This window comes from Neobacillus camarae (genome assembly GCF_054950115.1).
In genome coordinates this window covers 1,367,742-1,425,412 of the sequence record NZ_JBUCKX010000001.1, presented here as the reverse complement: position 1 = coordinate 1,425,412, position 57,671 = coordinate 1,367,742, and the positions used below count along the sequence as shown (strand labels likewise).

Genomic DNA, 57,671 nt, shown 5'->3' with positions numbered 1-57,671 from the left:
GTTGTAATCATTGGGATGGTGCTTCTGTACTTGTTGGCGGAAACAAATGAAAAAATAAAGGTCCAAACCGAAGAACTTACTCCATTTGCCATTTTAGTTGCCGGAATTCTGCTGATTAGCCTGTTCCTTTTTCTCTATAGCAGCGACTTAGTGGAAATTCCCGCAAAAGCATCCTCAACAGAGACCCAGACACAACCGGAGAAGACCAGTCAAGAAATCGATGCCAGGAGTGATACCAATCCAAAAATCAAGATATTGGTTACCGAAAAGGGATATTCGCCAAACGTGATTCGAGTGAAAAGAGGAAGTCTGGTGGAACTGCAAATTGATAACCCGTTTGAAGATAGTTGTTATGCCACCTTTAATCTTCCTGACTTTAACATTCAAAATGCCAGTTTAAAGCTGGGAACCACCTCTCTCAGCTTTACAGCGGACAAAGCAGGGGAATTTACCTATAGTTGCGGAATGAATATGTTAAAAGGAACCGTCATCGTCGAATAATAGGTCTAAACATGAAAAAAGCTGTTGGATAACCAACAGCTTCAGATTGTCGAGAAAGGTTATCTTTCTCGGCAATTTTTTATTTTAAGTTGAACTAAATTAGAGATTTCCAGAATTAATTGTTCCTGCAAAGTGGCCTGTTGATTTCCGCTCCAGGTGCTTCGCGGACCTTAGGGCGTGCCGGGGAGCCTCCTCGGCCCCGTACTCCCGCAGGAGTCTTCGCACCTTCCGCTCCAATCAACAGGAACAAATCAACCAAAAGAATTGCAACAAACTTTTTCCAGCCTTGCTAAATGTGTTGCAATCTTCTTTATATTTTGGCAGGCCGCGGTTAGAAGAGCCTGTTCACTTGCATTCTTCAATCCCCGCAACCGGCAGTAGCGAAGCCCGTGCAGCTCTTTTGAGTCTGCGAAGCTTCGCTCAATTTTTTCCTTTCTAAATTTATAAAGCATTTTACCTGATTTTGATAATCGATTTAGTCTAACCTTTTCCTTGTGTTCCTCCCATACATGTCGAGTTATGACTTTTACTTTGTTTTTTGATCCCTTGTACATCACTATAAAAAGGACGAGCTTTTTCTAGAATAACGGAAAAATCAATATATTTATCAAATTAAACGAAGAAGGTGATGCTCAGGTACTAATTCATCAAGAGACACAAATTCATATTGAATTTGGAAGGATTCTTTAGGCATAACTTTATAATTATATTATAACAAATTAACGCGGTGAATGGTTAAAGTATCTAGGCTAAAATAAAAGCTGTCGAGGGTTTTTCGACAGCCTGAGCTGTTGGATAACCAACAGCTTTTTTTAGACATTAACTTTTTTGGGTTCTCGGAAAAGTGATTTCAATACTGGTTCCCTTGCCAACCGTACTGTTAACCTTTATTTTCCCCTGATGTTTATCAATGATCCATTTGGCAATCGATAATCCGAGGCCGGTTCCCTCAGCGGCGGAACGGGCTTTGTCACTTTGATAGAACCGGTCAAAGATTTTCGGGATATCCTTCTCAGGTATACCGATACCTGTATCATTTACCTGTAGACAAATGGAGGAATGAGTCTGTTTGCAGGAGAGTAAAATATCCCCTCCTTCATGGGTGTATTTAATCGCATTGTCCAATAGAATGACAATCAGCTGATGAATCCTTTCTTTATCCGCAAAAAATGTTACGGATTCCTGGGCATCCAATTGAAGGGATTTTTCTTGATATAAAGCGAGATCTTCAAATTGCTGGGTAATATCCTTTAACAGTTCATCAAGCTGAAACGTCTGCTTGTTCATTTCGATTTGATTCGAATCGGACCTTGCCAGGGTAAGCAGATTGGAAACCAGTTTCGACAGTCTTCTTGATTCGGTTGATATCGTCGAAATATCCAGGATTTTATCCTTTACCGTCGCAGATGGGGAACGGAACAAAATTTCGGTCTTTGCTTGTATGACGGCAAGTGGTGTCCTCAACTCATGGGAGGCATCTGAAACAAATTGCTGCTGCTTATCCCAAGCATTCTTAATCGGAACAAGTGCCCTGCCGGCTAAAAAGTAACCTACTCCAACGGCGCATAGAACTCCTACGCCGCAGCCAATAAGAATAATCAACAGCAGTCTATTCAGTAATTCCCTTTCAGAATCTACATTGCGGACAAATTGTACGGTCAATTGTCCCAGTTGTTGTGTATCAACCTTAATTGCCGTATAACGGAACGTATAATCTTCTACATCTACATCGACAAGGGTTTCCGTTTTTTTCGGCTTAATAAGATTTTCGTTATCCTGAAATACTAGGGCCCCACGGTCTTGGTCCGATAGGAGTTCTCCATTCTCATCCCAAATCAATGTAATAATTCGTGGGTCGCGTCGCAAAAAGCCGGGTTCTTGTCCTCCATCACTTATCCTGTCATTTTCCTTATTCCCTCTTGGATTCTGAATCTGTTTAATTGAGTCCATCAAGGATTGATTAACATCCTTGTATAGCTGATGGTCTGTATATAGATAAACCGCGCTCCCTAATAGGCCGATTAATATAATAAATACCAGTGAATTTAAAAGAGTCAGTTTAATATGTGTCTGGCGGAACATTTGTATCTCCTATTCTTCAATAAGCATATAGCCGACACCGCGGATGGTTTTAATATCCGCATGATAGCCAAATGGCTCTAATTTTTTACGAAGATGATGCATAAATACCTCGACAATGGCGATGGTGGTATCGGAATCAAACCCCCAGACCCGGTCATAAATCTGCTCTTTGGTAAGGATCGCCCCTTTGTTTTGAATCAAATATTCGAGGAGCTCATACTGCTTTGTGGTAAGTTTAACAGGCCCTCCATCCACATGGATATCTCGTTCCTTGCCAAATAATTCAATCCCGCGATATTGGATCGTTTGGTTGGTTGTCAGACTGCCGGTTCTTCTTAATAAGGCGCGGATTCTTGCCTTTAATTCAGCCGCCTGAAACGGCTTGACCAAATAATCGTCCCCGCCGGAATCGAGCCCCTTGACACGGTCCTCCAAGGAATCCCGAGCTGTCAGAAAAAGAACTGGTATCGTCAATCCTTCCTTCCGTATCGTCTTCAATACTTCGAATCCGTCTATTTCCGGAATCATTACATCCAGAACGATCGCATCATGAATATTTTGCATCGCCAAAAACAGCGCATCCTCCCCATCCGAAGCTTGATCGACTTCAAACTCATCTGATAACAACTGCACAATGGACTCCAATAATGGAAGATTATCCTCCACAACTAATAAACGCATTTCTTTCCTCTCCTCACAATGGGCATTATCTTAAACTTTATTATATATAAAAAACGTGGCGTTCTAAAGCTAATCACCCATGATTTTATGATGATACAAGCCATGTTGCCAGCTTTGACACTTTCAGTTATTGAAAGTTTCGTATAACCTCATTATTCCTCCTGTTGCTTAACTTTTTCTTAAAGGCTGTGTTAAAGAACAATTTTGATTTGAAACATAGTTGATTAGAGTCAAAGGCACGAAGAATCATGCGGGAGAACAGGACATGGGAGACCCCCAGGTGAGGAGGCATCCCGAGTGACCGCGAACCTCTCGCGCCTGGAACGGAAATCAACAACTACGTTTAACACCGCCTTCTAAAAAAAACTTTTTATTATAGTCCAAACACTGACAAAAAAAACGATTGAATGTTCTCCGGAAAAACGAACAAAGGACTGACGTTTGGGTCAGTCCTTTGTTTGTTTTACTTTTAATTAAATTCAAGTAAATAGTCATAAACATGTTTACCAATTCTGCTGATGATCTGTCTTGCCATAAAGGTATCTTCAAGCTCGTCTGTTAAGATAGCTGCGTAGGCAGTTTGGTTATTATAACACAAGATGGCACAATCATTCTCAACTTTAGGCAAACCGCCTGTTTTATTCGCCACATAAATCTTATCCAAATCCATCATCGCAGGAATCTTATCTTGGAACTGCTGGGCATGCATGATTTTTAACGCCATTTTCCTGCCGTTCTCTGACAGAATGTTTCCCTCGTTGATTGCCTTTAGGCATCGGAGCATATCTGTTGGGCTTGTTACATTGTCAACCCCACGCTCGGTTGCTTCAAAATCCATCATTTTTCGTTTCAACATGGTACCAGTAAGCCCCATTTTTTTTATGGTCGTATTGATGGAATCGATTCCCAGTCGTTCAATCAACATATTGGTGGCAGTATTATCCGAGACCGTAATCATTAATGTCATGAGGTCCAGAATCGATAATTTGGCACCAGACGAAAGGGCCTGCAACACACCCGATCCTCCCGTCTGATTTTCAATCACTGTCAGATCATCCAAGTTTAGGATTCCTGCTTCACCTTGACGAAGACCTTCTATTAAAATGGGAAGCTTGATTACACTAGCTGAGGGATAGACTTCTCCCGAATTCAGATATATTTGCTCCTGGCCGATTTCAATCGCCAAGCCCATTCTACCCTTGAACCCGATGAGCTCTTCTGCTATTTTCTTCTCTAATGATTTCATGGCTACTTTGTTGCCGCCACTTGCGAATAATCTTGTCCGCCGGATTTTTCTTTATCATATAAGTGGCATGCCACAAAATGGCCTTTTTCAAGTTCCTGCCAATCAGGGCGTGCTGTTGCGCACACTTCCATGGCCATTGGGCAGCGGGTCCTGAATACACAGCCGCTCGGTGGGTTAATGGGACTAGGCAGCTCCCCTTTTAAAATAATTCGCTCTCGTTTATCCTCAACATCCGGATCCGGAATCGGAATAGCCGATAAAAGGGCTTGGGTATAAGGGTGCATCGGGTTATGATATAGTTCACCGCTAGTGGTTAACTCGACTAAATGCCCCAGATACATAACCCCGATTCTATCACTAATTTGTTTAACCATGGACAAATCGTGGGCAATGAACAGATAGGTTAATCCTTTTTCCTTCTGCAAGCGCATTAACAGATTCACGACCTGCGCTTGAACAGATACATCCAAGGCGGAAATCGGCTCATCTGCGATAATAAATTCCGGTTCCAAAGCCAAGGCTCTGGCTATGCCGATCCGTTGGCGCTGACCGCCGCTGAATTCATGAGGATAACGGTTGGCATGCTCCTTGCTTAATCCAACGTCCTCCAGCAGCTGATAAACCCGTTGCATGCGTTCTTGCTTATTGGCGAACATTCCGTGTACTTCCATGGGTTCAGAAATAATTTCAGCAACGGTTGATCTTGGATTTAAGGAAGCATACGGATCCTGGAAAATCATTTGCATTTGCCGATGAAATTCGAATCGTTCTTTCTTGTCAAACGAATGGATATTCTTTCCGTTAAACATGACTTCCCCATCTGTCACATCGTATAGACCAATAATGGTTCTGCCTGCAGTCGATTTCCCGCACCCAGATTCTCCTACAATTCCTAATGTCTCTCCCCTATTAATATGAAAAGAGATTCCATCAACAGCTTTAAGAATTTCATTTTTTCCTAGATTAAAATGTTTTTTTAAATTTTTCACTTGTAATAATGCTTGGTTTTCCATGCTATACCTCCGTATCCAGCCAGTAGCGTCTCGCTGCGCATAGCTCTTGCTCGTAAATGGTTCCCGCCAGCTCGATAATCTCCACCGTTTTTCCGGTTTTTGGGGAGTGAAGCAGCTTCCCGTCGCCATAATAAATCCCTACGTGATGAATGCTGCCTTTTCCTTCCTCATAGGCAAAAAACAGCAGGTCCCCTGGTCTGATTTCAGCTAATGGCACGTTTTTTCCGCTTCGTGCCTGTTCATGGGCATCCCTTGGAATGGTGTAACCGTTGGCCTTGCACATGGAGTAACTTAGGCCGGAACAGTCGTACCCATAACTGCTCATGCCGCCCCAAAGGTACGGCAGCCCGAGGAATTGCTCCCCAGCGGACACGATATCATTTCCGTTTCCTTTATATCGTTGTTCCAACGATTCGAAAACAACTACATTTCCCCACTCTAAAGTACCGGTTCCATCAGGAGTCCTTACCCAAACCTTGTCATCCTCCTCTTTGAGAAGAGGCAACACGGTTTGAAACGACACTTCCAGGGGACTATTTTTCAGTAAGGTGGCTTTAGGTTTTGTAACAACAGCTACCGGCTCCATGTGCAGATTCCAGTCTCCCCCACACTTGATAAGCTGGGATTTAGGTACCCATCCAGGATAGCCCAGTTCATTTTTTGAAGTAGGCTGTTCCGGTATCAAAACATGCGCCCATTCCCCTTTTTCTTCCAGCAGCAATACTTCCTGCCCATAGAGGAGCTGCGTTTGAACAAGATTATCATCACATAAACTTAACCTGGTTTCATAGGTCAATCCGTTTAACCATTCATCGATTTGAACAGGGTTGTTTAATGCATCCCAGTCGAGTTCTCTTGCTGAATCGCAAGAAGTCCAGACGGTTGCGACCGAAACATTGACTAGACACTTTTCCAACTTATACACCTCCATCAATATGGACCTGGTTAATGCCAAGACCAGGTGCTTCAGGCAGTGTGATATGCCTTCCATTATATTGAATGCCGCCGTCCACATTTTCCTTTGCCAGCATTAACGGTGCATCAAAATCATATCGTGTGATATTCTGTTTGCTTGCGGCGAAATGGGCTGCAGCTGTAAGGCCGATTTTTGTCTCTATCATGCTGCCGACCATACATTCCACGCCGCAGGTTTCCGCCAAAGCATTGATAATTTGGGCTTGATAGATTCCGCCTGCTTTCATCAATTTGATATTAATTAAATCCGCGCTTCGGGTTGTTAATACCTGAAACGCCTGTTTAGGAGTAAATACACTTTCATCCGCCATAATCAGTGTTTCCACGTTATCTGTGACCTGTTTTAGACCTTCGATATCGGCGGCTTTAACAGGCTGCTCCACAAGTTCAATCTCAAGACCGCTATCTTCGAGCTTACGGATTGCCCGAATGGCATCCTTAGGCGTCCATCCTTGATTTGCATCCAGCCGCAATTTTATATCGTAACCGACGCGATTTCTAATTTCCTTAATTCGGTCGAGATCTTTCCCAATATCGTCTTTTCCTACTTTTACCTTCAGTGTGTTAAAGCCGTTTTGAACATAGCGGACCGCATCCTCGCCCATTTCCTCCGGACCGTTTACGCTGACGGTAAAGTCGGTTTCCACTTCATTTTTATGGCCGCCGAGAAATTGATACAATGGCAGCTTGCAATATTGTGCCAAGCAGTCGTATAGTGCCATGTCCACTGCTGCTTTGGCACTTGGGTTTCCCACTAAAATCGTTTTTAGGCCTTGAAAAATAAATTCATAATTTAATAGACTTTTAGCAAGCAAAAATGGTTTCATAACATCATGTATGGCCGATTCAATGCTTAAGATGCTATCCCCTGTGATCACCACTGTTGGCGGTGCTTCTCCCCAGCCAGCAATACCGTTGTCGCAGGTAATCTTTACATATACTGATACTGCAGTGGTAACAGTACGTAACGCCGTCTTGAAGGGTTTGGTCAATGGTACAGCCACTCTATAAGTTTCCACTCGCTCGATTTTCATTTTGATCCGTCCTTTATAAGATGCCGCTTTCGACAAACAATCTTTTTTCATAAGTATTCAATGTAGCGTCCACTCCAAAAGGGATGGTGATATTTGGGTTGCAATGGCCGATTTGAAAACCTTTTATGGCCGGTTTTCCAGCCAACTGGACATAGTGCCGAATCACTTCATCCAGTGATAAGGTTTCCTCTCTTTTTGGGTTCGCATCGCTAAAGTCCCCAATTAAGATACCTCTTGCATCCGCAAGCTTTCCAGCCATAAGCAGCTGATTGAGCATCCTGTCCACTGAACGCGGTTCTTCATGCACGTCCTCAATAAACAACAGCTTGTCTTTTGTGTCCAATTCAAATTTTGTTCCCAGCGTACTAACAATGAGCGACAGGTTCCCGCCAACCAGTTCCCCGCTCGCTTGGCCTTCCACCAGTACCTCTAATGCTGACAGCTCCTCGGTATAAACCCAATCTTTAGGTTCGAACAATGACAGGAATCCGTTTTTGGACAGCTGTTGGACATCATCCTGCCCGATATCAGACGCCAGCATCGGGCCATGAAACGTCACAAGACCGGTCTCCTGTCGGATACTTGTATGTAAAAATGTAATATCACTATAGCCCCAGAAAATTTTGGGGTTATTTTTTAAGATTTGATAATCGATTCCAGTGGCAATTCTTCCGGTTCCATAGCCGCCGCGGGCACAAAAAATCGCCTTCACTTCTTGGTCCAAAAACATGTCATGCAAATCGTCCAGTCTTTTTTGATCTGTTCCGGCTAAATACCCATATACATTTTGAAGATTTTTCCCGATTTTAACGTTTAACCCTAAATCCTTTAAAAATTGAATTCCTTTTTCAAGGTCATTCAGGTCCGGCGGGCTGGCCGGTGCGATCACGCCAACTGTATCACCTTTTTGAAGGCGAATCGGTTTTAATTTATCCATATATATCTCCTCCTCTCTCTTAATCTATGATATTAGGCCAAAAGGGATGTTCAATCGAACACCCCCCTTGATTTTTTACTTCTTATCTGCCCATTTAAATTCTAAGTAGCCTACTGGGTGACGAACCACACCAGTCACATCTTTATTTTGCAAGTAAACTTGGTTATAGAAGTGAATAGGTATAATCGGCATTTCATCAAACAGGATTTTTTCAGCTTTGTACATCATTTCAAAGCGTTTCTTTTCATCTTTTTCAAGTTTGGCATCTTTGATTAATTGGTCAAACTCAGCATTGCTCCAGCCGGTACGGTTCATGGAAGAACCTGTGATAAAGTTCTCTAAAGAGTTAATCGGATCGGCATAGTCATTAAGGAAAGAGCTTCTGGAAAGCTGCAGTTTCAAACCTTTTTGCTCGTCTGTAAATACGTTGCTCTCCATATTTGCCAGCTTCACGTCAACACCAAGGTTCTCTTTGAACATTTGTTGCAACGCCTCAGCAATTGCCTTATGTGTATCGCTTGTACTGTACGTCAAAGTTACTTCAGGAAGAGTAGTATAACCCTCTTCTTCCATTCCTTTTTTCAATAGTTCTTTTGCTTTTGCCGCATCTGTTTTAACCAAGTCTCCGCTTGTTTTACGGAAGTCTTTGCCATTAGCATCTGTAAAGCCAGGTGAAACGAATCCATAAGCAGGTTTTTCTTGGTTTTTAGTTACAAGTTCAACCATTTGTTTTTGGTTAACCGCCATAGCGAATGCCTTACGGATATTGACATTTTGGAATGGTTCCTTTGTTACATTAAACCGGTAGAAATATGCGCCGGCTTGGTCTTCAACCTTGACATCCCCATCCTTGAACAGCTTGTCAGCCAATTCTGATGGAACATCGGAAGAATCAAGTTCGCCAGTCGTATACATTTGATATTCGGTGTTGTCATCGTCGACCATTGCCCAGTTAATCTTATCAATCTTTACATTCTTTGCATCCCAATACTTGTCGTTCTTTACCATCACGAAATTGCTGTCATGCTTCCATTCCGATAATTTAAATGGACCATCCGCCACAAATGTGTCCGCTTCAGCAAACCAATTTGGGTTTTCTTTCGCGACTTTTTCATTAATCGGGAAGAAGCATGGGTTGGTAATAACACTTAAGAAGTAAGCCTGCGGGCTGGTTAATGTCACTTCAAATGTTTTATCATCCACAGCTTTTACCTTTACGTCATCAGCAGAACCTGTACCACTGTTATAAGCTTCGCCGCCCTCAATGAAGTAAGCTAAGAAAGCTGCGGAAGAAGCGGTATTAGGATCTAATAAACGTTTCCAAGCAAATACAAAATCGCCAGCTGTTACATCGTCTCCATTTGACCACTTGGCATTGTCACGGATGTGGAAGGTGTAAGTTTTACCATCTTTGGAAACATCCCATTTTTCTGCAATGGCAGCTTGTGGCTGATGTTTCTCATCCAAGCGGGTCAAACCTTCCATCAAGTTGTTTAATGCATTCCAGGAAACGGCATCAAAACCGATTGGCGGGTCAAAAGAAGTTGGTTCTTGACCATTGTTCCAGTTTACGACTTTCTCGGTTTTTTCTCCAGACTTGCTGCCATTGTCTTTTGGTTCACTGCCGGCATCCTTGTTAGCCGTACATGCAGCTAGCGAGAAAGCCAACATGGCAGCAGTCACACTTGTTAACAGTTTTTTCATGCTTTACCCCCTAAGTAATTTTTATGTTAATTTTTTGAAACCAGTTGTTGGGCCCGTTCATCCTGCAGCCAGCAGTCAACAGTATGCTGATTGGTCAGTTGTGTCTTAAACGGGTAGACTCTGTCACAAACCTCCATGGCATACGGACAACGGGCGGCAAAAGCACACCCCATTGGCGGTAAAAACAAATCCGGAGGCGTTCCAGGGATTGGGACTAATTCTGCCTTTTCCATATCCAATCGAGGGACGGACTGAAGCAGACCTTTAGTATAGGGATGCTGCGGGTTATAAAAAATCTCCCGCCTTGAACCAATTTCTACAATTCTACCAGCGTACATGACCGCTATACGGTCCGCAACCTGGGCCACGACACCCAAATCATGGGTGATCAAGATAATGGATACACCTGTTTTCTTTTGTATATCGCGAAACAACTCGAGGATCTGAGCTTGTATGGTTACATCCAATGCGGTTGTTGGTTCATCAGCGATTAACACATCCGGCCGGCAAACCAGTGCCATGGCGATGACTATCCGCTGCCTCATCCCGCCACTAAATTGATGTGGATATTGTTTTAACCGGATTTCCGGATTCGGAATTCCAACAAGATTTAACATTTCAATGGCTACCTGTCTGGCTTGATCCTTAGAGAGATGTTCATGTTGTCTAATCCCCTCTGTAATCTGATCGCCAATTGTCAGCGTAGGGTTTAAAGCTGTCATCGGATCTTGGAAAATCATTGAAATATTCGCCCCGCGAACCTTCCTCATTTCCGGTTCCTTAAGTTTAATTAAATCCTTGTCTTTAAAAAGGATTTCTCCACCCGTTATCCTGCCTGGAGGTTCAGGAATCAATTTCATGATTGTTTGCGATGTGACACTTTTTCCGCAGCCTGATTCTCCAACGATGGCTAAGGTTTCCCCTCTATGCAAATCAAAACTGACCCCGCGGACAGCCTTGACTTCACCTCCGTAAGTGGAAAAGGATACGTGAAGATCTTTAACTTGAAGTATTTTTTCCATGCTGCTACCTCCTCAACTTTGGATCCAAGGCATCCTGCAGCCCATCGCCTAAAACATTAAATGCAAACATGGTTAATGATATAAATAAAGTCGGGAAGAATAGTCTCCACCAATAGCCTGATAGAATGACAGATAAGCCATCATTGGCCATAACCCCCCAGCTTGCATGCGGCGCTTGGATACCAAGTCCGATAAAGCTTAAAAAGGCTTCAGCAAAAATCGCTGACGGAATCGTCAAGGTCATTTGAACGATGATCGGACCCATGGTATTGGGTAACAAATTCTTGCGGATAATCCGCGCTGTTTTCGTTCCAAATGTTTTGGATGCAAGCACAAATTCATAGTTTTTTATTTGCAGAACTTGTCCCCTGACAATCCTTGCCATTCCGACCCATCCAGTAATCGACAATGCCAATATAATCGTTGTTAATCCAGGGCCTATTACCACCATGACAAGAATGACAACAAGCAGATAGGGAAGTCCATATAATATTTCCACAAAACGCATCATTATGTTATCTACACGGCCGCCTTTGTAGCCAGCAATGCCGCCAAATGTTACCCCGATGATAAAATCGATAAGTGCGGCCATTAAACCAACAAATAAGGAAATCCTCGCTCCATAAGCAGTCCGGGTAAACACGTCCCTGCCTAAATTATCTGTTCCAAACCAGTATTTACTGGATGGCGGCTGATTTTGGTCCAGCAATGTTTGCTTCTCGACCGTATGCGGTGAAATAATCGGTCCAAGAATGGCAAATATCGCTAGCAATATGAGGAATATTAACCCTGCCATGGCCAGCTTGTTTTTTAATAGCCTGTGCCAAGAGTCCTTCCAGTACGATAGGCTGGGCCTTACTACCGCCTCTGCCGCCATTGTGTTCTTCGCTTTGGGCACAAACCACTCATCAGGTATTTCAGGCGAAATGTTCATGTGTTCCTGTTTACGCAATTCCATTATTTCGCCTCCTTTTTGCCGAGTTTAATTCGAGGATCTAATAGTCCATATGCCAAATCTACTAACAGCAACATAAAAATTAATAGGGCACTGTAAAATATGGTAGTTCCCATAATAACAGGATAATCACGGTTATTGATGCTGTCGACAAAATATTTACCCATGCCCGGAATGGCAAATATTTTTTCAATGACGAACGTACCGGTCAAAATACTGGCAGCTAATGAACCCAATACAGTTACGACAGGTAACAGGGCATTTCTCAATGCATGTTTGAACACAATTTTTACCGGTGACAGACCTTTTGCTTTGGCTGTTTTGATGTAATCCTGGGTCAGCACCTCAAGCATGCTCGACCTAGTTAACCTGGCGATAATGGCCATTGGACCAGTAGCCAGCGCCAAAACCGGCAATACCATATGCTTTGGACTCTGCCATGTTGCTACTGGGAAGATCGGAAAATTAACCGCCAGCTCTTGGATTAATAGAGTCGCCATAACAAAGTTTGGGACCGAAATTCCAATGACGGCAATGCTCATTGCCAAATAGTCGATCAAGCCGTTATGGCGGAGAGCAGCAATGACTCCCAATATGAGACCCGAAACGATTGCGACAAGAAGTGTATATAGGCCTAATTCAAATGAAACGGGAAATCCTCTTCCCAGCATATCGTTTACGGTTTGGGATGATTTTTTTATGGATGGCCCCAAGTCACCTTGAACCAGTTCCTTTAAATAATTGCCGTATTGCACCAAAAGCGGCTTATCAAGATTGTAATACGCCTCTAGGTTTTTTTGCACAGCTTCATTCGTTCTCCTTTCCTCATTGAAAGGAGAACCTGGTACTGAGTGCATCAGGAAAAATGTCCCAGTTATTATCAGCCACAACGTTATAATCATCGAAATCAAACGTTTAAGATAATATGTATTCACGTATGACCACTTCCTAACAGTATGTAGTTTGCAATGCGAATTCGGCCATGGCAACATTTTTTGACAAGCTTCTCAAATCTATCATTAACCATCACTTCTTCCGTTCGTGATGAATCTCTAAGTGATTTGAAATTATTGTTATAATCATAACGAACTGGATGCGTTATCATGATGCTTGTCTCCAATCAACATGGTCCATCACTTGACCCTGGTGATTCTAAGGTATCATTCTGAAACGTTTCATCTCCTTCGTTTTCACTAATTTTTCTATTTTCTAAATATTATAGAATAATATATAGTTTAATTCAAACGGTTCTTAAAATAAATAGCGAATTTTGCAAATAATGTGAGATAATCTGACATTTTCAAAGAATTAAAAAGCTTGTTTAATTAAGTTTCCACTATTTCTTAAATACATTTATAATAAACATAACGATAATGATGGATAGGAAGTGATTTATTTTGGGTGTTACGTTAAGCAAAGGGCAAAAGGTCGATTTAACCAAAACCAACCCTGGATTACAAAATGTTGTCGTTGGATTGGGCTGGAATATCGGCAACATTGGTTCTAATTTTGATTTGGATGCATCCGCATTTTTATTAGGGCCAAACGGCAAAGTTCAAAGTGACCAGGATTTTGTGTTTTATAACAATCCTTCTGGTGGCAGCGGGGCAATTATATACAGCGGGGATAACCGCGTCGGTTCGGGGGTACGGGACGATGAGCAAATCCGTATTGACTTACAACGGGTGCCGGCCCACATACACCGTGTAGCCTTTACGATCACCATACACGATGCCCAAGTTAAAGGGCAAAGCTTCGGGCAAATTTCTGATTCTTATGTTAGGATTTTCAACGAAATAACCAATGAGGAATTGTTAAGATTTAACTTAGGCAGGGATTTCACGGTTGAAACAGCCATTGTTGCTGCAGAATTGTATCGCCATAATGGGGAATGGAAGTTTAACGCCATTGCCAGTGGCTTTCAGGGAGGATTAGCTGCTTTATGCCGGAATTTTGGTATCGATGTGGATGACCCACCGGCCAATCCTACACCACAGCAACAGCCATATCAAAACAATACGGCTTCCCACCAAAGCCATTCTTTTCAACAACAAACACAGCAACAACCATCCTGGCAAGCGAATCAAAACCATTATGACCCTTACAGGCAAAGCCAAACCAACCAGACAGCCTACCAGCAGCAACAGCCAATCCATTTGCAGCCCGATTCTTCTTATCAGCAGCCTGCCTATGGATACCCGACAACCGCCTTTCCTTCTGCTTCAAGTTCTCCCCATTCTTATGGTGGAGATGATATTGTCTGTCCACGCTGCCATTCCACCAATGTACGCACAGGAAAAAAAGGGTTTGGTTTAGGAAAGGCGGCCATTGGCGGATTAATACTGGGACCCGTCGGTTTGCTTGGAGGGTTTATCGGGCAAAACCAGCTAAAATTTACTTGTAATAGCTGCGGCAGTACTTGGTCGCCATCTCAAACGGACTATGCGGAGTGGGCCAACAATCAAAAGCGTAGAGCGCAGGAATTATTCAATCGCTATAAAAGCCAGGATGTCTTGGATGCCGTGGTAGCCGCATGCGCATTAGTGTCTATGGCTGATGGCTACTTGGATGCCTCTGAGCGCCAAAAGATGATGGACTTTATCCATCAGAGTGAAGAACTGCGGGTGTTTGATACGAACAAGGTGGTTCAAAAGTTTAACTTGTACATTTCCAAACTGCAAAATGACCGGATGCTTGGACGGGCTGATGCCTTTAAGGCGCTTGGAGCCATCAGGAACAAACCTGAAATAGCCAGATTGGTGGCCCGTTATTGCATTGCCATTGGTTATGCGGATGGAAATTTTGACCATAATGAAAAACAAATGGTATCAGATATCTGCCGGGAGCTTGGGTTAAATCCTGCTGAATTTTTATCATAAGTAAAAAGAGGCTGAAATTTTCAGCCTCTTTTACATTCTTGCACTATTAGAATTCTTATCTCTTCTTTGAGGATTGTGCAGCTCAAGGGCGCTTGCGCTTTTCCTATTTCCAAACTCGTTTATTCTCGGCCCGGATTGTGATTCCTTTGGCATCCAGTCTTTCCAAGAATGGAATGATATATTTTCTGGATAAATCCAGTATATCCTTGGCCTCTCCCACTTCAAAGTCAGAACCGGTCTTAACTTTTAGCTTTGAGACAGCTTCTTTAAAGATTTCCTCGTGATAGGCAAACTGGTCATCTAGCAGGACAATTTGACCAGTGTCCTCAAAGAACCGTTTGAAATCACCCACTAGCTGCTCCGGTATACCCGCAGACGAGAAGTAGTCCTTTAAATAACGGACCTTTAAACCGTCACTCTTTAAAGCAATCAGCAGGTTCTCAGCCCGTTTTGCCCAACTGTTTGGAACATGTGGAATAAATTCCTCTAAGGAAACAAATTGTTCCCTTCGTTTAAATACCCGATTTTCGATTGCGTTTTCGATTACAAAATCTAGAAGCGGCTTGGGAAACTTACTCTGCATGGCTTGAATCAGTTCGGCTTTATTAACCCCTGGTTTCATCGAGTTTCGAAGATGGAAATCCTGCAGTCGGTCATAAATATCTTCTTCAATAGAATGAATTAATTCCTTTAGCGTGTATTCTTTTCCGTTAAATAAAACAAAATCTTCCGTTGTCAGCTGTGAGGTTAAAGTAGCTTCATCAAGTGCCGTCCGTTTTAATAATTCGTTTACCGGCAAGCTTTTAGCTTCCAGTAATGCAGCGGTAATCCGTTCTTTGGGCGTACCTACCTTTTTCTTTTCTAATTCCTCAATGGTTTGGCTGCCAAACCGGTACTTATTTCCCCGTGGGTCGATTACCCAGCCGCCGCCAATGGTTTCCTGAGGACTTGGCCGGCGTAAAATAAACCGGTCGCCCCGCTTTGTCAGGATCTCCTCTTCCAGCCGAAGTTGGCAAAGGATTTCCCCGCCTTCTTCTTTTACTTCGTTCCTGTCAAAGAAAACAATCCGGCCCATCACCTCTGATGTGCCAATATGCAGCTTAATCGGCATCCTCTGCTTAATGATATGCTCCAAGTCATCAACCAAGCGAACCGCCACATCAATGATTTTGGTGACGATAAAATGCTCAGACGAGACAAGAACATCTCCCCGTTCCAGCTGTTCTTTTGCCACTCCCGACAAATTGATGGCTGCCCGCTGGCCGGCAAAAGCCTTGACAGCCGGTTTGTGATGAACCTGTATTTGCCTTGCCCGGACCTCAAGTCCCTTCGGCATGATTTTTAATGCCTGTCCTTCTTCAACCGTTCCTTCATAGACAGTCCCGCGGACCACAGTCCCTTGCCCTTTAACAGTAAATACTTGGTCAATCGGTAACCGGAATGGTCCCTTTGCATCTCGCATTTCCTGTTCTTTGAGCTTTGCAATGATAAGGTCCCTTATTGGGTCAATGCCTTTTTTCGAGAGACTATCCACTAAAACAAACGGGGAGTTTTCAAATACCGACCCTTTTAGCTCCTCCAGAATCTCATCTTTGACTAGTTCAATAAACTCTTCATCCACCCGGTCGATTTTGGTGATTGCTATAATCCCATTCTTCACGCCCAGAAACTTTAAAATTTCCAGATGCTCGCGCGTCTGCGGCATGACTCCCTCATCGGCCGCCACCACCAGCACCACTAAATCGATCCCTGCCACACCCGCAATCATCTGGCGGATGAACCGCTCATGTCCGGGAACATCAATGACGGATATTTGAATCTCCTCATCTTCATAGAGGGGCGCAAAACCAAGTTCTATTGAAATTTGCCGTTCTTTCTCTTCTTTCAAACGGTCTGTATCCACATTTGTTAACGCCTTCGTCAGCGAAGTTTTTCCATGGTCAATATGACCCGCCATTCCAATTGTAAAATATCTTTTTTCCAAGCTTGCCACCTTCTTTAACGGTCTTCCTCTTAACTGTAGCTTGATTGGCCGGAATGTTCAAGTGTCCAATTTCAAACAGATAGGAGTGCGCCATAGGCACCGGAGAACTCCCCGTTGCTCAAAAACGCCGGCGCCAATCCAAACATGACCAAATAATTTTCTAATGTTGTCCTTAACAATGGATTATCCAGTAAAGTACTGCCTATCAGGACAATATCTTTTACTTGGTGAAGAGCAGCTGCCTGCAACGTTAATAGGACGATGGTTTCGGCAATCATATTGGTGAGGGCGGCCATGCGGTCGGCTTCGGAATGCTTTACCTTGAAAGCCTTCGCGAAGTTGGCAGCCGTTAATTCCCCATTAATAGGCGGCTCGTCTGACTCATAAATATCCTTCACCAACAAATCGAGGTTTCCCTTTGTACCATTGCCAGCGAGTTTTGTCAGCTGGTGATAGTCCTGAGTTTGGGCCAGCAAGGAACCCAGGCCAACGAATGTCCCTCCGCCAAGTCCGCTGCCGAGTATCCGTTCATAGGTTTCCCCATTTACTACATGCCAGGAAGTCCCCGTTCCTATATTGATTAAAAGGAAGGAATCGATCGAATTATTCTCCTGGGCTAAAAAAAAGCGGGCCCCTTCACATGTGGCTTGAAATTCTGGAACGATGACCGCTTCCGGAAAATAAGTTTTTTGCAGGATGTGGGCTTTTCCGCCAGTTATCGCAGCTTGGATATCCAATCCCGCAGTCTTCAACCAGCCAATTGCTTCATCCGCTTTTTCTATAGGAAATTTTTTGTAGTGAATTCGGTTGTTTTCTTCATAAGCAATTTTTAAAAGGGATCCTCCAGCATCTAATCCTGCTTTTACTTTTGACATGTCCATCACTCCTGGGATATTTGTCATATCCATACTTTTTTTGACATTTATAGTTCATTTCCTGCTTGTAGTTTCACTATTCTTCCACAATCACATGGTTCCAAGCATTTTAATGTGTGATATCTTGGTAGAAAAGACATGTTAGAGAGAGATGAAATTATGAAAAGAGCTCTTATAACTGCGATGGCATTCGGTATGATGTTATCTGCCTGTCAAAATACCGGACCTCATGCAAATAAATCCAAGAAGGCAGATGCAAAAACGGTCCAAAAAACTGTTCAAGTCGGTACGACCTTTCCCTATCCGAACCTTTTGGCTGAAAAGGAAGGAACCTATTCTTTGCTTGTGATTGGAGAGGAAGAAACCGATGTGCCGATTGAGCAAAACGAACAGATTACTTCATCTGTAAAAAATATCCTTAGTTTACCGGAACACGAAATGGCTGAAAAGATATACCCTAAGCTGTCTATACTTAAAAGCACAACCTATCTGTTATTTGATCAGAAAGGGCTCATTCATGAATCAGGGAATTTAGAAAATTTAACTGCGTATCTTCAAACTCGTCATTGAACTACACAGCGGAAAATAAGAAGCCCCATCTTTTCCATAAATAAGATGGAGTGCCGCTTCCGGATACAGATCCACTTCCATTAATTTTTCCTTTTTTCAAAATGACTGATATAAACACCTGGAGCCACTTCGCTATCAGCCAAAAACCTAAATTGGTTTTTTTTATATAGATTTTTAGCTGGGAGGTTCTCCTTCCCGGTTGAAACAAGAATGACCTCCCTATCGGGTTGTTCAGTTTCAACTGCAGCCAGGAGCCTTTGGGCTATTCCTTTTCGAAAATGGCTGGGATGAACCACCATCCTGCATATGGTTAATGATGGTCCATCGATTGTATAGGAAACAGCGCCTGCAAGTGTTCCCCCCTCAAAAAATCCAAGGAAAGTTTCACCGCATTCCATAAATTCCGTCAACGTCTCTCTTAAAGGGGGTATCCCGTAAAAGTCAATTAGCTTTGCTTCCACCAAATAGGCTTCGCGCTGCAAGTCATACAACCTTTTTACTAACCCCTTATCCTGAAAATCAATTTTTTCAATCATTTAATCCGTCCCCTATTTTGATTTAAAAATCTTTCCAGGTAAAATCAATTGATAATACCCCAACTTTTTCATCCTCTTGAATATATGGATCCAAGACGGCAAGATATGGATTTCGGAAGCAAACCAAATTTTTATGGTACCCGAACTTTTTGCATACCTCCGGCCTCGCGGAATATATGCCGCATTTATCATTTTCGACATCGTAAAAGATACAGGTGCCGTGAAACCTTGTCTGCGTTTCAAGCCGGCTGCGTAGTCTCGACGGCATTGATTTTACCTTCTTTTTCATTTTTGCAAGCTCTTTGGCTGTAATGGAGACAGGGCCGCAGCATAATCCCTTGCAGCCCTTGCACGGTAATTGTTCCATAAGTTCACCTGCTTTATTAATCCATACAAATTTTATCCATGATTCCAACCGCTGCCGGAATTATAAAGAAACTTTTTCCAAGCTTTCATGATAGTAAACGCCCTTGGACCGTTGGCAAACCAGGAATACCAAGAGGACACTTGAACAAAAAATCAGAGTCGAGGCAGCGATCATGCTGTAACGGAGTGGCAGAAGTTCCCCAGAGAAACCGATCAGCAAGACAAACCCGATCTGCAGAATGCTTTGAACGGTGCCAAATACACTTGAAATTCTCCCCATAATTTCCACCGGTACATTATTTTGATAAAACGTCACTAAACCAGTATTAGAGTAGGAATTAAAGAAACCTAAAATCATAAAACCAATCGCCACCGATAAGAAGGAGGTAGAGAAGGCGTAAATGAGATAACCAGTGGCCACCATGACGTATCCTAGTCCGAGTAATAGTCTTATAGATAACTTCCTGGCAAAAAAGGATATAGTCGACGAGCCCGCCAGAAACCCAAGACCTGTAATGCTGACCAGCAATCCGTAGTCTGTTTCGGATAACCCAACTACCTTTTCAATAAAGACAACTTCTTGTGCGTCCATCCCTAACGCGATAATCCAAAAAAATTGGCCAAGGAAAAAAACAAGCGCGATGTAAAAATGGTTTCGTGAATACGATATGACTTGTTTCCAATCATCCATTAGCAATTTAATCGTAATCGCTTTGGGAAGATTCTCAGGCTTTTCCACGTTCGGCAGGACATACAGCATGTAAGCTGAAACCAAAAACGATACCGCATTAATCCAAATAGCCACATTGGCGGATGTAACTAAGAGAAGGGCACCCGCAATCGCAGGTCCTACCACTAATGCACCCGATGTGACAAAACTCCGTAACGAATTAAACTGTTTGCGGTTTTCCGCGGTGATTAAACTAGTAATATACGTAACAGAGGCCGGTTCAAAGAAAGCTTTAGCAGCCGATAAAAAAAACAAACACACATAAATGATCCAGACGGAAGGAAGAAACGGAATTAAGGCGACTAACAGAGCCCGTATCAAATCCGTCATAATCATCAATTGGCGCTTATTTGCCCTATCGATGATACTGCCTGACCAAAACTTGGTTAAAATAGCCGCGATGGGGCCAATAATCCACAACCCGGCCACCGCTGCGGCAGAACCGGTTAAATTCAAAATAAAAATATTGATAGCTATAATATAAATGAAATCACCTAATGAGGAAACCCCTACCCCCAACAATAACAAAAAGGAATTTCTCTTATTTATCAAATCAGTGGCTGCCTGCAATTTAAACCCTCTTTCATTGTTGTAATATGGTAAGCCCAAATAGATTCTTACATGCCTTCTAACGTTACAATTCTATGAAGATATTATTACATAATTAAGGCTTTATTTAAATTTCGTAAAGTTGGGAAATATTTAACCTATTTTACCTTGCTAGCGCTTGAATGAATTATATTGACTTTTCTGTATATTTTGAATACCATCGTGTCAAAGATCATTTAATCGTTTCATTAGGGGGAAGGAAATTGAAATTTGACGTGATTGTGGTGGGTGCCGGATTGGCAGGGCTGGCAGCCGTATCTGAGCTGGCCGCTGCCGGAAAAAAAGTCCTTCTATTGGACCAGGAACCGGAGGCATCACTTGGGGGACAGGCTTGGTGGTCGTTTGGCGGGCTGTTTTTGATTGATTCTCCCGAGCAGCGCCGAATGGGGATAAAAGATTCAAAAGAGCTTGCCTGGCAGGATTGGTTAGGGGCTGCAGGATTTGATCGTGAAACAGACGAAGATTATTGGGCAAAAAAATGGGCCGAAGCCTACGTGGACTTTGCAGCGGGTGAAAAACGCCAATGGTTATACGATATGGGTGTCCGTTTCTTTCCGGTTGTCGGCTGGGCCGAACGGGGAGGTTATCTTGCTGAGGGACATGGCAATTCCGTGCCGCGTTTTCATATCGTTTGGGGTACGGGTCCTGGTATCGTGAAACCGTTTGAGGAACAAACACGCAAAGCGATGGCGAATGGCCTTGTCGAGTATCGGCCGCGGCACCGGGTCAACGAATTAGTCACCCAAAACGGGGCCGTCATCGGTGTTAGGGGGGATATTCTCATCCCCAGTGATGCCGCCCGGGGAGAGTCCAGTTCGCGTGAAATGATAGGAATTTTTGAGTTTCAGGCACAGGCCGTCATCGTTACAAGCGGCGGCATTGGCGGTAATCATGAATTAATCCGGAATAACTGGCCATCAAGGCTGGGTTCTGCTCCAAACAACATGATTTCGGGTGTTCCCGAACATGTCGACGGACGGATGCTGGCAATCACAGAAAGGGCCGGGGGTAGAATCGTCAACCGCGATCGGATGTGGCATTATACAGAAGGCATTAAAAACTGGAATCCAATTTGGCCAATGCATGGAATACGGATTCTGCCAGGTCCGTCATCGCTTTGGCTTGATGCAAATGGAAAACGTTTTCCCACCCCGAACTTTCCGGGATTTGACACGCTTGGGACGTTAGAGGCGATTATGAAATCCGGATACGATTATTCGTGGTTTATTTTAACAGAAAAGATCATTGAAAAAGAATTCGCTCTTTCCGGTTCGGAACAAAATCCAGACTTAACAGGTAAAAGTATTAAAAAGGTTTTATCCAGGGTACTGCCAGGACCCACGGCACCAGTTAAAGCGTTTATGGAAAAAGGAGAGGATTTTATCATTGCCCAGACCTTGCCTGAGCTGGTATCAGGTATGAATAAGCTTACCGGAAACAATTTGCTTAATTTAGATGAAGTGGAACGGCAAATTCAAGCCAGGGACAGAGAGATTGACAATAAATTTTCGAAAGATTTGCAGATTACCGCCATGCGCGGCGCCAGAAATTATCTGGGAGACAAATTGATTCGTGTGGCCCCGCCGCATAAAATTTTGGACCCAAAGGCCGGTCCTTTGATAGCCGTCCGGTTAAACATCGTTACACGAAAAACGCTTGGCGGACTGCAAACCGATTTATCAGGCAAAGTGTTGAACACTTCCGGCAACCCCGTGCCCGGACTTTATGCCGCCGGCGAAGTGGCAGGTTTTGGCGGCGGCGGTGTTCATGGGTACCGCTCATTGGAAGGCACCTTCCTGGGCGGCTGCCTATTTTCCGGCCGCCAGGCAGGACGTGCCCTTGTTAAAGAATTAACATGATTCTTTCTGCGAAGTTTTACGATTCGAAAATAGAACTTAAACATCCGCAAATAGCGCTCAAGAATTCGTAAATAAATTTGGAAATTCTCAAATAGAAACAAAACAGGGCTTCCTTAAAGTGATAACTTTAAGAAGCCCTGTTCATTAATTGATAAATACAAACTCTGTCCTGCTTCCGGATTGACCCGCAATAACCTCCAGCCGAGCGTCGATCCGTTCCTTTAACTCGGGAACGTGGGATATGATTCCCACTAAGCGGCCGCTGCTTTGAATATCCATTAATGCCTCAATCGCTTGGTCGAGGGATTCGGGATCCAACGTTCCAAACCCTTCATCAATGAACATGGTCTCTAAAGAAACACCACCAGCGTAATTTTGCACGACATCGGCCAAGCCCAGTGCCAACGATAAAGATGCTTTAAAACTTTCCCCTCCGCTCAGAGTTTTGACATGGCGTTCCTGTCCGGTATATTGGTCAAAGACAAGCAATTCCAGACCGCTTTGGGCGTTCCCCTTCGACCGGTCGGTTTTCCTTAAAAGACGGAAACGTCCTGAAGTCATTTTCCTGAGCCGTCCATTCGCTTCTTGGAGGATATCATCCAGGAAGGAAGCCAACACATACCTTTCAAAGGTAATTTTAAAATTGTTGTCGCCTTTGGCAATCTTACTTAGATGTCCGATCAGATTGTATCTTTCCTCCAGCTGTTTAACCTTTTCATTCAACTCCTGGACGCGGTGATAAACGTCCTCATTGTTTTGCTTTTTAACGAGCAAATCTGTCCGTTGCTGGTTTAGTGATTCAAGTTCCAAATTCACCCTATCCAGTTCACTTCTCAAACCAGCGATATCCGGTATCTTTACATTTGCTAACCGTTCTGTCAGTTCCGCAAGCCGATCCGAGACCGACCGTAAATCCTCATAATAGCGGCGGATGTCTGCGCCCAGTTCTTGAATCGCAGCTTCGGAACGCTTGGAGCCATGATATTGCGTATAATTTTCAAAACCTTGTTCGGCTAACCGGTTTTTAAAAAGTTCGCGCTCTGCTTTTAGTTCTTGCTGCTTGGAGATAAAATGATTTTCTGCATCTTTCAATCTGGCAGTTTCAGCCGCGTGCTTTTCCTTCACGGCATTGAAATCCTTCTGGGCTTGTTCCAGCTGTTTGACCATTTTTTGATGGTTGAATTGCAATTGTGACAAGACTCTTTCATACTCCGCCTCGGAACGGAGATTTTCCGGAATCGAGCTCATCATCCGTTCAAGAAGGGTTTTCTTTTCTGTCACCTGTACCGTCAACTCAGTTATTTTTTTGGTCATCTCGGAAATCGCAATTTGGTAGTCAGCACTGGCATTCTCTGCTTTTTCAATCCGTTCTACAATTTGCCGAAGCTGATTTATTTTCAGCAATAGCTTTTCCTGTGTTTCCACCAGAGTGTGTTTGGCAGATGTAATTTCGGCCTTTACATAAGGAAGATCATGAACCGAAAAATCGTCACGGGATAGGAGAATTCCCTGCCGAATCTCCTCTAATGCATCTTTCTGGCGTTTTTCCTCCGCTTCGCATTGATAATAACTTTTTTCATCCGAGGATTTTGCGCTTTCCCACTTAGCGGCCTGGGCTTTTGCCGCTTTTAGATCCTCCTGGTTCGGAATCTGCCCGTCCATTTCCAAGGCCGGCGCTGGATGATGATTGGCCCCGCAGACCGGACACGGGTCACCCTCCTTTAACGTGGCAGCCAATACTGCAGCTTGTCCATGAAGCCAGTTTTTCTCAAGCTCCTCCATAAGAGCTTTGGCATCCATGAATCGGGCGAGACTATTTTCATACTTGTCTGCGGCTGCTTTTAATAACTGTTCTGCTTTTTGATGATGAGTGGACTTATCTTCAAATTTGGCCATGCGTTCCAGTTCTGCCTCGTATTTTTCAAGCATCGCTTTATTTTCTAGATAAGTAATTTTGCCTTTTTCAATTTCCTCTTTTTGCTGTCTTAATGACCTTAACTCCAGCTCATTTTGCTCAGATTTGAATTGCTGATCCCGATGTTTTGCATTGGCTGCATTTAAGGCCGCTTCGATTTGGGCAGTCTCCTTCTTCAGGGCCCCAAAAGAGTAGACATCCTCTTTCATGTTTTCTAGATTATTAATTTGCTCAAGGACCGCCTTCCGTTCACTTTCACGGTCCAGTTCAGACTGCAATCGATGTTCAAGCTGTTGAGATTGACCTTTCAGGTTGATTACATTGGCTTTTATGGCCTTCACATTTTCCTCTGCCAAGTCCATGTCCCGCTTCAAGCGGTGGCAAGCCTCTTCTTTGCTTTCCAAAAGCGCGGCCTTTTGGCCAAGCTGAACTTGCTTTTCTTTCTCGGCAAACAACGGTTGTTGTGATTCAAGTTCTGCTTTTTGGATTTCGAGTTCCTGCTTTTTCTGCAGCTGTTTCAGTGTTTCTTGGGCTTCCAGCAGCTTGGACGTTAGCCCTTCCTTGTCTGCGGCTTTTTGTTTGATCTCCTCTTCCTTTTGCGCAAGCCGCTCACCCATTACCTCAATTTCGTTTAATAACAACGGCATAATCAGGGCGTCGTTCAAACTCTCGGCATCCAGATAGGCTTGAAGCTCTTCATTATCCACTGTTTGAATCCGGCGAATTGCTTCATTTCTCAGTTGAACCTTATCGTCAACGGACTTTTTTAATTCCGACGCTTCTTCTTTTAGCTTTTCTTCTATGATTTTATATAGTTGGGTATGGAATAGCCGCTGTAAAATGACTTCTTTGTCTTTACTGTCTGAAGTCAGGAGTTTCCGGAATTCCCCTTGGGGAATCATGAGAATCTGACGGAATTGATTGGCATCAATCAACATGATCTCTTTTATCTTTTCCTCAACATCACTGATTTTGGTGGCCAACAGGTGCTTTTCGCCGTTTTCCATCACATAAAGTTCTGCTTTGGCCCCAATGGGTGTATATCCTTCCCCTTTATCTTTCTTTTTTAGCTGCTGCGGCGATCTGGTAATCGAGTACATTTTGTCCCGTAGTGCGAAATCGAGGGACACTTCCGTTAACAGGTCATCCTTGGCGAAATGGCTCCTTAGCTCAGGGCCATTGCGGTCTTCCCCACTCGCTTTCCCATAAATCGCATACGTAATTGCATCAAAAATCGTGGTTTTGCCGGAGCCGGTTTTGCCGGAAATCACAAACATTGTACGGTTACCCAGCACGGTAAAATCAATCGTTTCCGTTTCCGCATAAGGACCAAAAGCCTTCATGGTTAGTTTTAACGGTCTCATCTTACCACTTCCCCCCGCAACGCTTTTTCAATGATATCAATCATTGCCGATTTTTTTTCTTGGGAAAATTCGGCGGTTGTCATATCCGCGTAAAATTGTTCAAACAACTCTAGTTCTGACTTTTTTTCGTTTCGAATCGAGTTAAACGACTGCTTTTTCTTTAAGTCCGTTAGTTCAATTTTCCGTTCTAGGTGTAGGACGTTTGGATAGATTTGCCGCAATTTGTTGATTGGGTCGATGATTTCCCCTTCATCCAATAAGGTGATTTTTAAATAATCATGGACACGCTGCTTTTCATAGAATTGCGGATCCAATAATTCTTCCATAAATCCCTCAAGTTCACGCATGTCATGGGTTGGCCTGAGCAACCGCAGGCGGTGGGTAAAGCTGCCCTTCTCGTCCATTTCAATGATGGAGATGGACTTATTTTGCTTGGCTTCGGAAAATGAGTATTTTAAAAGAGATCCTGAATATTTTACTGTTTGATGACGTATGGCATCAGGGCTATGCAAATGGCCTAGTGCCGTATAGGAAAACGGCTCGAACAAATCCGCGCTCACGCATCCTGAGCCGCCCACTGATAACATCCTTTCAGAATCAGAGGTTTGGCCTCCCAAAACAAAGGCATGGCCAACCAAAATATTAGGTTCATCAGGATTGATATTTTCTTCTATTTTACCAATCAACGCCTTCATCGCTCCTTGATGGGAATGGATGGAATCATCATTCAAAAGCTGGCGGACAACACCGGGTTCCGCGTAAGGAAGCAGATAAAAATTGGCACCGTTCACCCTGACAGGTTCGAAGCCATCCGTTAATTTACCGGTTAAATAGAATTGACTATGCCTGTACCATGAGCTTCCAAATGAAAGCCGTTCCGCGCTGTCATGGTTCCCAGCAATGGCAATAATGGGAGTTTTTAGGATAACATTGATTTTAAAAAGAATTTCGTCCAGGAGATCTACTGCATCGGTAGGCGGTACTGACCGGTCATATAAGTCGCCAGCGATGACGACAGCGTCTGGCTTTTCCTCCGCAACAATGTCAACAAATTGCTCTAATGCCTCCCGTTGATTTTCTGTCATATAAACACCATGGACCAATTTGCCTAAATGCCAATCGGCTGTATGGATAAATTTCAAGGCACTCACCCCGTATCTAAACTTTTATACAATACTGTTATTATAGCAAAATATGAATCATAAATGGTTTGGAATTGATTTCTTCAAATAGGGGAAATTCGTAATTTAGTGGTTTGACAATGGTTAGTAGTGGCTATCGTTGTTACGAAAAAGAAGATTGGGTTTTGTCTTCAAGCGGCACCCTCGACGACACTTTTTCCAATTTCAACGGGAGTTTTGTCCTTAAGCGGCACTTCTTCTGGTTTACTAGTTATATTGTGTTTGAGAATCTTTCTTATCTACTTTTCTTCCAGTTCTTTTATATATGGCTATTAAACCATTAAAAAACAGTCCAGAGAGATCTGGACTGTTGTTATAGGCGTTATTTGAATTACTTCTTAGTTACGTTAGCAGCTTGAGGTCCACGAGCTCCTTCAACAACTTCGAAAGAAACTTCTTGACCTTCTTCTAAAGTTTTGAAACCTTCAGTTTGGATAGCAGAGTAATGAACGAAAACGTCGTTACCGTCTTCTCCTTCGATGAATCCGAAACCTTTTTCTGAGTTAAACCATTTAACCTTACCGTTTTTCATGTAAAAAAATCCTCCTATTGGCTTGCCAACAAGCCATGTGTAAAATTCACCAAATTACAACGTAATAGCTTTACTTTCATCCTCTTATCCAAACTTTGGTTTGAAACCTTTGAACAAGCTTGTAAAACATAAATCTATTCTCGTGCAACGGCTAATTTCAATTTATCATTTATAAAATTGTTTGTCAAGAAAGCCATTTGCGACATAAGTTGACACAAAACGCCCATCCTTTGACTTGACTCCGATGTCCACTTTGGGAAACAACTTTCTACCCTTCTACAAATCTGCAATTATAAAACTGAGAATACAAGTAAAAAATGAAGACCAGCCTAAAATTTGTCGGTTTTTGCGGAAAATTATTTAGGCAGCAAATCCATCGCCATTCGCTGCCCAGTCATGATTATTTATGTGAATTTTGGCTTTGCAGGACAATATTCCGATCAATTTTCCCGAGCCTGCATTTTACCCTCTTACCAATTTCCTGCATTAACAGTTCAAGCCCGATATATGTCAAGGAAGGAAAATCGGCAAAAAGTTTTTTTACCTCCCATTTCAACTCGTTCTTTCCGCAAATGCTGTGGCGATTGACCTGTTCCACCTCATCCTTTAATTTAGCCATCTCTAGCGCTTGGTCTTTTTCATTTAACAAGGCAATCTCATCCAACCGTTTCAGGAACTCAACCGATTTCATGATTTTATGGGCAACCTCATCATGAACATCTTTTTCAACCAAGTTTTGTCTATACTTAAATTCATTCAATTTTAATGCCGAATCATAGGTAGCACGGACGATTTCTTCCCTTGTCATTTTATTAGTTTCATAGCTGAGCATGTTTTTCCATGAAGGCTGCTTCATTGCCGATCGGAAATCTTCTAGTTTGTGACAGAATTTTTTGTAACCATACGTGTCGGGATGCTCAAATGCAGGACTCCCTGGATCAAGAAACGGCGAGAGCGGAGCTATAAAATAGGAGATTTTCGGACTCTCATGGCATTCTTTGTGAATATTTTCACAAAAATCAACATTCCGCATGGCACTTTTGTAATCTTGATTGGGAATTCCAGTCATGAAAAATAAATCTATTTTAGCGCAACCCTGTTTTAGGGCATATTGCAGCATTTCAATCACTTTCGCGTTCGTGCATGGCAGTTTGCCATTATACTTTCGGATTTCCTCATCGGCTGATTCCAAAGTCAGCTCGATACTGTATTTAGGCATGGCTTTATTTAACCGTTTAAAAAACTCTTCATCGGCATAAGTGAATAATTCAAAGACAATTTCATTTTTTATATCCATTTGTTCCAGCCCGGTAAGGAATTCATCCACATAATCCGGTCCGCCTTGACGGATATCATTTAATAAAAATATCGGGGCCCGTGTAAAACGCTGAATCAGCGCTATATCCTCGAGCATCTTTTTCGGTGACCTCATGACCAGTTTTTTACGGTTGCAATTCAAGGCATATGCATCTCTCGACCCGCCGCATATTAAACAATTATAGGAACATCCTTTAGAAGTCAATATGGCAGTGTTCGGATATCGAAGCCAGCCTTTGTACGGCAGTGGATCAAGCAGATTAAAGTATTTAAATACAGAACGGATCACGTAACCATATCCAGGAAAATTAAATTCATCCAGGCTATCCGGAACATAGGTCATTGCATTATAAAAGTACTTGCCGTCCCTTTTCCAAGTTAAATTTGGGATATCAGAATAGTCCTTATTATTCTGCTCTAGTTTGTTTAACAGCATCAGGATGAGTTTTTCTGTTGTATCTCCGCGAACCACAAAGTCGATCCAAGGGTACTCAATCAACTCATTATGAAAATATGTACTTGAAAGACCGCCAAAAAAGACGGGAGTATCCGGATGATATTTTTTCACTATCTTGGCTAATTCAACACTTCCATGGGCATGCGGCAGCCAATGAAGGTCAATGCCGAAAGCTTTGGTTTTTATTTTCTTGATTTTCTTTTCGACATTAAAGTTAGGATTCAACAGCATGCGGTTTGCAATATTAATGATCTTCACCTTTAATCCAAATCGTTCTAAATAATCTCCGATACTTGTTAATCCGATTGGATACATTTCAAAAACGGGTGAAGATGGTACAACATCGCTGATTGGTCCCGTAAACAGCATTTCTTTTCGGAAATCATATACTGTCGGCGGATGAAGCAACACTAAATCATACATTGTTCAATCACCTTCCTTTTTTTGTTAAAGGCTCTGTTCAATTTAGCTGCTGATTTCCACTCCAGGCACTCAGCGACCAGCTTGCTTTCCGGGAAGCCTCCTCGGCCCCCGTACTCCCGCAGGAGTCCAGCTTATCCGCTCCAATCAACAGAGCTTTTTTAAAAAATCAACAATATCGTTTAACAGATCCTTGTTATAAAATAATCTCAACTTAATAGTAATACAAAAAATTCGGCAAAAATCTGCATAATTATTACAATAATAAGAAAAAAGCCCTTTCAATCTCCTTTTTGGGTCAAATGAAAAACGCCGAAGCTTTCAATGCTTCGGCGCTGCTCCGGACTGTTCGTCATCGTCCTTAAACTTATCCAATATCGTAATGATTTCAACCAAATGGTTATTGAATATTTGCCGGGCGACAGCCAAAAGTTCAATAATCATTGGATCTTTAAGCGTATAAATGACCTTATTGCCATCTTTTGTACCGGAGACAATATTTTTTGCCCGCAATATTTGCAGCTGCTGGGAAACCGCCGATCCCTCGCTCCCTGCAAGGCTCTGGATTTCATTTACACTCTTATCTCCTTCAGCCAAAATCTCTAATATACGAATCCGTAATGGATGGGCAAGTGCTTTAAAAAATTCAGCTTTAAATCGCTGCATATCCAGATTCAATTCATCATCACCTTTTTCTTGTTACTAGAGGGTCGCCGTTAACTTGTTCCGGCTGCCGGATTCAACTGCCTCATTACCAGCAAGACGTTTGCATTCCCTGAATGCAAAATGTCTGCAGCCGAGACACTTATTTTGATTGATTTGATTTAGTCCATATTGGATGGCATCACCGGTATGCTCAAAAAAATGCTCCTTACCAATGATGCCATACAGACCGGTTTTTTGTAAAACACTTTCCGGCTGAGGATTCAACCCTGATATTAATACTATGCCACTTTTAGAAAAATGGCGGACAATACTAGAAAGATTGGCTTCCCCAGTTGTATCCATAAAAGGAACCCGGCCCATTCTAAGCAACAGGATTTTCGGGCGGTAATGGATGGTATTCATTATGGTTTTTTCAAAAGAATCAGCCGCACCAAAGAATAGAGGTCCTTCGACGTTAAATATGCTGATTTGCGGACAATCGTACGTATCTGTGACCACACCGGATACTACTTTTTCATTTTTGTGTTCATGGTTTGGCAGTGCCTTAGCCGTCACCATTAAGTCGCTCATCCGTTTTGTAAACAAAATCGCTGCCATGACAAGGCCCACTTCAACAGCAGTGGTTAAATTGACAAAGACTGTTAATAAAAAGGTTACCACTAGAACAAGAGAATCCGTGGACTTTGTTTTTAACACATGCGCAAACACTTTTCGTTCACTCATATTCCACGCCACCACCATTAATATGGGTGCCATACTCGCCAATGGAATGAAGGAAGCGTATGGAGCAAAAAATAATAGTACCAGCAGGACGACAATTCCATGAATGATCCCGGATAGGGGCGATACAGCGCCATTTTTAATGTTAGTGGCCGTTCGCGCGATGGCCCCCGTTGCAGGTATTCCTCCGAATAACGGCGTTACCATATTCGCAATCCCCTGACCGATTAACTCTTTGTTGCTGTTATGGCGGCTTCCGGTCATGCCGTCTGCGACAACGGCAGAAAGCAACGATTCAATGCCGCCCAGCATGGCAATGACAAATGCCGGTTTTAACAATTTAACAATCATGTCCATATTGATTTCGGGAACATGAAGCTGCGGTAAGGAACTTGGGATTTGGCCATAAGCCGTTCCAATGGATGCCACTTCATGCGGGTAAAAAATAGATGCCACAACGGTGGAAACCAATAGGCCAATAAGCGGGCCAGGTACCTTAGGCGCGATTTTAGGCGTGAAAATAATGGTAACCAAACAAATCACGGCAGTCATTACGCTAAAAACATTGACCGACCCCAAATGGACAAAAATTTCATTAAGATTCAGGATGAATTCTTCGTGTTTCTTGATCCCCTCTAACCCCAGGAAACTAGCAATCTGTCCCGTGAAAATGGTTACGGCGATCCCGGTCGTAAATCCGATGGTGACGGGTCTTGGAATATATTTAATCAACGATCCCAGTTTAAAGATTCCCATTAACAGGAGCATGACCCCAGCCATAAATCCCGCAATGAGCAAATTTTCATAACCGTATGTCATGACAATTCCAAATAAGATCGGAATAAACGCCCCGGTCGGTCCGCCAATCTGGTACTTGGAGCCGCCAAGTAAGGAGATGAGAATCCCGGCAACTACGGTTGTATAGATTCCATACTCCGGCTTTACACCGGAAGCAATGGCAAATGCCATGCCAAGCGGAATCGCAATGACCCCTACAATCACCCCTGACAGGATATCTTTTGGCAGGCTGCCAATTGAATATTGCTGGAACCTATTATCACTAAACATATTCACCCTTCTTATCTTGTTATTTTTGTATATCTGATTATTTGAATATAGAATAATACTAAGAAATAAGCAAGGACTTTTTTCATAAAATATCCATTTGTTTTCTTTCTCTGAGAATGTTATAATAATTGAGCGATGAGCTGAGTTGCATAAGTCGAGTAACGCTTCCTTTAGGAACACACAATGTGGAGTGTGGTTTACTCGCCGCAATACGCAAAAAGACGCCTGTTTTTTAAGCAGGCGTCTTTTTTATTCCCACAAAAAATTAGCACTTTTTTCCTAAATATTCTACAATAAAAGGGAATCAGATAATGTGGAGGGGAAGAGTCATGAATAACCATGAAATTGATTATAAGATTATTGGGGATGACATGCAGTTTGTTGAGGTAGAGCTTGATCCGCGGGAAACCGTTATCGCCGAAGCGGGAAGCTTCATGATGATGGAAGATGACATACATATGGAGACCATCTTTGGGGACGGTTCCGGCGGTGGCGGTGGCGGCGGTCTTATGGGCAAACTATTTTCTGCCGGAAAACGTGTCCTTACAGGTGAAAGTTTATTCATGACCACTTTCACAAATGTCGGATCAGCCAAACGGCATGTTTCGTTCGCCTCCCCCTATCCAGGTAAAATCATCCCGATGGACTTAAGCCAGTATGGCGGCAAAATCATTTGCCAAAAGGATGCTTTTCTGGCTGCGGCCAAAGGTGTTCAAGTGGGTATTGAGTTTCAGCGAAAAATCGGCGTCGGATTCTTCGGCGGTGAAGGCTTTATCATGCAAAAACTAGAGGGAGACGGTATGGCCTTTGTTCATGCCGGGGGAACCATTACAAAGAAAGAGCTGCTTCCCGGCCAGTCCTTGCGGGTGGATACGGGTTGTTTGGTTGCCATGACAAGCAATGTTCAATATGACATTGAATTTGTTAAGGGTGTTAAAACGGCTTTGTTTGGCGGAGAAGGCTTATTCTTTGCCACACTAAGGGGTCCTGGCTCGGTCTGGGTACAGTCCCTGCCATTCTCAAGATTGGCCAGCCGTGTATTCGCTGCTGCCCCAGCCCGCGGCGGTTCCAAAGACGAAGGAAGTATCGCCAGAGGCATTTTTGACATGTTTAATGGGGATTAATAAGAAATCCCTAAGGACCTGGGAATTGGACAATGCTTCGTGTCTAAAATTGTATACTTTCATTTAATAATTACGGGACTACCTGTCCCTAAGGCTGTCGAACTCTCGGCAGCCTCTTATTTTATTCATTTGATTTAATGATTCATTGCTTCATTTGCTATAATTTCATTGACATATAGGCAAGTCTTTCTGCTGCCTGCCGAAATAATAAAAAGAGGGCAGAAAACTTGTTAAGGTTAGAACAAGTGTGTTGATGTAATAAAAATCAAGTTTGCCCCCTTTTGATTGGAGCGGAGGGCACTCGACTCCTGAGGAATAGAGAGGTCAATAGAGACCCGCAGGCGCTTTCAGCGCCCCGAGAGGAGGCTCCAGGAACTCCCGGCCTAAAGCGAGTGCCTGGAGCTGATATAAACAGTAGTATTCGCAGGGACAATCATTTAATCGGATAAAAAATTGCCGAGAATAATACACTTTCTCGACAATCTGGGGACTATTAATTGTTTTTTATTTCAACTCTAAAAGTTGTCTATAGGCCTGTTCCCTTTTTAAATTATAGGATTGCCATGGGTGGTCCGCTGTTAATGCTTCATTTCCTCTTTCTTGTAAAATGCCCGAAAGTTCTGGTATCGAGGGGTCGCTTTGATATAATTCAATCAATCCAAGAACACCGGTATAGGACAGGCGATTCAAGTAGTGGACATCCACTTTTCCATAGGTTTCATACCGATGGATGTTTTCCCTCACCACGATTTTATCCAAATCAATCACAGTGATGGCCGTATAATATAATAACGCTGCAATGAAGTAAAAATGCAGCAACGAAAGCTTTACCACCCAAATTTTCACCAGAGTATAGGTAAAAATCAAGATCAAAAATATCATAAACGAATGCACAAGGACCCTTGTAAAGGTAAATCCGTAGGCCTCCTCATACAAGCTTAGGCGAATAAATGCCGAGGAAAGTATGACCGAACTGGCGAGTATTAAAATCGTTAACAGCGATTGGATTAACCGTTTAATAACATTTCCAGTTTGAAAAGACAACATCAGCACCGCAACCATAATCGATAAATTGATCAGGGTCACAACTAAAAGTTCAAAAAATCCTTTCCTTGCGTACTCCGCATACGTATAGTCGGCTTGCAGGGAACCCCCGAAAAAATATTTAAATTGGACAACGGTAAATAAAACATAGACTGCATTGATTAATACAAGTACCGTGATGGTTATAACCGCATCCAATTGAAAAGCCAGTGGTTTTTCAGATTGCTTCATGACTTTTGGTTTCTTCGGAAGAACTTGCATGAATCCAAAAAAACAAAGGGCCGAGATGCTAATGATCAACAACCGAAATACCAACTCGGCATCAATGACTTTAAACCAGTTTGGTATAGTTCCAACCAACCGTTCGAATTGAGTATCCGCAGAAATCAGCAGGGTTAACACCACAAACAAGACAGGAATCGCTATGACAATCCCAATAAGAATTTTTTTCCAAATAATGAATTTAGCTTTCTTATCCCCAATCCCATTCCCAATATTAGCCGCAAAATGAACGTTGAATTTGACCATTTCTAGCAATCTCGACAGGACGAAAAAAATGAATGTCGGTTTGTTCCACTTTAACTGCTTTGGACTCGTTACCAGTACTAAATGGAAAATCACTAAGCCTGGAATGACCAAGACATTCAACACATGAAACAGCTTGCTGGCCGTTAAAAAGTAACTGGCCGCCAACAGCCATATACAACACAAAATCAAATAGCCAAACCGCTGATGGGTCAACGGAACACGCCGATAGCGCCAAAAAAATACCGAATAAAACGCCACCATAAACACAATATAGGAAATGCCCACCTCCCCCCTAAAAAAAGCTTCTTCTACCAAAACTCCAAGAAGAAGGCACAAAACCATAAAAACACCATCCGTTTTGTTCCATTTCTGTTCCATTTCCATTCCCTCTCTTTATATAGATTATCTATATACATCTTATTTCTAGGTATATAAGCAAAAAAAATGCTCATATCGACGCTTTCCTGCCCCATCGGTATCCAAGCCAACTAATTGGGTATAGAACAATCGTAAAAATGATACAAGCGATTATAAACGTTTTCGTTAATAACGGTGCAAACCACCCATGTGGAATGATCTCAAATACAGTCAGGACCATTAACGTCAAATTAGGGATAAGCGATAGCAGAAAGGTGGTTCGAAGGAGCTTTCTCCCTCCGTGACCAAATCCCCTGCCAATTTCATAGCCCAGCAATGCCCAAAAAATCATATAGAGAAAGGCAATTAAGGTTGGAATCGCTGTTATGTAATTCCATAGTGTAGTCAGCCATTCCCATTCATATAGATTATGCACCAGGGTGAACAAGCTGCCGCCGCAAAAGAAGACGATGTTCAACACCAGAAACAACCATTTCATGTTACTGGGAGTTACAGATAGTTCTTCCTTCCACATCCCGACAATTTCATCCGGGCTGCCCAGCCGGGAAACAATCTGTTCCATCATCTCCTCTTCATCGGAGCAATCCAGTGACTCCAACAAAATTTCATCAATATGGGTTTCATATTCTAGCAGAATAGCCTGTTTTTCCGGATGATTTCCCAAGCCCTTCGCCAGTTCGTTAAGAAACTTACTCTTCGGCCGTTCCACGGTTTGTTCTCCCAATCACTTTGTTCATGACCTTAACAAAATCCTGCCATTCACGGGTCTTTTCAAGCAATAATTCCCTGCCGGCACCGGTAATCCGGTAATATTTTCTTGCTGGTCCCTTTTCTTGCTCCTGCCAATAGCATTCAATGTATTCCTGCTTTTCAAGCTTGTGAAGTGCGGGGTACAGTGTCCCCTCTTTTACACTCAGTCCATTATCACTGCGCTGTTCAAGCTCTTTCACTAATTCATAGCCATACATGTCGCGCTCATTCAACAACTGCAACAAGATCAATGAGGTGCTTCCTTTGACCAACTCGCGGTTAAACATGTTATCACCTACCTAGTTTTTTTAGGTATATAGAAATTCTACACTTTGATACAATATTTGTAAAGAATTTCAGAAACTACATAAAAAAGTGACGAAGAAAGACTCGTCACTTTTTGACTTACTTCATTTTTAGGTTTTTTCGTTGCCGTTCAATAAACTGATCACGTTCCCCGCCATCAGATAATTCCTCGGAAAATTCATGATCACCAGCTTGATTATCGATAAGGTTACCCATCCTTATAGTCTTTGGATGTAAATTATTATTCGGTGCGGATTGTCCGTTCCAATCTTTCATCATGATCACCTCATCGTTAGTATGGGATGATTGATGGAAAATATCCTTTGTTACTGGCAGTCCCCGCTAGGCATCGAGTGAAAAGTTTCTTAAAAAAATGCACAAAGCGAACTTCATTTCCATAAAATTATTATAACATGATAGCAAATTTTGCATAATATAAAACAAGAACAATTAATTGACCAATGTCTTTATTTAAAGACCTGTTAAAATTGGCTGTTGATTTCTGCTCCAGTTGCTCAGAAAACCCGCGGCGTGCCGGGGAGCCTCAACGGAGCTAGAAGCACCTGCGGAGGCTTCCCCGCCCCGTACTCCCGCATTATGCTCCAATCAATAAAATTTAAAAATCAACACAATGTTTAACAGACCTTTTTTTAAAAATACAAGCATAAATATTCCAATTTTACCCGATACTAAATGAAAAGTTCATATCCTTGATTCAAAGTCCAAGGCAAAATGAAAATAATGAGGTGAAATCAATGGGACTGCTCAACTCGTTTAATCAGTGGAGGGAATCAAGATACCAATCCCATGTCTCTACCATGAAAGAACAAGGCAAATGTCCGGATTGCTACGGCCGCGGCTACACGGTTTATCCATATAACGAATTTGCTTATTATAACTCATTCGATTGTCCCGGATGCCAAGGAAGCGGCCATTATTCCGATTGGGAAGAATTAAGATAATAACGAAAAAATAAAAGGGGCTTTCCTAAATGGTCTGACCCCTTTACTTTTGGAAAATTTTTGGGGGTGTTTTTTTATGTCGGTTCTGGTTTACCAGACATTTGTTATTAAACAGGAAAAATTCAAGGAAGGGATTGATAACCTGAGGGAAATCAAAAAATTCAGAACGGAAAACTATAACCATTCCGTTGAGATTTTAACGCCCGTCTCAGGAGAAGACCATACATATGCCCTGCTTTGTACATACGAGGGGCTGGCTGAAATGGAACTGCAAAACAAAAAAATGTTCGAGGATGAGGAATATCTTGAGCTAATCGGCCCCTTCTTCTTAGAACATATTTCAGAAGGCAGCATGTACACACAAATATACCGGACACTAAGTGATAAGAAAAAGATGCCGGATAAAGAAAAATAAATCATGCTTTTGGAGGCCGCCTATAAAGCGGCCTGAAGTTTTTTCACCATATCTTTGCCAGTTCTTGAAACTTGGGAGTAATAATATATAATGACTCGCGCTTGCCGTATAACTGGACCACCTGATTGGCGTAGAACACTAATTGCTGTTTAATATAATCCACTTCGTTTTTAATTGGAACGGGTGTAGTGTTGTGAATAAGAACAGCGAATTCATCCATCGTATCCCCAGCCCTGTATAAAACACTCCAATGATATTTTTGAAGACCAATGTCCCCTGATGCCTTTGTAAGGGCAAGCAAATGAGACTGAAATTCCTCGACAACGTACTGAATTCTGATTAGGAGCGGGTTAACTACCTCAATTAATTTTTCATTCACCTTCGCCAAAATGTTTGCACATGACTGTTGGAGCTCGTTTATTGAACCTATGTTCACTTTTAACATCCCTCATTGCTCATCACTTTTTCTATCCTGCAGGCTCCGTTCTTAAAATGCGGCTGTTTGGAAACTAGATCCCATGTATCGAGAGTCAACACATTGGCGGCTTGTTTTTCTGTTAACGCACCATAGTGGAATGGTATAAAAATAGCGCCTGGCCTGACTGAATCCGTGATTCTCGCCGGAACCTGAATCTCCCCCCTTTTGGTGATAACGCGGACCATATCCCCCATATCAATTTCAAGTTTTTTGGCGTCTGCCGGGTTTATTTCCACATAGGCTTCCGGTGACGCCAAATGCAGGATGGGTGATCTTCCGGTTTTTGTCCTCGTATGCCACTGGTACACCAGCCTTCCCGTATTGAGTTCAAAGGGAAATCCTTCAGACGGGGCTTCAAGCGGCGGTGCCCAATCAAAGCCATAGAGAATGGCCCTGCCATTCGCATTCAGTGCCTGAAACTCCTCTCTCGTTCTTGCCCTTCCCGTCAGTAAGTCCCTTCCAAATGACTCCGCTTCATCGACATTGGTTGGAAAACGGTTATCCGTATATAAGCGTTCTTTGCCATTAGGAAATTGTTCATTGCAGGGCCATTGAATTCCCCCGAGCCGTTCCATTTTTTCATACGTCATCCCGGACATATCACAAGGCCTTCCTTTTGAAACCTTTCTCCATTCGTTAAAGGCTTCTTCTGGAGTTGTGTATGTAATCAGCGGCCGGCCATCCCGGTCTTTAAAGTCCATCCGCTTGGCAAACTCCAGTAAAATTTCAAAATCAGAGGGAAGTCGAAAAGGTGGGTCAACCGCTTTCCGGAGCACATTGACTCTTCTTTCCAAATTGGTCATCGTTCCTTCTTTCTCCCCCCACATGGCAGTGGGGAGAACTAAATCAGCCAGCTCCGCTGTTTCACTAAAAAAAGGATCCTGGACGACCAGAAAAGCCTTTTTCATAATCTCTATCATTTTATTTCGATTCGGCAGGGAGACCGCCGGATTAGTGAATATCACCCAAAATAGCTCAATTTGTCCCTGATCGATTAACTGCATAATATCCGTGATAAAGGTTTGCGGCCCGACCGGAAGGAGATCTGGATCCACGTTCCACAGCTCAGCGATTTCCTGGATATGTTTTGGGTTGCTGGTATTACGGTACCCAGGATAGAAACCGGCCCCGCCCACTTCCCGATTGGACATCGAACTTGGTTGTCCCGCGTGCTGAAACGGGCCAGAGCCCGGCCTGCCAATTTTCCCCATGATCAGGTGCATCGAATTCACCAGTGTTGCCGCGGCCGTTGCATCCATGCTTTGATAAACTCCTTGCAATAAAATAGAGACGGTGGTCTTTGATGTCCCAATCCACTCGGCGCATTGAAGGAGTTTACTTTGTGGTACGCCGGTTATTTGCTCCGTCAAATCGGGTGTATATCGTGAAACGGATTGTTCCAACTCTAGGAAACCAATCGTATGGGCGTTGATATAATCACGATCAATCCAATTATTCTTAATTAGTAAATGAATAATGCCATTAGCGACAGCAACATTTGTACCGCTCCTCGGTTGAAGGGATAAATCTGCGAATCTATCGCTGATATCTTTTCGAGGATCAATCTCAATAATTTTTGTTCCGTTCTTTCTTCTTGCCTCTAAGACACGCTCCCAAAAAACCGTGTTTGTTTCGTTCGAATTTCTTCCCCAAAACACAACAACTTCGGTAATGTCTATGTCTTCCTGGCATGCTGGGGGTCCATCGGAGCCAAAACTTTCTATTAAGCTCCACTCCGCTGTTGCCGTACATAATCTGGTATTGGCATCAACGTGATGCATCCTAAGACCTGCTCGGGTTATTTTGGCAATCGTATAATATTCTTCAAGATAGGCTTGGCCAGTATGATAAAGGGCTAAGCCGCCAGGACCTTTTCTCTTTACTATCCCCTTGGTTTTCTCTTCCAACAAGGCATATGCATCATCCCAGCTGGCAGATAATAGTTTCCCATTGTGACGGATGAGCGGGGCAGCTAAACGGTCCAAACTGTTATTCGCCCACCACTGGTTTTCTCCCTTGGGCCCCATCCTCCCGCGATTCACGGGATAATGCTCATTTCCCACAACACCGACAATTTTATTATCCTTAACGGCAATGTAACAACCGCAGCCATTGGAACAGATATTGCAAGTGGAATAAACAAAACGATCGACCTTGCCTTGCGAATAAATATTCATGTCAACTCGAGATTGTTCCCATGCCATTGGTATCACACCCGCTTATTTTTATCATGAAGCTGAAGTATGTGAATTTGTTGTTGATATGATGGGTATTTGGAAAATCTGCCTACGCTTCTGTATGGGAGAAATGGAGGAACAACAGGGTTCATCGCAGCATAAATTGGGAGTTCGTCTATTGGTGTACCAGTTTCTTTTCTGAAGGGGGGAACTAATAATTGTTTATAAGAAAGAGAGGAAGAATGATCCATCCTTTCACTTCCTTTGCATCTTTTTAATCATCCTATTCAGGTTACATAATTTTTATCACTGTTTGGTATTGAAACAGACTGGGCAGGAACGGATATAAAAATAGGTATAGGAAACTCTGTACTTTTTGAGACAACCAAAGTTTTGTTTTTTTAATATAACGAACAGTCATTTGTGAGTGACAGTATTAATCAATTAACATTTTGACAATAGTCATCAATGAACTAACATTTATCCCGCCTGCATGTAAACGCTTACAGTGTTTGATGACTTTCTTTCAATCATTCCTTTGTCGAAATGCGAAAAAAATGTTGAATTGTGTCATATTTTTTCGACATTTACCTACTTATGGGATAAGCGTTTTCATGTTACTAATGAGTAAAATATTGATTTTTTTTTTATATATATATAAGGGACAGACCTATGGCCCGCTAGGAAATCTTCCTCAGCTGGACCTTAACCGCCCCTCCCAATCAATCATGAAACTGGGACTTCAATACGGACCTATTTTTAAACTGAAATTCCCTACCGGTACGGGGATTTTTGTCACGACAGGGGAATTAGTTAAAGATGTTTGTGATGAATCCCGGTTCGATAAACTGGTGAATGCCCCGCTGAAAAAGGTCCGGTCCTTTTCAGGGGATGGATTGTTTACCAGTTGGACGAAGGAGGATAATTGGCGCAAGGCACACAATATTCTGCTCCCCGCGTTCAGCCAGAGTGCAATGAAAGGGTACCATTTGATGATGGTGGATATTGCTTCCCAGCTCATTCAAAAATGGGCACGGTTAAACTCAGATGAGAGTATCGATGTCCCTGAAGACATGACCCGTTTGACATTGGACACCATCGGCTTGTGCGGCTTTAATTATCGGTTTAACAGCTTTTATCGCGAAAAACCGCACCGTTTCATTAAAAGCATGGCCCGCGCACTTGATGAAGCCATGCATCAAAGCAACCGACTAGGAATCCAAGACAAACTCATGGTAAAGAACCGGCAACAATTCCAGCGGGACATTGAGTACATGTTTTCCCTTGTTGACCGGATTATACAAGAAAGAAAATCAAGCGATGAGCATGACACCGACGACCTTCTATCCAGGATGCTCAACAGTGAGGACCCGGCAACGGGAGAAAAACTGACTGATGAGAATATACGTTATCAAATTATTACCTTCTTGATTGCCGGCCATGAAACAACCAGCGGTTTATTGTCGTTTGCCCTGCATTTTCTGATGAAGCACCCGGATAAGCTCGCTAAGGCTTATGAAGAAGTGGATCGTGTATTAACCGGACCGGTCCCCTCCTATCAACAGGTACGGAATCTAAAATACATCCGGATGATCCTCAACGAAGCGCTGCGATTATGGCCGACCGCACCGATGTTCTCTCTTTACGCAAAGGAAGACACCGTTCTTGCCGGGAAATACTCCATAAAGAAAAGGGATGTCGTGAACATCTTAAACCTTAATTTGCATAGGGACAAAGAGGCTTGGGGAGACGATGTCGAAGAATTTAAACCGGAACGTTTCGAGGACCCGAAAAAGGTTCCCCACTTTGCGTTTAAACCATTCGGAAATGGACAGCGGGCCTGCATCGGCCAACAATTTGCCATGCACGAGGCCACCCTGCTAATCGGTATGATTTTAAAAAACTTTGATTTAATTGACCATACAAACTATCAATTAAAGATAAAGGAAACACTGACCTTAAAACCTGATGGATTGACAATGAAAGTTCGCTCGCGCCTGCAGCAGGACTCGTACTCTTTTGTGCTTCCAGATACCGGTGCCTCCTTCGCTGAAAGCGAAAAGCCGCTGTTCCCTGTACAGGGTTCCCATGTTCCGGCCCATCAAACACCGCTTTTGGTGTTATACGGATCTAATTTGGGCACCGCAGAAGGCATTGCCCGCAATCTGTCGGAAACAGGAAAAGCGAAGGGATTCCAAACGACATTGGCCGCACTGGATGAGTTTGTTGGCAAGCTTCCTAAGGAAGGGGTTGTTTACATTGTGACGGCCTCCTACAACGGGAAGCCGCCAAAAAATGCCCGAAAGTTCGTCAAATGGCTGCAGGAAAATGAGGAACTGGATTTAAGTGGTGTGCAATATACTGTTTTTGGCTGTGGCGATACCAACTGGGCCAGCACCTATCAAAATATACCGAATTTAATAGATGAAAAATTGGCCGAAAGAGGGGCGAAACGTATCGCTTCCAAAGGTCAAGGCGATGCAAGCGGTGACTTTGACCGTCAAGTCGTAGATTGGGATCAACAATTATGGCCAACGGTAATCGATGCATTAGGTTTGGACCTTGATGACCCTTCCAATCTCCACGGCGAATCACTGTCCATCCAATTCTTGCATGAAAATCAAGAATATCTGAGTGCGGATCAGCGGGGGAATGCCGAAAAAGGAATCCTGTCTCCTGCTAACCCTGCTTCGTTGGTTGAGCGAGTTCTTCATCGATTTGGGTTAGATAAAGATACCCTAATGATTTTGACAGGCAACCCACAGGACTATCACCATCTGCCTTTACATTTTCCTATCCGTGCTTGGGATTTACTAAGCTATAGTGTAAATGCCCAGACCACAGCTACACTCGAGCAAATACAAGAGCTGGCAGAGCATACTGTCTGCCCTCCACACAAAAAAGAATTGGAAGCGTTACTGCAAGATAACCAATATGACGTACAGGTTTCGGAAAAAGGGATCACCATGTTGGATTTCTTGGAAAAATACCCGGCATGTGAACTGCCTTTCGAAAGGTTTATCCAGCTTTTATCGCCGCTAAAAACAACTAGTCATTAACTAGAATAATAACCAAAAAGAGAATCCGAGGAACATTTCCTTGGATTCTCCTTTTTATTTATCATCTTTTCTTCCTATAAAAACTCAGGTAAAAGATAACCAAAGGTATTAATAAAAATAAATAAAACCAGCCTCCCTGTGTTGCCAGAACAATAGCCGGAAAAATCAGAGCACACCCGCTAATTAAAAAGGCAATCCAGGACTTTTTCCATGCCCCCCAAATAAACAATAACCCTGAAACAATGATTAACCCCCAAAGAATCATAGCTGCCAAAAAGAAACTCCAATCAGCAAAAATAAAACCAAGCCAATAGTTTTCCACCAATATACCCTCCCGGTATTGTTTAACCGCCGGCAAAAAATTTTCGCTTATATTTCATGTATTTTTGAATCTAGTAATATATCATATACAAAATTGGAAAAACAGGTTCGTGGTTTAGCCCGCCCATTAGCCGGTAAATTTAACAGATAAGCATTGGTTTGAAGAGATGGTTAAACACATGACATTTTGACGAGACAGCAAATAAGGGTATAATACAATCAAATCAAACCAATTTACACACGTGTTTATCTTAAAAGGAGAAAGCCAAACCGATGTTAGCACATGAAATCATGATAAGTAATGTTCATAAAGTAAAAGAAGACGAAACGGTAAGGTCTGTGGTGGAGAAATTCATTGAGTACCGAATCAGTGGACTTCCTGTCGTGAATGACCGGAACGAAGTTGTCGCCTATGTAAGTGACGGGGATCTATTAAGATATATCGGCAGGCATGAGGACCGGATTGTGGATAATTTTTACTATACGTTTGTCATCAAAGGTGACCAAGAAGAATTTGAGGAACGTGAAAAACGTCTCTTGGACTTAAAAGTGATGGAAATCGCCAAGAAAAAAGTCATTACAGTCAAATGGGATGATGATATCGAAGTGATTGCCGCCCTGTTGGGAAAAAAACAGATTAAAAAAGTTCCGGTAGAACGGAATGGTGTTTTGGCGGGCATTATCAGCCGCGGCGATGTAATCCGGAACGCTTTTAAAGCATTGCTCTAACGATGTATAAAAAGAGGATGATTGACTTAGGTGCCCTGCCTAAATATCATCCTCTTTTTTTATTGATTAGAAAAACTATTGAGTTTGAGAATTGTCCCTCTCCACAAGGAAGGCTTCGGGAGCATAAGCACGAACGAACAAAATGCGATGGCATTTTGGAGGAGGCCTGTCGAGCGCTGACCAGGGCACTTCCGCCTTTCTCTTAATGTATATTTTTCTTTTTAAAATTGCCGCCTCTGACTTCGGCGATATCGGCAATGGCAAGGAATGCCGATGGGTCAATTTCCTCAACAATGGTTGTGAGTTTGGATTCTTCGAGTCGGCTGATAATACTAAATACGACCTTTTTATGGTCCCCAGTAAAGGCGCCTTCCCCTTTTAAATAAGTAACCCCTCTGCCTAACCTATCATTGACAGCATTGCCGATTTCTTCTGCCATGTCACTGATAATCCAAACAGATTTCGATTCTTCCAGCCCTTGAACGACAGTATCAATCGCTTTAGAAGCGATGACATAGGCTAACAGGGAATACATCGCCCGGTCCCAAGTAAACACGAAGCCGGCTGCAGATAAAATAAAAAAGTTCATAAACATGATGATTTGCCCAACGGAGAACGGAACTTTTTTGTTAATGACAATGGAGAGGATTTCGGTACCGTCTAATGCTCCGCCGTTGCGGATGACTAATCCTACACCGATTCCTAAAATCATTCCTCCAAATACAGTGGCTAAAAGGATATCCTCAGTAAAAGCGGGTATGGGGTGAAAAAATGAGGTAAAAAGAGATAAGACAATAATTCCATATATGGTAGAAAAAGCAAATGTTTTTCCCATTTGTTTATAACCCATATAGACAAATGGCAAGTTCAGAATGAATAGAAATAGCCCTAACTTCCAACCGGTAATATGTGCAATCATAATCGAGATACCGGTAATCCCTCCGTCAATGACGTTGTTCGGAACCAAAAAGATTTCCAGCCCTGTTGCCATAAGAATGGCTCCTATGGTAATAGCGATAATCCTGAATATAATTCTGGATAAAGGCAGTTTTCGATGCTGCTGGTGTAGAAGCGTTTTTTCGAGTTCTGTCATTCAATCACTCCTCGTTATGTTTTTATTGGATATTGCTTAATAGAATCACCCCAGAATCTTAAGAGATTTCTAAATATACTTATATTTTACCATTTTCCAACTCTAATGTGAACCTTTGTTCACTTTATTATTAGTTCCAAAGTCTTCTAGCCCCAATCAGCGGAAATGTGACTTTCCGCTGATTTAAGGTTCTTACTTTACCCTTCAAAACCGGCACTCATCGTGTCGGGATCCGAACCGACTCGCTCATCCTTATTCAAGGCATCAATCTTCTTCATGTCTTCATCTGACAACTCGAAATCAAATATGTTGGCATTTTCGATGATACGGTGTTCTTTAATCGATTTTGGAATAGTGATGACCTTCGTTTGTAAATCCCATCGTAAAATCACTTGTGCGGCTGATTTGCCATACTTGGCCGCAATCTCATTAATGACGGAATCGTCGAGTAATTGGCCTTGCTTTAATGGCGACCATGCCTCCAACTGAATCCCTTGTTCTTGGCAATAGGCTAAGAGGTCCTTCTGGGTTAAATGTGGATGGTATTCAACCTGATTGACCATTGGCTTAATTTCTGCGTCTTTTAATAATTCTTCCAAATGATGAATTTTAAAGTTGCTTACGCCAATCGCCCGGACACGGCCATCTTTGTAAAGCTGCTCGAGTGCTTTCCAAGTTTCTTTAAATTTCGTTTTCCCAGGCCAGTGTATGAGGTATAAATCCAAGTAATCCAAACCTAATTTCTTTAAGCTTGTTTCATATGCCCTTAGGGTTGACTCGTAGCCTTGGTCGCTGTTCCAAACCTTGGAGGTAACAAATAATTCTTCTCTCGAAACCCCGGATTCCCGTATGGCCTGTCCGACTCCCTCTTCATTTTGGTAAATGGCAGCGGTATCAATGCTGCGATAACCGTTCTTGATTGCGGCTTTAACCGAATCAACTACTTCGGTTCCTTCCTTTACTTTAAAAACCCCTAGTCCAAACCATGGCATTTTGACCCCGTTATGTAATGTGGTGGTGTCGGTTAAACTTGTTGGCATTTCGGTTATTCTCCTTTCGATATGTAGTAAGCCAGGACGAAGATATTATGTCCTTATTCTTATTTTACCTATTCATGGGAAAAATCGCATTAAAAAAGCACTCCACAAAGGAAGTGCTTTCTTGTCTGCAATCCATTTACTATGACTCCATGGCCCGTTCCATGATAATATCCTCAAATGCTCGGTGACTGCTTAGCGGGCCTGTATGGATAATGCTTTGCCCGTTTTTTTGCCGGTTTCGGACCTCCAAATTCACTTCAGCCAATAAAAGACCGGAAAATAATAAATAAGGAATGACAATAACCCGGCCACTTGACGTAATGGCCGAAATAGATTCAATGCCTTCTTTGAATCGGGGTTCGGTTGCAGCCAAATAACAAACCGAGATATTCCCTGCTCCAAGCCGATTTTGAATTCCTGCGGCAATTTCTGAAAAAGCGGCATGAATGCCGGGGTCACTGCTTCCCCTGCCAACGACCAGAATCGAATCCTGTTGACCGAGGTCCATGATTAATTGTCTGACCAGTTCAGCGATGGCATCCAATATCTTATCTTGCACGCCAAAAGGATTCCTGACATTCACCTTTACTTGTGGATATTCCTTTTTTAATAATGACAAAGCGTCCGGTATATCTTGTTTAATGTGGCCGGCGGCTAATAGAAAAAGCGGAACAACGGTAATCTCCGTTGCCCCGCGTTGTACGCAGCGCCTAAAGCCTTCCTCTATCGACGGCTCCGTTAATTCAAGAAAACTGAATTCCTGTATCGGCACAGGAATCCGTTCCATTACCCGACGGATAAAAGCTATTGCCTCTTCAGCCCCTTTTTTCGAACGGGTACCGTGCCCGATATATAGGATTGCTTTCATTGCGTACTCCTTTCTCCACTCGAAGCGGTTTATATAATATTCTTTTCTCTTAAATAATGTAATATTTGTTCAACCGCTTCGTCAACTGCCAACTTGGACGAATCAATGGTTATTTCAGGAGTTCCCGGAGCTTCATATGGGGAATCAATACCGGTAAAATCCTTAATTTCCCCGCGGCGGGCCTTGGCATAAAGCTGCTTTGGATCGCGGCGTTCACACTCTTCGATTGGGCAATTAATGTACACCTCGATAAAATCCCCTTCTTCAAACAAGGCCCGTACGTGGTCTCGGTCGGAACGGAACGGGGAAATAAAAGCGGTGGTTACGATCTTGCCGCTATCCACGAACAGTTTTGCCACTTCACCGATCCTGCGGATGTTTTCGGTCCGGTCATGTTCTGAGAACCCAAGATCCTTATTTAACCCATGCCGGATATTATCCCCGTCCAGAACATATTCATTTATTCCCAACCGAAATAATTGGCTGGACACAGCGTTTGCAATCGTCGATTTTCCGGAGCCTGAGAGTCCGGTGAACCATAATGTGCAGCTTCCGTGGCCATTTTGCGCATGTCTGTCTTGTTTTGTAATGGTGGTTTCATGCCATGTTATATTCGTTGATTTCGACATTTTTCTTCTCCTTAAACCGTTGTTTTTTCCCTCATGCCTTCAATCAGTACCTCCACGACCTCTTTACGGCTAAACGTTGATGGAGGCAGTACACCGGCGCGGAGCATTTCTCTTACTTTCGTACCAGAAAGAATCACGCGGTCTTCTTTGCCGTGCGGGCAGGTTTTATCAGAAGCCATGCCTTCGCATTTCGTGCAATAGAAGCTATGTTCAAAGAATAATGGTTTGATTCCCAGTTCTTCTTCAGTAAAATGGCTAAAAATATGTTGGGCATCATAGGTGCCATAGTAATTACCGACACCGGCATGGTCGCGGCCGACAATAAAGTGCGTGCAGCCAAAGTTCTTCCGGGCAATTGCATGGAAAATGGCCTCTCTCGGTCCGGCGTAGCGCATGGCTGCAGGATAGACACCTAACTGAACACGTTCTTTTGGATAATAGTTATCCAACAGTACCCGGTAGCTTTTCAAACGAACTTCGGCAGGCACATCGTCGGATTTGGTTTCTCCTACAAGCGGGTTGACGAACAATCCATCGACTGTCTCCAAAGCCGCTTTTTGAATATACTCATGGGCACGGTGGATCGGATTTCTTGTTTGGAAGCCTACTATCGTTTTCCAGCCCTTTTCCTCAAAAAGAGCCCTAGTTTCCTTTGGCTCAAACCATACATCACCAAAGACTCCTTTTTCTGATTTTTTGATAAGGACCACTTCCCCTGCGACATATATAGGTCCTCTTTCAAACAATCGTTTTACGCCAGGGTGGGCCAATTCGGATGTTTTGTAGACTTCTAAAGCTTCTTTCTCCAAATCCGGTTCAAACCATTCCGAGACTTTAATGACACCATAAACTTCCCCGCCAAATGTGAGTTTATACTCCTCGCCAACCGTTAACGTCCCGGCTGTTTCATATGATACTGGGAGAGTAACAGGAATCGACCAAACCGTTTTGTCTGCCAATCTCATGTTTGAGACAACAGATTCGTAATCCTCTTTCCCCAAGAAACCTGTTAGTGGACTGAATAACCCGATGCCGATCAGCTCCAAATCGCTTAACGCAATCGTATCTAGCTCAATCTCTTTCACAATATTTGATACCTTATAGTTAGGATTAAAAGCGTCTACCAGCTTTCCTCCATGTGGTTTTGGTAAAAATGACATATTAATCAACCTCTCTTAATGTGTTATTCATTTCTGCTACATTTGATTTATTGATTGCTCCGATGGCGGCGGCCTTCTTCATTAAAGAATTCACACCCAAAACGGAGATAATAACGCCTATCATAACGACGATTGGGTAAATATTCTGTTCAATTACCAATTGTATGATGGTATAGGAAAGAACCATCGATAATACCGGCGAAACAGCCCAAACAGTCAGGAGCTGAACCACAATGTCCTTTTTTAATACCTCTTTCCCGTGTTTGGCAAACCCAATTCCAATAATGGAAGATGTGGTGATTTGCGTAAGGGGAATTGGGATTCCAAATAAAGAGGCTGTTGTAACGATACTGGCTCCTGTGCCGGAAATGATACAACCCTCTTCCAGCCTGAGTGCGGTTATTTTTTTTCCATTCGTTTCAATCACACGGTGGCCAAACAAAAAAGCACCGCCAGCGACCGCTAAGCCGCCCCAAAGTACTGCATTCCCTTTGGTCATTAAGGATGCTGCCACTAAGGGACCTACAGCGTTAGCCACATTATTCATCCCCGCAGAGAAGGCTTCGAATAATCCCATAAAAACAACTAATATTGCTAACACTGGACCAGCTTTGGGTTTTGCCGTCCAAGTTTGAAAAACCTTCAACTTTAATAAGTTCGCGGCAGCAACTGCAATGGAAAAAGCTACGACAGGAGATAGCAGCCAGAAAAGGACAATCCAAATCAAATGGTTAACGTAGACGGATTGGTAAACAATACCGGCACCAACTACTGCACCTACAGCCACTTCACTGGTTGACAATGGGATTCCAAACACATTTGCCAAAAATAAAGAAAGAGCCGCCGAAGCTAACACGATCAATGCAATTGCGTTAGTAAAGGTACTGCTGGGGACAAGGCCGCTGCCAATGGTCTTGACAACCTCTCCCCCTCCAAGGTAAGCACCTAAGAAAACAGCTATGGAGCACAGAAATAGTGCAAATTGTTTCTTTACGACCCCTGCACCGTAGGAAATTCCCATTGAGGCAGCTGCACCGCTAGCACCAATATTGACTGCAAAAAATATTCCAATTGTTATAGCAATGATGGTTACCGTAGGAATCCCTCCTTATGTCGTGTGTAAACCACACTCTGTCTTACTGCTTCCAGTCCATCGTCCGGCACGGGAATCCCCTCCCGCCTCAACGGTTTGTGTGCATGGGAAGCAGCCGATACTTGGGTAATTACGGTCATGCAATTCGTTATATGGAAGGTCCTTTTCCCGGATATATTCCCAAACTTCATCCCATGTCCAATGGATTAATGGACAAACTTTGATATTCTTGAATTTTTCATCCTTGTTTAGGAATTGGGTGTCCTTCCTTGTCGGGGATTGATCCCTGCGCAGCCCGGAAATCCAAGCTTTCTTTGCGGACAACGTTTCCCGGAGAGGCAGGACTTTCCGAATGTGGCAGCATTGGTTCGGATCCCGCTTCCATAGCGCGGTGCCATACTCGGCCGCCTGTTCTTCTAAAGTTAACGAGGGCTGTTTTCTCTCAATATTTAAAGAAGGGAACCGGGCTTCAATCCGGTCAATGACGTCATAAGTCTCGAGAAAATGCAGTCCTGTATCTAAAAACACAATGCGGGCATCCGGTTTAACTTGATGAATTAAATCAATTAATACAATGGCCTCGGCGCCAAAACTAGAGGAATAAACGATTTGGTCTTCCGGATAGTGCCGGTAGGCCCACTCCAAAACCTGCAGGGCTCCTTTGGTTTTATTCTCTATGGAAAAGGAATCGGAAATTTGGTTCCAATTTTCATAGGTTAGTAAATTAGTCATTTCATCAGCCTCCATTTATTCCAATAAAAAAAGGCAGTCTTCCACCAAGTATTTGGTGTTGGACCGCCTCTAGTTTGTCTAGTCAGCGTGGTTTATTTGATTGAAGACGAACCTTTTCACTTTTCTCAATTTGAATAACTTTGCCGTCCTGTACAATTAATGTAATGGATCCAAATTGGATATTCGAAAGCATTCTCTCTACATGCTCAGCAATTTCTTGCCATTCTGATGGTTTCAGCGGATTCGCCCCCCTTTTCCACCTTGCTCCCGACTTTGCCGGGTTTCAAAGCCTTATTTGATAAAAATTTAATTAATTGGTTGAGATTAATCCTATTATACCAATAGGAATTTGTCAATATAATAACTTGAAATATTTTAAAAATTTAATTTCAGTGATTACCCGGGGCAACAGTCATGCACCCTTCTCCAGTGCAAGCAGCCCTTTTCCATTGGAATAATTGTATATCCTTGTTTAAAACTACTCTTAGTTTGTTACTTTTACAGGACAAGGGGTCATATCCATGGATAAAGAACTATCATATGGCAGTGATTATAAGTTCATTCCTGCTACTTCTATCGGAAGCGGGGTAGGAATAGCAGTCTTACCAGATATCTATTCTTATACGATTCAAATCGTCAATATTATTTTTGTCGGTAACCCAGGGACAAAGGAATTTGTGTTGGTGGATGCGGGAATGCCCTATTCAGCCGATGAGATTATCAGAATAACGGAGGAAAGGTTTGGGGAGGGTGCCTCTCCAAAGGCCATTGTTCTTACGCATGGCCATTTTGACCATGTGGGAGCCATTGTGGAACTAGTTGAGAAATGGCAGATCCCTGTTTATGCACACGAGTTGGAAATGCCATACTTAACCGGTCAAAAGAGCTACCCGGAGCCGGATCCTTCTGTTGAAGGGGGAATGGTCGCGAAAATGTCCCCCCTCTTCCCAAATGAACCGATAAATCTCGTAAACCATGTGACGGTCCTGCCTGCGGACGGAAGCGTGCCAAACATGCAAGGGTTTCGGTGGATTCATACTCCTGGGCACTCACCAGGACATGTATCTCTGTTTCGGGACTCCGACAAGGTACTCATTTCCGGTGATGCTTTCATTACTGTTAAGCAGGATGAACTATTAGACGTCATGACGCAGCAACAGGAATTACATGGTCCTCCACGATATTTGACGACTGATTGGAACGCCGCTTGGAATTCAGTCAAAGTACTGGAAGCTTTAAAGCCAGCCGTAGCTGTGACAGGTCATGGTTTGCCTATGTCTGGTGAACCATTAAAAAATGGATTGGCCATGCTTGTAAAAGAGTTTGGCAATCGTGAAATTCCAGATTACGGGAAATATGTAGATGGACAGCTGCAATAAACAGCATAAAAAAGGGCGGAAGAGGATTGTTAGTCAATCCGTCTTCCGCCCTTTACTGTTTTAATTAAACCATAATCTTGCAAATATTATTAGTGAATTCTGTTGGGTCTTCAATTGGCAGACCTTCAATCAATAAGGCTTGATTATATAGCAGTTGGGTATAAAGAGTTAGTTTTTCTTTATCGTTCTCAAATGCTGCCTTCAGTGAATGGAACACATCATGGTGGACGTTAATCTCCAAAACTTTATCTGCTTTCACATTTTGATTGTTCGGCATCATATTTAGGACTTTTTCCATCTCGATGGAAACATCACCATCCGCCGTTAAACATACGGGATGCGATTTTAACCGTTTCGAAATACGGACATCCTTTACCTTGCCGGCTAAAAGGTCTTTCATGAACTCAAACAGCTCTTTGTTGTCCTTTTCTTCTTCGGCAGTGACCTGATCTTTTTCGTCCGTCTCAATGCCCAAATCCCCGCTGGCAACGTTTTTAAATTCCTTCTCTTTGAATGACATCAGCATTTTAATGGAGAACTCATCGATATCATCCGTGAAATACAGAATTTCATAGCCTTTTTCCGCGACTAATTCGGTTTGCGGCAGCTTCTCGATTCTTTCGTTGGTGTCACCTGTCGCATAATAAATGTACTTTTGCCCTTCAGGCATTCTCGACACATACTCATCGAGTGTCACCAGCTTTTTCTCTTTGGAAGAGTAGAACATTAACAAATCCTGCAATTCCTCTTTATGAGTGCCATAATCGCTGTATACGCCGAATTTTAACTGCCTGCCAAAAGCTTTATAAAACTCTTCGAATTTTTCGCGGTCATTTTTCAATAAACTCAATAATTCCGTTTTAATTTTTTTACTAATATTTTTGGCAATCAATTTTAATTGACGGTCGTGCTGCAGCATTTCACGGGAGATATTTAAGGATAAATCCTCGGAATCAACCAATCCTTTGACAAAGCTGAAGTAGTCAGGAAGCAGGTCGGCACATTTGTTCATAATTAACACACCGCTGGAATAGAGTTCCAAACCCTTTTCATATTCTGATGAATAATAATCAAACGGAATATTTTCCGGGATATACAATATGGCATTATATCTGATAGCTCCGTCTACACTAATATGGATGTGTTTAAGCGGTTTATCAAATCCATAACGCTTCTCAGTGTAGAAATTATGATAATCCTCATCCGTCAGTTCTGATTTGTTCTTACGCCAAATTGGAACCATGCTGTTGATGGTTTCCTCTTCTTGGTATTCTTCATAGTCGTTTTCAGTGTCCGGTTTCTTTCTGCTTTTTGTAACCTCCATTTTAATGGGGTAGCGGATGAAATCGGAATACTTTTTAATGATGGACTTTAGGCGGTATTCTTCTAAATATTCATCATAATTTTCATCTTCTGTACTCTCTTTAAGCTTCAGGATAATTTCGGTTCCGACCGCCTCTTTTTCACATGGGGATATGGTGTATCCTTCCGCGCCGGTCGATTCCCATTTATAAGCCTCATTGCTGCCTAGTGCTTTACTAATCACGGTAACTTGATCGGCTATCATAAAGGCGGAATAAAATCCAACGCCAAATTGACCGATAATGTCATAACCGTCTTTTAATTCATTCTCGGATTTGAAGGCCAGCGAGCCGCTTTTTGCAATCGTTCCCAAATGGCTTTCAAGCTCTTCCTTGTTCATCCCGATTCCTGAATCGATAATTTTTAATGTGCGGTTTTCTTTGTCGGCCTCAATTTTTATGTAGTATTGGTCTTTGTCGAATGTTAACGTATCATCCGTGAGGGCTTTATAATAGATTTTGTCAATCGCGTCACTGGCATTGGAAATAAGCTCCCTAAGGAAAATTTCCCGATGGGTATAGATGGAATTAATCATCATATCCAGCAATCGCTTAGATTCGGCTTTAAACTCTTTCGTTTCCACTTTGACCTCTCCTCTAATTTAGTTCAAACATAATTATAAATCATTCGTTCTGCCATCTTCAACTGTTAGCACTCAATATAAGAGAGTGCTAACAATTATTTTAATATCATACATTTATAAATGAGTCAATACTTTATCATTATCGCATACATTATTTTAATAAATAAAAACGAACAATAATCATTATTGTCCGTTCATCAGCAGCTATAGCGGCAGAGTCATTTCAATTGCCGTTCCGTTTGGACTGCTGGATATATGAAATGTCCCATTATGGTTTTTAATAATCTGCATACTAATCATCAGCCCAAGACCCGTTCCATTTTCCTTAGTCGTAAAGAATGGCTGGCCGACCCGTTCCAACTGATGTTCCGGTATTCCAATCCCTTGATCAATCAACCGTATGACGACCGCAGTTTCACCCTGTCTCTCGACTTCAATCCTTATATCACCGCCACTTGGCATCGCCTCAATGGAGTTTTTCAATAAGTTGATAAATACCTGCTTTAATTGGTTTTCATCACAGATTAACAGCGGGATTTCAGATGGACAATCGATACTTACCCTTATATTATTTAAAATCGCCTGAGTATCAATAAGGGCCTTGACATCTTCGAGGATTTTCAAAATATAGGCTTGTTTATACTTTTGGCCCTGTGGCTTTGACAGCAATAATAATTCGCTAAGGATTTGCTCAATCCGGTTCATTTCTGAGTTGATAATTTCCAGATAGTTAGGTCTAATATTCTTATCGGCTTCCATTAACTGAAGAAATCCCTTAATAGCAGTTAAAGGGTTCCTTATTTCATGGGCGATTCCAGCGGCAAGCTGACCGGCAACCGACAGCTTTTCGGATTGTATCAGTAATTTTTGCGTTTTCTTTAATTCTGTTACATCCCTTATAATGATATGCCTTGCCGGCTCATTCTGATAGATGGCAGGAATGGCTTTGACTTCCACATCAATAATCTCACCGTCAAACCGGACAAGCTTTGCTTCGATAAATTCGACAGTATTTCCGGTTTCTACTTGTTTTACGCGTTTATCAATAATGTCATGAAAATCACTGACTAAAAAATCATACATATTACGGCCGATTAAATCCGACTTTTCCCTGGCCTCCAGCAATTTGATAGCGGTATTATTCGCAAACAAAATTTGCTCATGTTTGGCGATCACAACCGCATCCAACGAATGTTCGACAATTTCACGGTAAATTTCTTCCCGCTGTTGAATTTCGTCTGTCAGCCTTCTCCTGCGTTGTTTAATCTCGGTTATATCTTTGGCGATTCCGTAAACGCCAATAATTTCTTCATCCACAACAATTGGATAATTGGTAATATTGACATCGAAAATACCACCATTATGATGGATAACTTGACAATCAAAATTCTGCAGTTTTCCTTCCAATGCCTTATAAAAAAAAGCAAGTGCCCTGTCTAAATGTTCTACTGTGACAACTTTCATATAGGTCAGTTTTGACAAATGCTGTGATTCATAGCCAAAAATCCGTTCACATGCAGGATTTAACGGCAAAAAGAACCCGTCTAAATCCATCACATAGATGGCATCCGAATCGCATCCGAATAACGAGCTATATTGATTCAAACTCCCTTTAATATGATTTTCCAACAATTGCCGCTTGTGCTTTTTAATACTTGAAATAGAAGTATTCATCACTCTAATTTAGATCCTTTCTTCATATCTTTAAAAAAAACCAAATTAGAAACCATACTTCTAACTTGGCGCATGTCTAGGATCAATCATTCAACAACGTTCGTCATATTTCTTTTATCCTACTATAATAGTAATGGTTCATGAGTAGATTTTCAATATGTTTCTCCGTTATAAAAGGCTCGAAAAATGGCAGAATATGTTGGGAAATTTTTTCATTCCTTCATTCTCATTCTTCATTTTCCATTCGGTTCACATACTCACATCGTCGAGTAAACAAAGAGCATTCGGAATATATTAAGTAGGGATAGTCAGCTAACCCGGAAAACCACAAAAAGGAGTGACTGTTTTGGAAGCCCAAAACCAAACACAAGAGGCATTACTGCAGTATAAACAAGGAGTGGGAACGTTTACCGAAAAAATGCCTCAACTTGCCAGAGCCTGCAATGAATTTACTGAAATCTGTTTTCAGGAAGGGCAGTTGAGCCAAAAACAGAAACAACTGATTGCACTTGGAATCGCGCTAAACTCCCAAGACGAATATTGTATTATTTATCATCTTAAAGGCTGTTTGGACCATGGCTGTTCTGAGGAGGAGATTTTAGAGGCAGTCGGTGTTTGTGCAGCATTTGGCGGAGGTGCTGCCATGAGTCAGGCTGTGACTCTCGTTCAGCAAGCTATCGTTGATTTAAACCAGATGCCCCATTAATTCTGGCAAAAACTTAGAAAAGTTAGCTAGAAGTTGGTGCCGAATACACAATCATTTTTTCAAATGAAAGCGCCGGATCTACTGGTCCTGCGCTCCTAAATTTATCGGTTTGTATCTTATTAGCCAGGCTGCACTTTTCTCAGCAGGCTATCCCTTGTAAATCATAAGAAAATGTTCGAGGTGCGACGTATGGGCAGAGAGTCATCGCAAAATCCAAGTTACAAGATTTTGGCTTACTTAACAGCCAATCCTGACCGAAAAGTTACAGGTGCCCCGCTTTTTTTAACACTGAAGGACGAAATGGAATTAAGGGAAACCACGATGGAGATTGCAAATGCCTTAAAGGCCGATCTCGTAAAGTTAAAAAATAATGATTACCTGATTATTCAGGAATAGGCTTTCTATTTTTTCCGGTTCTTTCATAATTTTTTTAAGCACCTCATAGAATGGACAAGGAGGCAGCTTATAGGAGGAATGAAAGTGAAGAATAAATTCAATAAAAATAGAGATCAGTCCTATTTCCGATGAAAAGAACCATTTTGACCTATTTTTGCCTGCTGGTTGGGGCCACTTTGCAAGGAATGTCGATGTCCTTGTTTTTGTTTCCTCATTCTATTCCCTCCGGTGGCGCAGCGGGCATTGCTATTCTATTAAATCACTGGTTTCACTTGTCGTTAGGTTTTTCTTTGTGGCTGGCCAATGTAGTCTTTTTATTGTTTGCCTTAAAATATTTTGGTTACACCTGGACTTTTAGAACCATCGTCTCGGTGGCAACCACCTCTACGGTTGTTACAATTCTTACCAGCACCATACCGCATTTTCATATTCACACATTCTTTGACGTTGGGGCAGGCAGCATTTTCTTCGGAGTTGGGGTAGGATT

52 protein-coding genes and 1 pseudogene (2 of these 53 cut by a window edge) are annotated in these 57,671 nt (G+C 42.6%); 13 read left to right on the top strand and 40 right to left on the bottom strand.

The genetic code is table 11. The features are described from left to right. On the top strand, positions 1-501 hold the 3' portion of the coding sequence (locus ACY8D0_RS06475; RefSeq protein ID WP_462409652.1) for a cupredoxin domain-containing protein. 375 nt of this gene lie to the left of the window's left edge; 501 of the gene's 876 nt are visible here — the last part of the coding sequence; the start codon falls outside the window, past its left edge; the stop codon is at positions 499-501. Between the two features lie 251 nt (positions 502-752). Here ACY8D0_RS06475 and ACY8D0_RS06470 read toward each other — a convergent pair. The 12 genes and pseudogenes from ACY8D0_RS06470 to ACY8D0_RS06415 all read right to left on the bottom strand — a co-directional run. Further along, positions 753-1,043: pseudogene (locus tag ACY8D0_RS06470) on the bottom strand (transposase); the annotation flags it as partial. Between the two features lie 277 nt (positions 1,044-1,320). Then, complete coding sequence (locus ACY8D0_RS06465) at positions 1,321-2,583, bottom strand: sensor histidine kinase (RefSeq protein ID WP_462409651.1); 1,263 nt, start codon at positions 2,581-2,583, stop codon at positions 1,321-1,323. 9 nt (positions 2,584-2,592) lie between these two features. Then, positions 2,593-3,264 carry a response regulator transcription factor gene (locus ACY8D0_RS06460; protein ID WP_462409650.1) on the bottom strand — a complete coding sequence of 224 codons (672 nt, stop codon included), beginning with the start codon at positions 3,262-3,264 and terminating at the stop codon, positions 2,593-2,595. A gap of 469 nt (positions 3,265-3,733) precedes the next feature. Next, positions 3,734-4,510 carry a serine hydrolase gene (locus tag ACY8D0_RS06455; RefSeq protein WP_462409649.1) on the bottom strand — a complete coding sequence of 259 codons (777 nt, stop codon included), beginning with the start codon at positions 4,508-4,510 and terminating at the stop codon, positions 3,734-3,736. Positions 4,511-4,512: 2 nt separating this feature from the next. After that, positions 4,513-5,523: an ABC transporter ATP-binding protein gene (locus tag ACY8D0_RS06450; RefSeq protein WP_462409648.1), complete on the bottom strand. Its 1,011-nt coding sequence runs from the start codon at positions 5,521-5,523 to the stop codon at positions 4,513-4,515. 1 nt (position 5,524) lies between these two features. Beyond that, positions 5,525-6,454: a C40 family peptidase gene (locus ACY8D0_RS06445; RefSeq protein ID WP_462409647.1), complete on the bottom strand. Its 930-nt coding sequence runs from the start codon at positions 6,452-6,454 to the stop codon at positions 5,525-5,527. Continuing rightward, on the bottom strand, positions 6,441-7,532 hold the full coding sequence (locus ACY8D0_RS06440) for a mandelate racemase/muconate lactonizing enzyme family protein (protein ID WP_462409646.1): 1,092 nt from the start codon (positions 7,530-7,532) through the stop codon (positions 6,441-6,443). The genes ACY8D0_RS06445 and ACY8D0_RS06440 overlap by 14 nt, the downstream gene beginning before the upstream one ends. A gap of 13 nt (positions 7,533-7,545) precedes the next feature. Continuing rightward, a complete protein-coding gene (locus tag ACY8D0_RS06435; RefSeq protein WP_462409645.1) occupies positions 7,546-8,469 on the bottom strand; it encodes a S66 peptidase family protein in 924 nt (307 codons plus the stop codon). Positions 8,470-8,544: 75 nt separating this feature from the next. Continuing rightward, positions 8,545-10,173, bottom strand: a complete 1,629-nt coding sequence (locus ACY8D0_RS06430) for a peptide ABC transporter substrate-binding protein (protein ID WP_462409644.1) — start codon at positions 10,171-10,173, stop codon at positions 8,545-8,547. A 26-nt stretch (positions 10,174-10,199) separates the two neighbouring features. Continuing rightward, on the bottom strand, positions 10,200-11,195 hold the full coding sequence (locus tag ACY8D0_RS06425) for an ABC transporter ATP-binding protein (RefSeq protein WP_462409643.1): 996 nt from the start codon (positions 11,193-11,195) through the stop codon (positions 10,200-10,202). A 4-nt stretch (positions 11,196-11,199) separates the two neighbouring features. Further along, positions 11,200-12,153, bottom strand: a complete 954-nt coding sequence (locus tag ACY8D0_RS06420) for an ABC transporter permease (protein ID WP_462409642.1) — start codon at positions 12,151-12,153, stop codon at positions 11,200-11,202. After that, positions 12,153-13,085, bottom strand: coding sequence for an ABC transporter permease (locus tag ACY8D0_RS06415; RefSeq protein ID WP_462409641.1), 933 nt, complete (start codon positions 13,083-13,085; stop codon positions 12,153-12,155). The genes ACY8D0_RS06420 and ACY8D0_RS06415 overlap by 1 nt, the downstream gene beginning before the upstream one ends. 462 nt (positions 13,086-13,547) lie before the next feature. Here ACY8D0_RS06415 and ACY8D0_RS06410 point away from each other — a divergent pair, with 462 nt between their 5' ends. Continuing rightward, on the top strand, positions 13,548-15,029 hold the full coding sequence (locus ACY8D0_RS06410; RefSeq protein WP_462409640.1) for a TerD family protein: 1,482 nt from the start codon (positions 13,548-13,550) through the stop codon (positions 15,027-15,029). 103 nt (positions 15,030-15,132) lie between these two features. On the opposite strand, the gene selB is transcribed toward ACY8D0_RS06410, so the two are convergent. Both selB and coaW read right to left on the bottom strand, forming a co-directional pair. Continuing rightward, on the bottom strand, positions 15,133-17,013 hold the full coding sequence (gene selB, locus ACY8D0_RS06405) for a selenocysteine-specific translation elongation factor (protein ID WP_462409639.1): 1,881 nt from the start codon (positions 17,011-17,013) through the stop codon (positions 15,133-15,135). Between the two features lie 71 nt (positions 17,014-17,084). Next, a complete protein-coding gene (coaW, locus tag ACY8D0_RS06400) occupies positions 17,085-17,888 on the bottom strand; it encodes a type II pantothenate kinase (RefSeq protein WP_462409638.1) in 804 nt (267 codons plus the stop codon). A gap of 159 nt (positions 17,889-18,047) precedes the next feature. Here coaW and ACY8D0_RS06395 point away from each other — a divergent pair, with 159 nt between their 5' ends. Next, positions 18,048-18,458, top strand: a complete 411-nt coding sequence (locus ACY8D0_RS06395) for a hypothetical protein (protein ID WP_462409637.1) — start codon at positions 18,048-18,050, stop codon at positions 18,456-18,458. A gap of 80 nt (positions 18,459-18,538) precedes the next feature. On the opposite strand, the gene ACY8D0_RS06390 is transcribed toward ACY8D0_RS06395, so the two are convergent. The 3 genes from ACY8D0_RS06390 to ACY8D0_RS06380 are packed head-to-tail and all read right to left on the bottom strand — an operon-like array spanning position 18,539 to position 20,660. Then, complete coding sequence (locus tag ACY8D0_RS06390) at positions 18,539-18,994, bottom strand: GNAT family N-acetyltransferase (RefSeq protein ID WP_462409636.1); 456 nt, start codon at positions 18,992-18,994, stop codon at positions 18,539-18,541. A 22-nt stretch (positions 18,995-19,016) separates the two neighbouring features. Beyond that, the gene (locus ACY8D0_RS06385; RefSeq protein ID WP_462409635.1) at positions 19,017-19,361 is read right to left on the bottom strand and encodes a YkgJ family cysteine cluster protein; all 345 of its coding nucleotides are present in this window, start codon (positions 19,359-19,361) and stop codon (positions 19,017-19,019) included. A 60-nt stretch (positions 19,362-19,421) separates the two neighbouring features. Further along, positions 19,422-20,660, bottom strand: coding sequence for an MFS transporter (locus ACY8D0_RS06380; RefSeq protein ID WP_462409634.1), 1,239 nt, complete (start codon positions 20,658-20,660; stop codon positions 19,422-19,424). Positions 20,661-20,902: 242 nt separating this feature from the next. On the opposite strand from ACY8D0_RS06380, the gene ACY8D0_RS06375 reads away from it, so the two are divergent. Beyond that, positions 20,903-22,558 (top strand): FAD-binding dehydrogenase, encoded by a 1,656-nt coding sequence (locus ACY8D0_RS06375; protein ID WP_462409633.1) that lies wholly within the window; start codon positions 20,903-20,905, stop codon positions 22,556-22,558. A 144-nt stretch (positions 22,559-22,702) separates the two neighbouring features. Here the strand turns inward: ACY8D0_RS06375 and ACY8D0_RS06370 are convergent, their stop codons facing one another. The 6 genes from ACY8D0_RS06370 to ACY8D0_RS06345 form a co-directional block, all read right to left on the bottom strand. After that, positions 22,703-25,837: an AAA family ATPase gene (locus tag ACY8D0_RS06370; protein ID WP_462409632.1), complete on the bottom strand. Its 3,135-nt coding sequence runs from the start codon at positions 25,835-25,837 to the stop codon at positions 22,703-22,705. Beyond that, positions 25,834-26,979: an exonuclease SbcCD subunit D gene (locus ACY8D0_RS06365; protein ID WP_462409631.1), complete on the bottom strand. Its 1,146-nt coding sequence runs from the start codon at positions 26,977-26,979 to the stop codon at positions 25,834-25,836. Before ACY8D0_RS06365 ends, ACY8D0_RS06370 begins: the two co-directional genes overlap by 4 nt. A gap of 370 nt (positions 26,980-27,349) precedes the next feature. Continuing rightward, complete coding sequence (locus ACY8D0_RS06360; protein ID WP_042463935.1) at positions 27,350-27,550, bottom strand: cold-shock protein; 201 nt, start codon at positions 27,548-27,550, stop codon at positions 27,350-27,352. A gap of 400 nt (positions 27,551-27,950) precedes the next feature. Then, on the bottom strand, positions 27,951-29,747 hold the full coding sequence (locus tag ACY8D0_RS06355; protein ID WP_462409630.1) for a TIGR04190 family B12-binding domain/radical SAM domain protein: 1,797 nt from the start codon (positions 29,745-29,747) through the stop codon (positions 27,951-27,953). 318 nt (positions 29,748-30,065) lie between these two features. Beyond that, entirely contained in the window at positions 30,066-30,422 is a 357-nt protein-coding gene (locus tag ACY8D0_RS06350) for an ArsR/SmtB family transcription factor (protein ID WP_462409629.1), read from the bottom strand. Positions 30,423-30,446: 24 nt separating this feature from the next. Continuing rightward, the gene (locus ACY8D0_RS06345) at positions 30,447-32,198 is read right to left on the bottom strand and encodes a SulP family inorganic anion transporter (RefSeq protein ID WP_462409628.1); all 1,752 of its coding nucleotides are present in this window, start codon (positions 32,196-32,198) and stop codon (positions 30,447-30,449) included. A gap of 329 nt (positions 32,199-32,527) precedes the next feature. Between ACY8D0_RS06345 and ACY8D0_RS06340 the strand changes: the two genes are divergently transcribed. Further along, complete coding sequence (locus tag ACY8D0_RS06340) at positions 32,528-33,322, top strand: TIGR00266 family protein (RefSeq protein ID WP_462409627.1); 795 nt, start codon at positions 32,528-32,530, stop codon at positions 33,320-33,322. Positions 33,323-33,826: 504 nt separating this feature from the next. Here ACY8D0_RS06340 and ACY8D0_RS06335 read toward each other — a convergent pair. From ACY8D0_RS06335 to ACY8D0_RS06320, 4 genes are all read right to left on the bottom strand, one after another. Beyond that, complete coding sequence (locus ACY8D0_RS06335; RefSeq protein WP_462409626.1) at positions 33,827-35,272, bottom strand: DUF4153 domain-containing protein; 1,446 nt, start codon at positions 35,270-35,272, stop codon at positions 33,827-33,829. Positions 35,273-35,342: 70 nt separating this feature from the next. Then, positions 35,343-35,981, bottom strand: coding sequence for an HAAS signaling domain-containing protein (locus ACY8D0_RS06330; RefSeq protein WP_462409625.1), 639 nt, complete (start codon positions 35,979-35,981; stop codon positions 35,343-35,345). Continuing rightward, complete coding sequence (locus ACY8D0_RS06325; protein WP_462409624.1) at positions 35,962-36,309, bottom strand: PadR family transcriptional regulator; 348 nt, start codon at positions 36,307-36,309, stop codon at positions 35,962-35,964. The genes ACY8D0_RS06330 and ACY8D0_RS06325 overlap by 20 nt, the downstream gene beginning before the upstream one ends. Before the next feature lie 118 nt (positions 36,310-36,427). Continuing rightward, complete coding sequence (locus ACY8D0_RS06320; protein WP_462409623.1) at positions 36,428-36,607, bottom strand: hypothetical protein; 180 nt, start codon at positions 36,605-36,607, stop codon at positions 36,428-36,430. Between the two features lie 476 nt (positions 36,608-37,083). Between ACY8D0_RS06320 and ACY8D0_RS06315 the strand changes: the two genes are divergently transcribed. Together ACY8D0_RS06315 and ACY8D0_RS06310 are read left to right on the top strand one after the other, a co-directional pair. Then, positions 37,084-37,290, top strand: a complete 207-nt coding sequence (locus tag ACY8D0_RS06315; RefSeq protein ID WP_462409622.1) for a methionine aminopeptidase — start codon at positions 37,084-37,086, stop codon at positions 37,288-37,290. Positions 37,291-37,366: 76 nt separating this feature from the next. Then, positions 37,367-37,705 (top strand): hypothetical protein, encoded by a 339-nt coding sequence (locus ACY8D0_RS06310; protein ID WP_462409621.1) that lies wholly within the window; start codon positions 37,367-37,369, stop codon positions 37,703-37,705. 43 nt (positions 37,706-37,748) lie between these two features. Here ACY8D0_RS06310 and ACY8D0_RS06305 read toward each other — a convergent pair whose 3' ends face one another. Both ACY8D0_RS06305 and ACY8D0_RS06300 read right to left on the bottom strand, forming a co-directional pair. Further along, the gene (locus ACY8D0_RS06305) at positions 37,749-38,141 is read right to left on the bottom strand and encodes a hypothetical protein (RefSeq protein WP_462409620.1); all 393 of its coding nucleotides are present in this window, start codon (positions 38,139-38,141) and stop codon (positions 37,749-37,751) included. A gap of 2 nt (positions 38,142-38,143) precedes the next feature. After that, a complete protein-coding gene (locus ACY8D0_RS06300) occupies positions 38,144-40,387 on the bottom strand; it encodes a molybdopterin oxidoreductase family protein (RefSeq protein WP_462409619.1) in 2,244 nt (747 codons plus the stop codon). Positions 40,388-40,983: 596 nt separating this feature from the next. Between ACY8D0_RS06300 and ACY8D0_RS06295 the strand changes: the two genes are divergently transcribed. Continuing rightward, positions 40,984-43,419 carry a cytochrome P450 gene (locus tag ACY8D0_RS06295; RefSeq protein ID WP_462409965.1) on the top strand — a complete coding sequence of 812 codons (2,436 nt, stop codon included), beginning with the start codon at positions 40,984-40,986 and terminating at the stop codon, positions 43,417-43,419. 61 nt (positions 43,420-43,480) lie between these two features. Here ACY8D0_RS06295 and ACY8D0_RS06290 read toward each other — a convergent pair whose 3' ends face one another. Continuing rightward, positions 43,481-43,741, bottom strand: a complete 261-nt coding sequence (locus ACY8D0_RS06290) for a hypothetical protein (RefSeq protein WP_462409618.1) — start codon at positions 43,739-43,741, stop codon at positions 43,481-43,483. A 272-nt stretch (positions 43,742-44,013) separates the two neighbouring features. On the opposite strand from ACY8D0_RS06290, the gene ACY8D0_RS06285 reads away from it, so the two are divergent. Next, complete coding sequence (locus tag ACY8D0_RS06285; RefSeq protein ID WP_462409617.1) at positions 44,014-44,469, top strand: CBS domain-containing protein; 456 nt, start codon at positions 44,014-44,016, stop codon at positions 44,467-44,469. A gap of 202 nt (positions 44,470-44,671) precedes the next feature. Here the strand turns inward: ACY8D0_RS06285 and ACY8D0_RS06280 are convergent, their stop codons facing one another. The 8 genes from ACY8D0_RS06280 to ACY8D0_RS06245 form a co-directional block, all read right to left on the bottom strand. Beyond that, on the bottom strand, positions 44,672-45,562 hold the full coding sequence (locus ACY8D0_RS06280; protein WP_462409616.1) for a YitT family protein: 891 nt from the start codon (positions 45,560-45,562) through the stop codon (positions 44,672-44,674). A 197-nt stretch (positions 45,563-45,759) separates the two neighbouring features. After that, entirely contained in the window at positions 45,760-46,602 is an 843-nt protein-coding gene (locus ACY8D0_RS06275; RefSeq protein WP_462409615.1) for an aldo/keto reductase, read from the bottom strand. Between the two features lie 139 nt (positions 46,603-46,741). Next, complete coding sequence (locus ACY8D0_RS06270; protein WP_462409614.1) at positions 46,742-47,470, bottom strand: sirohydrochlorin chelatase; 729 nt, start codon at positions 47,468-47,470, stop codon at positions 46,742-46,744. A gap of 29 nt (positions 47,471-47,499) precedes the next feature. Beyond that, the gene (gene cysC / locus ACY8D0_RS06265; protein ID WP_462409613.1) at positions 47,500-48,099 is read right to left on the bottom strand and encodes an adenylyl-sulfate kinase; all 600 of its coding nucleotides are present in this window, start codon (positions 48,097-48,099) and stop codon (positions 47,500-47,502) included. 11 nt (positions 48,100-48,110) lie between these two features. Continuing rightward, a complete protein-coding gene (sat, locus tag ACY8D0_RS06260) occupies positions 48,111-49,259 on the bottom strand; it encodes a sulfate adenylyltransferase (RefSeq protein ID WP_462409612.1) in 1,149 nt (382 codons plus the stop codon). A gap of 1 nt (position 49,260) precedes the next feature. Beyond that, the gene (locus ACY8D0_RS06255; protein WP_462409964.1) at positions 49,261-50,361 is read right to left on the bottom strand and encodes a sulfate permease; all 1,101 of its coding nucleotides are present in this window, start codon (positions 50,359-50,361) and stop codon (positions 49,261-49,263) included. A 6-nt stretch (positions 50,362-50,367) separates the two neighbouring features. After that, positions 50,368-51,084 (bottom strand): phosphoadenylyl-sulfate reductase, encoded by a 717-nt coding sequence (locus ACY8D0_RS06250; RefSeq protein ID WP_462409611.1) that lies wholly within the window; start codon positions 51,082-51,084, stop codon positions 50,368-50,370. Positions 51,085-51,166: 82 nt separating this feature from the next. Further along, positions 51,167-51,322, bottom strand: a complete 156-nt coding sequence (locus ACY8D0_RS06245; protein WP_462409963.1) for a YezD family protein — start codon at positions 51,320-51,322, stop codon at positions 51,167-51,169. A gap of 283 nt (positions 51,323-51,605) precedes the next feature. On the opposite strand from ACY8D0_RS06245, the gene ACY8D0_RS06240 reads away from it, so the two are divergent. After that, entirely contained in the window at positions 51,606-52,463 is an 858-nt protein-coding gene (locus ACY8D0_RS06240) for an MBL fold metallo-hydrolase (protein ID WP_462409610.1), read from the top strand. A 64-nt stretch (positions 52,464-52,527) separates the two neighbouring features. Here ACY8D0_RS06240 and htpG read toward each other — a convergent pair whose 3' ends face one another. Together htpG and ACY8D0_RS06230 are read right to left on the bottom strand one after the other, a co-directional pair. Continuing rightward, positions 52,528-54,408: a molecular chaperone HtpG gene (htpG, locus tag ACY8D0_RS06235; protein WP_462409609.1), complete on the bottom strand. Its 1,881-nt coding sequence runs from the start codon at positions 54,406-54,408 to the stop codon at positions 52,528-52,530. Positions 54,409-54,612: 204 nt separating this feature from the next. Continuing rightward, on the bottom strand, positions 54,613-56,082 hold the full coding sequence (locus ACY8D0_RS06230) for a PAS domain S-box protein (RefSeq protein ID WP_462409962.1): 1,470 nt from the start codon (positions 56,080-56,082) through the stop codon (positions 54,613-54,615). Positions 56,083-56,428: 346 nt separating this feature from the next. Between ACY8D0_RS06230 and ACY8D0_RS06225 the strand changes: the two genes are divergently transcribed. The 3 genes from ACY8D0_RS06225 to ACY8D0_RS06215 form a co-directional block, all read left to right on the top strand. Further along, positions 56,429-56,788 (top strand): carboxymuconolactone decarboxylase family protein, encoded by a 360-nt coding sequence (locus tag ACY8D0_RS06225; protein WP_462409608.1) that lies wholly within the window; start codon positions 56,429-56,431, stop codon positions 56,786-56,788. Between the two features lie 189 nt (positions 56,789-56,977). Continuing rightward, positions 56,978-57,184: a capping complex subunit for YIEGIA gene (locus ACY8D0_RS06220; protein ID WP_462409607.1), complete on the top strand. Its 207-nt coding sequence runs from the start codon at positions 56,978-56,980 to the stop codon at positions 57,182-57,184. 128 nt (positions 57,185-57,312) lie between these two features. After that, on the top strand, positions 57,313-57,671 hold the 5' portion of the coding sequence (locus ACY8D0_RS06215; protein ID WP_462409606.1) for a YitT family protein. Its footprint extends 259 nt past the window's final position; 359 of the gene's 618 nt are visible here — the first part of the coding sequence; the start codon lies at positions 57,313-57,315; the stop codon falls past the right edge of the window.

What these genes read in the sequence shown, in the direction of transcription:
- ACY8D0_RS06465 (WP_462409651.1), bottom strand. Translation starts at nt 2,583, where the DNA reads ATGTTCCGCCAGACACATATTAAACTGACTCTTTTAAATTCACTGGTA.
- ACY8D0_RS06460 (WP_462409650.1), bottom strand. Translation starts at nt 3,264, where the DNA reads ATGCGTTTATTAGTTGTGGAGGATAATCTTCCATTATTGGAGTCCATT.
- ACY8D0_RS06455 (WP_462409649.1), bottom strand. Translation starts at nt 4,510, where the DNA reads ATGAAATCATTAGAGAAGAAAATAGCAGAAGAGCTCATCGGGTTCAAG.
- ACY8D0_RS06450 (WP_462409648.1), bottom strand. Translation starts at nt 5,523, where the DNA reads ATGGAAAACCAAGCATTATTACAAGTGAAAAATTTAAAAAAACATTTT.
- ACY8D0_RS06445 (WP_462409647.1), bottom strand. Translation starts at nt 6,454, where the DNA reads ATGGAGGTGTATAAGTTGGAAAAGTGTCTAGTCAATGTTTCGGTCGCA.
- ACY8D0_RS06440 (WP_462409646.1), bottom strand. Translation starts at nt 7,532, where the DNA reads ATGAAAATCGAGCGAGTGGAAACTTATAGAGTGGCTGTACCATTGACC.
- ACY8D0_RS06435 (WP_462409645.1), bottom strand. Translation starts at nt 8,469, where the DNA reads ATGGATAAATTAAAACCGATTCGCCTTCAAAAAGGTGATACAGTTGGC.
- ACY8D0_RS06430 (WP_462409644.1), bottom strand. Translation starts at nt 10,173, where the DNA reads ATGAAAAAACTGTTAACAAGTGTGACTGCTGCCATGTTGGCTTTCTCG.
- ACY8D0_RS06425 (WP_462409643.1), bottom strand. Translation starts at nt 11,195, where the DNA reads ATGGAAAAAATACTTCAAGTTAAAGATCTTCACGTATCCTTTTCCACT.
- ACY8D0_RS06420 (WP_462409642.1), bottom strand. Translation starts at nt 12,153, where the DNA reads ATGGAATTGCGTAAACAGGAACACATGAACATTTCGCCTGAAATACCT.
- coaW (WP_462409638.1), bottom strand. Translation starts at nt 17,888, where the DNA reads ATGTCAAAAGTAAAAGCAGGATTAGATGCTGGAGGATCCCTTTTAAAA.
- ACY8D0_RS06395 (WP_462409637.1), top strand. Translation starts at nt 18,048, where the DNA reads ATGAAAAGAGCTCTTATAACTGCGATGGCATTCGGTATGATGTTATCT.
- ACY8D0_RS06390 (WP_462409636.1), bottom strand. Translation starts at nt 18,994, where the DNA reads ATGATTGAAAAAATTGATTTTCAGGATAAGGGGTTAGTAAAAAGGTTG.
- ACY8D0_RS06385 (WP_462409635.1), bottom strand. Translation starts at nt 19,361, where the DNA reads ATGGAACAATTACCGTGCAAGGGCTGCAAGGGATTATGCTGCGGCCCT.
- ACY8D0_RS06370 (WP_462409632.1), bottom strand. Translation starts at nt 25,837, where the DNA reads ATGAGACCGTTAAAACTAACCATGAAGGCTTTTGGTCCTTATGCGGAA.
- ACY8D0_RS06360 (WP_042463935.1), bottom strand. Translation starts at nt 27,550, where the DNA reads ATGAAAAACGGTAAGGTTAAATGGTTTAACTCAGAAAAAGGTTTCGGA.
- ACY8D0_RS06355 (WP_462409630.1), bottom strand. Translation starts at nt 29,747, where the DNA reads ATGTATGATTTAGTGTTGCTTCATCCGCCGACAGTATATGATTTCCGA.
- ACY8D0_RS06345 (WP_462409628.1), bottom strand. Translation starts at nt 32,198, where the DNA reads ATGTTTAGTGATAATAGGTTCCAGCAATATTCAATTGGCAGCCTGCCA.
- ACY8D0_RS06340 (WP_462409627.1), top strand. Translation starts at nt 32,528, where the DNA reads ATGAATAACCATGAAATTGATTATAAGATTATTGGGGATGACATGCAG.
- ACY8D0_RS06335 (WP_462409626.1), bottom strand. Translation starts at nt 35,272, where the DNA reads ATGGAACAGAAATGGAACAAAACGGATGGTGTTTTTATGGTTTTGTGC.
- ACY8D0_RS06325 (WP_462409624.1), bottom strand. Translation starts at nt 36,309, where the DNA reads ATGTTTAACCGCGAGTTGGTCAAAGGAAGCACCTCATTGATCTTGTTG.
- ACY8D0_RS06320 (WP_462409623.1), bottom strand. Translation starts at nt 36,607, where the DNA reads ATGATGAAAGATTGGAACGGACAATCCGCACCGAATAATAATTTACAT.
- ACY8D0_RS06315 (WP_462409622.1), top strand. Translation starts at nt 37,084, where the DNA reads ATGGGACTGCTCAACTCGTTTAATCAGTGGAGGGAATCAAGATACCAA.
- ACY8D0_RS06310 (WP_462409621.1), top strand. Translation starts at nt 37,367, where the DNA reads ATGTCGGTTCTGGTTTACCAGACATTTGTTATTAAACAGGAAAAATTC.
- ACY8D0_RS06300 (WP_462409619.1), bottom strand. Translation starts at nt 40,387, where the DNA reads ATGGCATGGGAACAATCTCGAGTTGACATGAATATTTATTCGCAAGGC.
- ACY8D0_RS06295 (WP_462409965.1), top strand. Translation starts at nt 40,984, where the DNA reads ATGAGTAAAATATTGATTTTTTTTTTATATATATATAAGGGACAGACC.
- ACY8D0_RS06285 (WP_462409617.1), top strand. Translation starts at nt 44,014, where the DNA reads ATGTTAGCACATGAAATCATGATAAGTAATGTTCATAAAGTAAAAGAA.
- ACY8D0_RS06280 (WP_462409616.1), bottom strand. Translation starts at nt 45,562, where the DNA reads ATGACAGAACTCGAAAAAACGCTTCTACACCAGCAGCATCGAAAACTG.
- ACY8D0_RS06275 (WP_462409615.1), bottom strand. Translation starts at nt 46,602, where the DNA reads ATGCCAACAAGTTTAACCGACACCACCACATTACATAACGGGGTCAAA.
- ACY8D0_RS06270 (WP_462409614.1), bottom strand. Translation starts at nt 47,470, where the DNA reads ATGAAAGCAATCCTATATATCGGGCACGGTACCCGTTCGAAAAAAGGG.
- cysC (WP_462409613.1), bottom strand. Translation starts at nt 48,099, where the DNA reads ATGTCGAAATCAACGAATATAACATGGCATGAAACCACCATTACAAAA.
- sat (WP_462409612.1), bottom strand. Translation starts at nt 49,259, where the DNA reads ATGTCATTTTTACCAAAACCACATGGAGGAAAGCTGGTAGACGCTTTT.
- ACY8D0_RS06250 (WP_462409611.1), bottom strand. Translation starts at nt 51,084, where the DNA reads ATGACTAATTTACTAACCTATGAAAATTGGAACCAAATTTCCGATTCC.
- ACY8D0_RS06240 (WP_462409610.1), top strand. Translation starts at nt 51,606, where the DNA reads ATGGATAAAGAACTATCATATGGCAGTGATTATAAGTTCATTCCTGCT.
- ACY8D0_RS06230 (WP_462409962.1), bottom strand. Translation starts at nt 56,082, where the DNA reads ATGAATACTTCTATTTCAAGTATTAAAAAGCACAAGCGGCAATTGTTG.
- ACY8D0_RS06220 (WP_462409607.1), top strand. Translation starts at nt 56,978, where the DNA reads ATGGGCAGAGAGTCATCGCAAAATCCAAGTTACAAGATTTTGGCTTAC.